Genomic DNA, 57,671 nt, shown 5'->3' on the forward strand with positions numbered 1-57,671 from the left:
GAGAAGGTTGACTCGCTGACCGGGTTGCTCGGTCGCCGGACTCTTCGAACGGACTCCAGAAGAGTCTCGCTGAAGTCGCCCGGTGCCCTGCTCACCAACCGGTCTCGACCGGCCAGGCGAGCGGCCCAGAGCCGCAGCGTTTCCGCTGCTCAGCTGCTGGTCCTCAGCTCGGGGCGGGCCTTGTAACGGCCTGCCTCGAAACTGTCAACCCTTTCTTCCGACTGGATCGACTCGGGCGATCCTACCGACCTGCCACGGCCGCCTGGTAAGCGATCCGAAGGCGCAGCGGCTTCGCTGCTCAAGATGTCGGCTTCCGCCGGCGTTTCCGCCGACGTGCGACGGTGAACTTATCTATGTTTCATGAAGGTGTCAACGGGCGCGAGGCGCGGCCAGGCGGCCTCGAGCGCTCGGTCGGGCGTGTCGGCGCCACATCGGTCTGCTCGCCCTGCTCGCCGCCTCGCGTGCCTAGCCGCCCGGCGCGGCGCCGAGACGTCCCAGGTATCGGCCGCCCGCCATGTCACTGGACGACAGAACCGCCCAGGGCGCGAGGACGACGTTGCGCCCCCTGGCCCAACGCGCGGCACGCCACCCGCCGGGCCTGGCGTGGCATGCCGAGCCCGAGCTCGCCCGCCACGACCTCGGCTCGCACGAGGACGGGACGCCGCAGGAGACCCTCCCGGGCGAAGGCCCGCCGTGGACGCTCTCCGTGCGCGGGCCAGAGGCGCGCGAGCGCACCATCGGCCGTCTGGAGCGCATGGGCCCGCGCGCAAAGGAGTACGCAAAGGACTAACGAGACCTTCAATGCAGCACGGCTGCGGGTGCGTGCCGCGCGCGTGCATCGATTGCGCGACGCATCCTCCTCTCCGCTGGCCTGACCTCTGCAGACACCGGCGACCCAGGTGGCACAGGGTAGGCGTCGGGGGGAGCGGCCATGACAATGCGCATCGGGGCGATGACGGTGGGCTCAGCGGTTCTCGCGCTGGGCTGTATGGACCTGGATCAGCAAGAGCCGCCACGCGAAGGCGTGGCCGCTCTGCAGATACAGAGCGGCGCGCGGCCGGAGACGGCGCGCTTCATCGAGGGTGGATCGGTACCGTACGTGCTCGGCTTCTCGCCCGAGACCGGGCAGATCCTCGGCGGCTCGCACACGCTCCTCATCCCGCTGACCGGGACGCGAGAGGCCATCGACGGCGCGAATCTGCCCACGAGCCTGCATCCGGAGCTCAGGGGGTCGTACGCGGCGCTGAACTCGAGCCTGCTCCAGGGCCAGTCCACGGGCCCCTTCGCCTCGCAGTGGTGGCCGCAAAACAGGAACGGCATCGCGGACCGGTGGAACTCCGCGGTCAAGGACTACGGCGATCTGACGTCCGATCCAGACAATCTCTCGCCGGCCGAGAAGTACGATCTCCTGTTCTACGCGGGACAGGGCCGGTCGCTCGATGCGCCCGCGGGCACAATCACCTTGGGGGTGGGCCGGGCTGACGGGCTGCGCGCTCCCCGGGCGACGCGCGTCGCGGGGCCGACGACGTACTGGGAGCTGAAGAACCACGGCCTGTATCAAGGGGTGACCCCGGAGTACTGGTGGGGACACTGCAACGGCTGGGCGGCCTACGTCGTCGCCGAGGACGGCGGGCCGCCGCAGCGCGACATCCGCGTGAAGCTCTCGGGCGGCAAGGTGACCACGTGCGCTTCGGTGGAGACGGGGTGCATCCTGTTCCGCACCGCCGATATCGAGGCGCTCATGACCGAGCTGTACCACAGCGACTCGGCCACGGTGTCCGGGCGGCGCTGCGAGGCGCGGGAGGACCTCGTCCACCGCGATCAGTACGGCAGGCCCGTCGATCCGGCGTGCCGCGACCTGAACCCCGGGACGATGCACATCGCCATGACCGGCCTCCTCGGGCTGGGCGCAAGCTCCATCAGCTCGACGTCGAGCGCTCGGGCGCGGCGCGCGTTCGTCGTCGACTACACCTGGCACCGCGAGGTGTGGAGCTACCCGGTCACGTCGTTCAACATCGACGCGATGGCGGAGGTGAGCGCGCAGGAGGCAGCACGGCTCGTCTGTAACGGCGGGTTCCAGGGGGCGGATTGCTACAATTACCGGTTCAACCCGTACGCCAGGCGCTTCGTCCGGGTCAGCGGGCGCTACGGGATGGTCTCGGACGAGGTGAGCCCCGAGCAGCTCCTCCAGCCCCCCGCGCAGCGCAACATCCCGGTCATGAACGTGGAGCTCCACTACGTGCTCGAGCTCGACGATCGGCTGGCGGTGATCGGCGGCGAGTGGATCAGGAACCCCGCCCTCGTCAACGGCATCAACGGTAAGTTGATGCACCCCGACTACCTGTGGCTCCCGGTGAGGGCGCAGGGCCCAGGGGAAGACGCCGACGATCTTGGCGGCTCCACGGACAACCCGTACATCGCGTACTCGCGCGCGAAGGCGCTGCTGAATCTGTCGCGCGCTGCCGTGACGGGGAGCAGGCCGTCGGAGTAACTCGGAGTGTAGTGATCGGAGTGACCGCGCGCCGACGGCCTCGGTGACCAGGCGCTGGCCATCGCGGTGAGCGCGCGCCGACGGCCTCGGTGACCAGGCGCTGGCCATCGCTTTGCCGGCGCCGCGCCGCCGCGCGCCGGTCTACGATGGCGCCGCCATGGTGCACCTGGACGAGACGTTCGCCGCGGCGCTCCGCCGCGCGGACGTGCGGTGGCTCGCCGAGCACGTCGACGAGGCGCTCTGCAGCAAGGAGATGCTCCGCCAGCTCGTCAAGCACGAGGACGAGCGCGTGCGGTACCTCGGGCTCACGCGGATGGCCCAGGCCGCCCGGCGCGAGGGCAGCGCTGGGCGGCGAGAGCTCGCGGCGCTGCTCCCGCGCACGCTGCGCACGCTGGACAGGACGCCGGAGATCGCGCTGCTCCTCGCCGGGCTCTACCGCGAGCTGTGGCCCTCCCTCCCGGATCAGCGCCTCCCGGCGTGGCGCGAGGCCTCGCTCCCCGCCGCCGTCCGCGTCGCGTGGCTCCGGACCGAGATCCTCACGCGGCCGGAGGCCCTCCGCGACGAGCCCGCCGGCGAGCTCCTCTACCAGGCGCTCCACGCGCTCGATCCGGCCGAGATCCCCGCGCCCGAGGCGCTCCTCCCCGAGCTCGCGGCGCGCCGCGATCCGGTCCTCGCGGCCGCGGCGCTCGACCTCACCCGGCGATGCCTGCACGCGGCGCTGCTCGCGCCCGATCAGGCGCGCGCGGTGCTCGCCGCGCTGCTCGACGCGGCGGCGCCCGCGATCGTCGCAGGCGCGCTGCGCGAGCTCGCCGCGCCCTGGGCCGTCCTCGCCGGCGCGCCGCTCCCGGGCGCGCGCCTGGAGCAGCTCCTCGGCGGCGCCCCCGAGGTGGCCGCCGCCGCGCTGGAGACGGCGGCGCGCCACGGCGAGGGCGCCGCGCTCCGCGCGTTCGTCTCCCGCGAGGACGCGCCGCCGCGGCTCCGGCAGCGGGCGCTCACGCTCCTCGGCGAGCACGCGACCCGCGAGGACGTCGGCGCCATCCTGAGCGTCGCGGCGGGCGATCCGCTGCTGCTCGGCCCGAGCGCGATCGCCTGCCTGCGCGCGCTGCACCGGCGCGGGCACTTCCCCGCCCCGGAGCACGCGGCGGCCCTGCTCGATCTCGCCCTCGCCGATCCCACGATCGCGGCGGAGGACGTCGCGGCGATCGCCTTCACCTGCCGGCGCGCGCTCCTGTCGGCGCTCGCCGCGGCGCCGGGCGGCGACGCGAGCTGGCCGCGCCGCGCCGAGATCATCGTCGCCATGGCGCGGCAGGGCGCGGCGGATCTCCCGCTCGGCGACGCGCTCGCCGAGAAGCTCCGCGACGCGCCCTCGCCCGCCCCCCTCCTGCGCGCGCTGGGCGCCCTGCGCCACGCGGCCGCGGAGGACGACGTGCTCGCAGCCCTGCCGCGCGCGCCCGCCGCGGCCCTGGAGGCGCTCGCCGCGATCGGCGGCCCACGCACGGCGGAGGCGCTCCGGGCCGCGTTAGGCCAGGGCGGCGCAGGCGCGGCCATCGCCCCGCACCTCCGAGGCGAGCGCCACCGCGCCGCGGCGCTGCTCTGGCACCTGACGGAGGATCCGGCGGACCGGCGCGCGCTCGTCGCCCGCCTGAACCCCCGGGACCTGCCCGCCGAGATCGCCGCCGACCTCGCCGGGGCCGAGGCGGCGGAGCTCGCGGTGCTCCAGCGCGCGGTGAAGCGGTGCACGCCAGCGGACGCGCTCAGGGCGCTCGCGCGCGCGGGCGACGCGAGCGCCCTCCCGGCGATCGCCGATCTGCTGCTCCGGATCGCGGCGGATCACGCTGCGGCGTGGGCCCCCGGCGGGCCGGCCGAGCCGCCCGATCGCGACCTCGACCGGGGCCCCGCGCGGCCCGCAGAGCCGGCGATCCCGGACGATGTCGCGGAGGCGATCCGCGGCCTCGGGCGGCGGCTCCACCAGCGCCGGAAGATCCGGCCTGTCTGCCTCCTCGACGCCGCGAGCGAGAGCGCTGCCGGCGACGCGCTGCTCGCGAGCCTCGCCCTCGATCTCCTCGACCGACCCGGCGTGTCCGCGGGCGAGCGCGCGCTCCTCGTCGACCTGCTGCGCTCGGCGCGCGGTCAGGCCGCGCGCTCGCGCGTCCCGCGCTTGCTCCGCCACCGCGATCCCCGCGTGCGCAAGCGCGTGATCGCGCTGCTCGCCGAGGACGGCGCCGAGGCGCTCTCGGCCAGCCTGACGCTCCTCACGGGCGCGGGCGACGTGCAGACGGCGAGGCAGGCGCTGCGCGCGCTCGGGGGCATGGAGGCGCGCTGGGCCTGCCCCGCCATCGCCGCGTGCCTCGATCACCCGAACATGAGCATCAAGAAGACGGCGGCCGAGGCCCTGGCGCGGGCGGGCGGGCCCGAGGCCGTGCCGAAGCTCGTCTTCTGGCTCGGGCGCCACGACAACCCGGGGCTGCGCGCGGCGCTCGAGGCCGCGCTGCGGGCGATCGTCGGGCCGGCCTGCGAGGCGACGATCCTCGCCGCCGCGGGGGTCGCGGAGGACGAGCGCGCCCGCGACCGGCTGCTCGACGCCCTGAGCGGCAAGCTGTCGGCGCAGGCGATCCGGAGCGGGCTCCGCCAGGGATCGGCCGCGGCGGCGCGGCTGCTCGAGCGGGTGCTCGATGGCGAGATCGCCCTCGCCTCCGGGACCGCCGACGAGCTCGCCGCGCACGGGCTCTCTGCCCGCGAGCGAGGGCGGCCGGGCGCCGCGCCTCCCCCAGGCGCCTCGGACGCGCTCGCAGGCGCCGCGGACGCGCTCGCTGCCGCGCTCGCCCGCGACGGCTGGGACGACGCGACCGCGCGGCGCCTGCTCGAGCGGCAGGCGGCGCTGACGCACCGGTGGCTCGCCGCCCTGCGGAAGCTCGCGCCGGAGTGGCTCCGCCTGGCAGCGGACGAGCCGGCGCTGCGCGACGCGGCGCTCCGGCTGATCGTCCGCGCGTCCACCGCCCCGTGGTCGCCCGTCGAGGCGCGCCTGTACGCCCGGCACGCCGCGGTGCTGCTCGACGGGCTCGCCGCGGCGTCGGCCGATCTGCGCGACGGGCTGCTCCCGCTGCTCGAGAAGGCAGCGCCCGAGCTCACGCGCGCCGAGGCGCTCGGCGTCGCGGCGCGCGTGCGCGGGCTCGCGCCGGGGCCGGGGGCGCGCCGATCGCCGCTCGCGCTGCTGCGGCGGTGCGGGGCGATCCTCGGGCGCGCCGACGTCGATCAGGCGCTCGCGATGGCGCGCGCCGCCGCCGATCCATGGACGGCCGAGCCGGCGATCCTGCGCGAGGCGTTCGGGGCGACGGCCGAGGCGGGCGATGACGAGGATCCCGAGGGCGCGGCCGCGTGGCGGGCGGCGCTCCGGGCCGCGGCGCTGGAGCCGGCGGCGCTCGCGGCGCTCCGGGAGCGGCCGCGCGGCGGCCTCGGCTCGCGCGCGCAGCTGGCCGCGCTGATCGAGGTGTTCCCGGCCGCGGCCGAGCCGGCGCGGCCGGCGCTGCTCGACTGGATGGAGTCGCTCCAGCCGATCGGCGCGCCGCCCTGGACCCTCGCCGAGCACGCGGCCGCGCCGAACGCCGACGCTCGGGTGCCCTGGCCGTCCGATCTCGACCAGCCGCGCTCGGCCGCGCTCCGCGAGCGCCTCCTGTCGATGCTGGCCGCGCCCGCGCCCGAGCTCCGGAGCAAGGCCGCCGTCGCGCTCCTCTCGTCGTGGCCGGAGCCCGACGCCCGCGCCGCCGTGCTGCGGGCCTACCTGCGCGGCGACGTGGACGACGTCGACCGCCCGGGGCTGCCCTCCCTGGCGCCCTCGCTGCTCGATCTCTCCGAGGAAGAGCTCCGGGGCGACCCGGCCGACGAGGCGCGCCGGGAGCGCGCGGCGCGCCTCGCGGCCCTGTTGACGCCGCCGCAAGCGGAGCGCCTGTTCCCGCAGCTGCTCTCGTGGTGGGAGTCGGGCGCGCCGGCGACGCGCGCGGCGGCGGCCCAGGCGATCCGCCGCGTCGCGCCCGACGCGCGGGCGGCTCGCCTGGTCGATCGCCTCCGGCAGGGCGCGTGGGGCTACCTCGATCTGGTCGCGGGGGAGCGGCTGCTCCGGACGCCGGAGCTCGAGGCCGTGGTGGAGCGCCTCCGCGCCGAGGGGCGCGCCGATCTGGCCGGGCGCCTCTCGCTCGACGACGGCCCGCTCCGGCCGCCCGGAGGGGGACGCGCGGCCGAGGAAACGCGGGCGCTGGAGGCGCTGCGCGCGCGCCCGGAGCCACAGGCGCCCGAGGCGAGCGACCGAGGTCCAGCGCGGCAGGAGCTCGTGCGGCTCGCGCGCGCAGGGGACGCGGAGCAGGCGCGCCGGGCGCTCTCGGCGCTGGCCGGGGCGCCCGACGGGGAGCTCGCGGCGCTGCTCGTGGAGCTGCTCGGCGATCGGCGCCCCCGGGTGCGGCTCCACGCGCACCGGCTGCTCCGCGACGCGGTCGATCGCGCCGCCTACCTGCGCGCGACGTGCGCGCTCCTCTCGGATCCGCTGCCGGACGTGGTCCGCTCGGCGATCCGGATCCTCTGCTTTGCGCCGTGGCCGCCGGCGCTCCCCGCGATCGTGGGCCTGCTCCTGCACCCGCACGCGGTCGTCCGCCGCGCGGCCGCGGAGGGGCTCGGGCACGTGGGCGCGCCGGCGATCCCCGCGCTCAAGGACGCGCTGGGCCGCGCTCGGCCGGACCGGCGCGAGGTCTATGCAGAGGTGATGAGGCGGATCGAGGGGCGGTGATCGCGCGGGGCGCCGCTCCTCAGTTGACCCGCGGCCCCGGCGCATCCCCGGGCGCCGCTCCCGGCCCTAGCTCCCCTGCCCCGGGCGCGGCCGGCGGCGAGACCACGCCGCGGTCGGGCTCGCCGAGGACGCAGGCCTCCTTCCCCTCGACGACCTTGCAGCGGTAGTCGGCCGGGCATTTCCCCCCGCACGGCTGCCGCACACACATCCCCGTAGCTGCGTCGCACGCCGTCCCTGTTGGACACGCCGCGTAGCAAGTGTCGTACAACGCGCGGTTTGCGACGGTCGACCCGGCCGCACCGACGAGGGCGGCCGCGGCGTCCACATAGCCGGTGCCGCTAACCCCGGTGCCGGCGTTCTCGTCCCGGTCACCATCGCCATCAGGTGATGTCCGCACCGCCCTCGCGCCGAGCAGGAACTCCGGCGGTCCCTTCCGCGAGGTGAAGCACCCTGCCAGGATTCCAACCGAGCAGCAGGAGATCAGAAGGACGGTAATTCGCATAGAAGCGAGATCCTCCATACACACCGAAACGATTCCACGACAACGCAGGAGCACACTCCGGTACCATCGACGTGATGCAGGGGAGGGAGACGAGGTGAGTGAACCTGTGCACCTAGCGCCGTGGCCTACACCGCTCCGCTGGGAGGTACCGCCCAGGAGCTGGAGCGCCGGGAAAGCGTCGAGCCTGACCGTCACAGCAGGCGGCGAGACCGACCTGTTCCTCGATCCGGAGCGCACCCGGGGCGCGCTGAACGCGCCGCGCTTGCTCGGGACGCCGCACGGCGACTTCCTCGCCAGCGCGCGGGTGACGGTGGGCTTCTCGGCGGCGCGCGACGCCGGCGTGCTGCTCCTCTGGGCGCACGAGCGCTCGTGGGCGAAGCTCTGCTTCGAGCTCTCGCCGGAGGGCGCCCCGACGGTCGTCTCCGTGGTGACCCGCGGTCTGTCGGACGACCGCCGATCCTTCGAGGTCGACGCGGATCACGTCTGGCTGCGCGTCTCGCGGCTCGGGCGGGTGTGCGCGTTCCACGCCTCCACCGACGGGACGACATGGCGCCTCGTCCGCAGCTTCTCGCTGGGCAGCACGGCGGAGCTCGCCGTCGGCTTCTCGGCCCAGTCGCCCGCAGGCGACGGCTGCACCGCGGTCTTCGACGACATCCGCTTCGCGCCGCGCCGCCTCGGCGACCTCCGCAGCGGAGACGGCGTGTACGACGACGCCCTGGCGCGCGCCGGTCAGATGCCGCCGCTCACCGGGCTCGCCTTGCCGCTCCCGCACGTGCTGTGAAGTTGCGGGCCGCGCGACGGCGCGCGGCCTCGTCCTGCGCGCTCTCCCGCGGCGCCCGTGAGCGCGCAAGAGCCGACGTGACGGCGGCGCCAGGGACAGGCTTGTCCCTGGCCAGGATCTCCACATCCAAGTCGCTCGATTTCGTGTCCCTGGCGGCGTTCTCCATGTCCTGTCGCCAGGCTCCGTGTCCCTGGCGATCGTGTCGATCTTCGATGTCGGCCGTTTCCCTGTCTCTCGTGACGTTCTCCGTCTCCCTGTCGCGCGACTTTGCCCCGCGAGCGGAGATGTTTCGATGTCCGAAGAGACGCCAGTGACGCTGTAGCGTCGGGTGACAGACGCCCCGAGCATAGCTCTTGCTCGTGAATCCGACGAGGCTCGCGGACGGTGACCACCGGGGCTCCACCGCAACGAGTCTCCGTCGTAGAAAGAGGGGAAGTATGAGCAATCGTCGCAATCTCCAGAACTGGCTCGGCATGGCGCTGGTGACAGGGCTCGTCTGCGTCTCCGGCGCTGCGTGCGTGGGATCCATGGATCCGTCGATCGACAGCGAAGAAGCCGGCGAGACCGAGCAAGCGATCGTGAACGGCTTCGTGGCGGGGACCAGGCTCGATTGCACGATGTCGGGCCCCACCCCGACGGGGAGGCGGTGGGCATATCTGATCGTCGGCAATGACCAGTCCACCTGTTACCGGACTCCCAACATCCATCGCCCGGACCTGGCGCCGGAGACCGCCATCCACTGCCACTCTCTCGGCAGGAGCATCGGATGTGATTACATCCAGGACCTCTAGGTCCCATCCCATCAGGCGGCCGCGCGCGGCAGGGCGGCTCGGCGAAGCGTGACCGCCTGGTCGAGATCGAGGCGGCGCCGAGGGCGGTCGTGGCCCCCTCGACGCCGCGAACACCTCGCGTGGCGCACGCTGGCCCCTCCGCGCGCCGCGCCGCGAGCAGCACCATCGCCGCGGTCTTCGTCTGCGCCTGCGCGCCGGGCGCCCTCCTCGGGCGGGCGCTCTGCAGATCTCCCGGGCTGTTTCCCTCGCTCGCCGGACCCGGTAGTCTCGGGGCCGATGCTTGAAGAGAACACCCCTCAGGGGCCGCCGGCCGGCGAGAGCGCGCGCCGGGTCGGCGCGCTGTTCCAGCCCTTCTCGCCGGGTTTTACAGACGACCCCGCGCGCGCGTTCTATCGGGCGGCCCACCGGGAGGCGCCGGTCGCTTACAGCGAGGCGTTCTCCGCCTACCTCGTCACGGGCCACGCCGAGCTCACGCAGGTGCTCCGCGAGCCGGTCCTGTTCTCTTCCGCGCACATCCTCGACCTGCCGCCGGATCTGCCGCCGGAGGTGATCGCCGAGCTCAAGCAGGGCGTGTACGAGCTGCCGCCGGCGCTCTTCAACAACGACCCTCCCGGGCACACGCGCGCGCGGGCGCTGTTCTCCAAGGGGTTCACGCCAGCGAGGGTCGCCTCCCTCGAGCCGGCGATCGCCCGGGCCGCGGACGCGCTGGTGCGCGCCATGGACCCCGGCAGCGGCCCTGTGGATCTGATGCAGGCGCTCGCCTTCCCGCTCCCCTTGCAGATGAGCGCCGCCCTGGTCGGGATACCGCTCGAGGACGCGCCCCTGCTCAGGGCCTGCCAGGACGAGCGGTTCACGCTCTACGATCCGACGGCCGACACGGCGCGAAAGGTGGAGGCGGCGCGGCGGTTCGTCTCCTACGAGCGCTACCTGACCGCCCTCATCGAGCGGCGCCGCGCCGAGCCCGCCGACGACCTCATCACCGCCCTGATCGGCGCCCGCGTCGACGGCGAGGCGCCGCTGTCGGTCGACGAGATGATCTCGCATATCATCGTCCTGTTCTTCGCCGGCTACGAGACCGTCGCGAGCCTGATCGGCTCGCTCGTGCTCCGCCTGCTGGAGGCGCCCGCGCTCTGGGACGCCATCGGCGGCGACGCGGCGCTGCTCCAGGCGGCGATCGAGGAGACGCTCCGGATCGACGCGCCGGTGCAGATGGAGCCGCGGCGCGCGACGGCGCCCGCGGTCGTCGGCGGCGTCGAGATCCCCGCGGGCGCCACGGCGTTCGCCTTCTTCGGGGCCGCCAACCACGACCCCGCGGTCTTCCCGAGCCCGGAGCGGTTCGACGTGACCCGCCCCGTCGCCACCCCGCGCGGGCGGCACCTCGGCTTCGGTTGGGGGGTCCACACGTGCATCGGCGCTCCCCTCGCGCGCATCGAGGTGAGGTGCGCCGTGCAGGCGCTGCGCGCCGCGTTCCCCGGCCTGCGCCTCGCCGCCGCGGCGCGGCCGAGCTACGCGCCCAGCCTGTTCTTCCGAAAGCCCATGGCCGTGCCGGTGACGCTCGGCGCGGCGTGACTGCGTCCCGGGGGATCAGGAAACATCCCGATCCCGTGCCGAGGACGGCACATCGCAGGAGGCAAGGCACCATGACCAGAGATCTTCGCGCGCGCATCATGCACATCGTGGGAGCCGGCATGTTCACCGGCCTGTCGCTGGCTGTCGGCTGCCTCGATGGCGCCGTGGAGGGCGCGGAGACAGGTACGGGCGCGGGCGGGCAGGGCGGCGCCGGCGGGCAGGGCGGCGCCGGCGGGCAGAGCAGCGTCCAGACGAGGTGCTTCTCGCTGGAAGAGATCCAGCAAAACGCCGGCGACGGGGGCGGCGGGGCCGGCGGCGCTGGAGGGAGCGCCGAGGCTTGCCCGAGCGACTACCATCCGAACCCCGTGTCCTGCGTGAGCTACGAGAATGGCCGGCTGGAGGACGGCCAGTGCTGCTACGACGTCGACGACCCGGGCATCGGCGCCTGCGGCCGCCCGTTCCTCGTGGGCGGCGAGCCGCGCCTGGCCGGCGTCGAGGCGCGCGCCGACTGGGCGCTCGATCCTGCGGCGGACGACGTGACCGCGCTCGATCCCGCGACGCGCGCCGCCCTCGCGGAGGCGTGGCTCGCCGACGCGCGCCTGGAGCACGCCTCGATCGCGTCCTTCGCGCGCTTCACGCTCGATCTGCTCGCCCTCGGCGCGCCGCCCGCCCTGATTGACGCCGCGCACCGCGCCCTGTCGGACGAGCTGCAGCACGCGAGGACGTGCTTCACGCTCGCGAGCCGCTATGCCGGCCGGCCGCTCGGCCCGGGGCCGATGGCCATGGACGGCGCGCTCGGCGCGCCCACGCTCGCCGGCGCCGCGGCCAGCGCGGTGCGCGAGGGCTGCGTGGGCGAGACGCTCGCCGCGCTCCTGGCCAGCGCGCAGCGGGACCGCGCGCGACCCCGAGGCGCGCCGTGGCCTCGACAGGATCGCGGCCGACGAGGCCTCCCACGCCGAGCTCGCGTGGGCGTTCGTGCGCTGGGCCGTGGCGCGCGGCGGCGAGCCGGTGCGCGCGGCCGTGGCGCGCGCGTTCGACGAGGCGCTCGCCGTGCGGGGCGCGCACCTCGGCGAGCGCGCCGGGATCGACGCCGCCGCATGGCGCGACCACGGCCGGCTCACCGAGGCGGAGCGGGCGCGCTGCCACCTGGAAGCCGTGCGCGACGTGATCGCGCCGTGCGCAGATGCGCTGTTGTCCGCGCCCCTCTCCGCTCCCTCGCCCGACGCCAGCCCCGGCGCCGCGGCGTCGCCATCGTGAGAGGATTCAAGAAAGCATCCATACCCCTGCCCTGGTCCGCGTCCGTCGAGATCAGCCGATATCAGCCGGCGTCAGTGGACATCAGTCGGCGTCGGGTGACGTCAGTCGACGTTGAGCCTCGCCGCAATGGCGCGCTGATGACCCAGCAGTTTCAAGCAGTTGTCGACAGATGGCGGCAGCAAAAAAACATCGCTGAGCGTGTCGATCTCGGGCCCGCCCGTTCGTCGTGACGGTAGAACCAGGGCGCATCCGGTCAGTGCCGTCCGGACGACCCGCTTCGAACCAGCACGACCCAGGAGAGGAGATACGACATGCGATCCATGATCACCGCGGAACCGGCCACCAACGACGCGAAGGCAGCGCGAGAGCGGCCGGATCACGCGCCGCCGCGCTCCTATCGCCGGACGAGGACCGCGGTCGTGAGGCGCGCCTCGATGGCAGCGTGCCTGTTCGTCGCCGCGTGTGGTGGCGCGGAGGACTCCAGCGATCCGGAGCCGACCGCGTGGAAGGACATGAACTTCGAGCAGCGCGTCGCATACATGAACAGCGACGTGCTGCCGCGGATGAAGGAGGTGTTCGTGGCGTACAACCCGGCGTTCGAGACCATGGACTGCGCGACGTGCCACGGCGCCGACGGGCCCACGCGCGCCTACGCCATGCCGAGCCCGGCGATCGCCGTGCTACCCGACAGCGAGGAGGGGTTCCTCGAGTACGTGCAAGACCCGGAGCACCCGGAGCGCGCGGAGTGGAGCACCTTCATGTTCGAGAAGGTCGTGCCAGAGATGGCCAGCCTGCTCCAGCGCGTCCAGTACGACCCCACGACCGGCGATGGCGACTTCTCGTGCAACAACTGCCACACGCTGGGGTCCGTCGAGCCGTGAGGCCGCCCGAGGGGGGGACGAGCGGCGCTGACCTCGGCCCCCTCGCGCCCGTCGGCGCACCTCCGCTCTCCGGTCCGCGTCCTTTTGGGACTGGCGCCTTCCCCTGATCCCCCAGTGTCGATCGGATCATCCTGCCTGGCCAGAGCGCCCCGCTGCTGCCGGGCCGACGGCCGCGGCAGCGCCGCGTGGCCCTCACGCTCGACGGCGAAAGCTCGATCGCCGGGCGCCCGGCCCGGTATATCTCGGTCCAGAGGAGGTCTCCCATGTCCGACCCGACCGAGATCGCAGAGTGCAATGCGCAGTTCCTGGCCGCCTGGATCCACTTCAGCCGCTGCCTCCCCGGTCACCGGATCGAGCACACGGACGGTGTCTCCGTCATCCTCTCGGGCACGGGCATGGCCCTGCTCAACATCGCCACGCTCTCCTCGCCGGCCGGCAACCTCACGGATCTGGAGCGCCGCGCGCGCATCGGCGCCGAGCTCGCCCGGACCGGCGGCGTTCCCTGGTTCTTCGCGCTGTCCGACAGCTGGGCGCCCGGCGGTGACGCGGAAGCGGCCGCCGAGCTCCTGGCCGGGCTCGGCTTCCAACCTGCGGTGTCGATCATGGGCATGGTGGCCGACGCGCTCCCCACCCCGCGGCGGGAGATCGCCGGCCTGGAGCTCAGGCGCGTGGGCGACGCCGAGACGCGCGCGGCCGTCGCCGATCTCAACTCCATCGCCTACGGCCTCCCGCTCCCCACCGGGCGCGCCGCCCTGGCCCACGAGGCGCTGTGGGACGACCGGGCGTTCGGGCGGGTCGGCTACGTGGGCGACCAGCCGGTGTGCTGCGCGGCGACGTTCATGGTGGCGGGGATCCGGTACGTGGGCTTCGTGGCCACCGCGGCCGAGCACCGGCGCAAAGGCTACGCCGAGGCGGTGATGCGCTGCTGTCTCGACGACGCGCTGAGCGCCACCGGCGCCCAGAAGACCGTCCTCCACGCGACGGACCTGGGGCGGCCCGTGTACGACGTGATGGGCTACCACGCGGTCACGCGCTTCGCTTTTTACACGCCGCCGCCGGACTACCTGCCGCCGACCCAGGCCTGATCCCGCGCGCCCCCGCCTACCACCCGCACGTCTTGCCGCGGTTCTGCTGGTCAAGCCAGTCCTTGAGCGGCCCGAAGTAGGCGAGCATCGGCGCCGCATCCATCCGCCGCGATCCCGTCACCACCTCGAGCGCCTCCGGCCACGGGCGGCTCCGCCCCATCTCCAGCATCCGCCGGAGGCGCTCGCCGGCCTTGTCGCTGCCGTAGATCGTGCAGCGGTGGAGCGGCCCCTTGTACCCTGCGGCGTCGCAGAGCGCGCGGTGGAACTGGAACTGGAGGATATGGGCGAAGAAGTACCGGATATACGGGACGCTCGCCGCCACATGGTACTTCGCGCCAGGATCGAAGTCCGACTCGGAGCGAGGCACCGGCGGCACGACACCCTGGTACCTCCTCCGGATCTCCCAATAGGCCTTGTTGTATCCCGCCGGCTGGATGTCCCCCGAGAACACCCCCCATCGCCACCGGTCGACCGAGACGGCGAACGGCAGGAAGGCGATCTTGCCGAGGGCCTCGCGGAGGAGGAGCGAGAGGTCGCTGGAGGCGGGGGGCAGCTGGTCCACGAGCCCGATCCGCTGGAGGTACTCCGGACTGACCGAGAGCCCGATCGTGTCGCCGATGGCCTCGTGAAACGCGGGGTTGGGGCTGTCTCGGTACAGGAGCGGCAGGTGGTTGTACGCCCGCTGGTAGAAGCTGTGGCCGAGCTCGTGGTGGATCGTCTGGAAGTCGCCGGCCGTGATCTCGATGCACATCTTGATGCGCAGATCCTCCTCGTCGTCGATGTTCCACGCGCTCGCGTGGCAGACGACGTCGCGATCCGCCGGCTTGACGAAGAGCGACCGCTCCCAGAAGGTCGCCGGGAGCGGCTCGAACCCGAGCGAGACGAAGAAGCGCTCGCCCGTCTTCACCATCTCGATCGGCGTGTACCCCTTCGCCTGCAGCGCGGCGTCGAGATCGTAGATCGGCGCGGCGCCCTCGGGCTCCATGAGATCGTAGATGTTGCTCCAGTCCTGCGCCCACATGTTGCCGAGCAGATCCGCCCGGATCGGGCCCTTGCCGGGCACGACGTCCTCGCCGTACTTCGCGGCGAGCCGGCCCCGCGCGTAGCAGTGGAGCGCGTCGTAGAGCGGCTTGACCTGCCCCCAGAGGCGATCGACCTCCCGCGACAGCACGCCGGGCCGCATCTCGAATTTCGAGCGCCACGCGTCGCCTGTGTCCTTGAACGCGAGCTCGCGGGCGCCCTCGTTCGCCAGCTGGACGAGCCGCGTGAAATCGCCCCGCATGGGGGCAGAGACCGTGTGCCAGCCGACCCACGCCCGCTTCAGCTCCTCGGGGTCGCGGCTCTTCGCGAGGGTCCTGCTCAGGTCCTCGAGATTGAGGCACTCGCCGCTCGCGGGGCAGTACTTGCCCGCTCCGTACATCGCCTCCAGCCTCGACGCGATGGTCGCGACCTCCTTCGTTTTCGCGGGATCGGCGGGTGCGTAGAGCGTGAGGGACGTTCGCAGGAGCTCGAGACGGCGGCGGACGTCATAGGGCAGATCGAGGTCGAGGAAGCGGGCGGCCCGCTTCGCGTAATCGGCCTGCACCCCGAGCAGCTTCGCGCTCGCCGCGGCCGCGAGGATCTCGGTGTCGACGGTGATGTACGTCGCCGCCACCCACGCCGCGCGGTTGTTGTAGGTGCTGAGCTCGTGCAGCTCCGCCTCGGCCGCATCGATGAACCGCGCGGCCTCCTCCGCCGCCGGGTCGGTGACGGGCTGCGGCGGCGTGGGCGGGGCGGGATCGGAGCAGGCCGCCGTGAGCGCGAGCATGCCGCAGGGCAACGCGACGACGAACATCGGAATGCGCACCATTTCTCGCCGCTCCTCGATCGCGGACAGCTCCGGCGTAAGACCGTCTCTCCACCCCGGACGCGCAGAGGGCGCGGGGTGCGCTTCGGCGCCGCGATCCTGGTGGGGCTCCTAAGGCCGCTCGCCGGCTCCAGCAATCCTCTCGGGCGCGCGGCGGCGATGGCCGAGAGGCGGCAAAGTCCGCTCGATCCAGGTCATCGCGCGAGCCTGGAGGTGGCCCCGCGCCGCGAGATCGCTCAAGATCCGCCGGAGATGGGCAACCGCCCACGGAAGGGAGGAGGCGAGCATGGCCGTCCAGCTCAATCACACCATCGTCCCGGCGCGGGACAAGACGACGTCCGCTACCTTTTTGACCGAGATCCTGGGCCTCTCGGCGCCGGTGCCGTTCGGGCACTTCTTGACGGTGCGGCTCGACAACGACGTCACGCTCGACTTCATCGACACCCCTGGCGAGATCCGCTCTCAGCACCTCGCCTTCCTCGTCAGCGAGGCCGAGTTCGACGAGATCTTCGGTCGAATCCGCGAACGCCAGATCCCGTACTGGGCCGATCCCAGAGCGCAGCACCCCGGGGAGATCAACCACCATGACGGCGGGCGCGGCGTCTACTTCCCCGATCCCGCCGGGCACTTCCTCGAGATCATCACCCGTCCTTACGGCAGCGGCGGCGGATGACGGAGCGATCGCTCGATCGGGATCCCCCGGGGAGCTGCGCGCCCTGCCTGCACCGCAGCGAGCGCGCCGTGGTGGAGCGTTGCGCGTGTGAGGCCACCATCGCCATTTCCTCCCGCGCGTTTCCTGTCTAGCTTCGGGTCCATGCTGCGCACCTCCACCTTCCTCGTCACCCTCGCCATCGCCGGCTGCGGCGGCGCCCCGAAGCCGCCGCCGGAGCCCCCGCAACCCGCGCCGATCGCGGCCGAGCCCGAGCCGGAGCCCGAGCCGCCGCTCGACGACGCGCCGATGCTCGACGTGATCGCCGCGCAGCCGACCGAGATCCTGCTGGACGGCAAGCCCATCGGGACGACGCCGATCTCGGGGCGCAAGGTCGCGCCCGGGTCGCACGAGGTGACGTTCGTGGACCCGGAGCGCGGCAACCGGACCATGATGGTGACGCTCGAGCCCGGCGACGCGAAGACGGTCCAGTCGGACCCGCCACCTTCCCTGGTGGAGGCGAGCGGCGGCGCGACGGGCGACAAGAAGAGCGAGAAGAAGTAGCGTCAGGCCTCCCGCGAGGAGCGGAGGAGAGCGATGACCACGACCCGTCGATGCTTGCGCGTGGCCGCGCTCCGCCCGGGTTCCGTCGACATCTACGTCGACAACGTCGGCGGCGCCGTGCAAAGCTGCGCCGACTTGACGAGGAGGTCTCCATGACCAGGTTGTTTGAGCCCTTTCGCTTGAAGGACGTCACGCTGCGCAACCGCGTGGTCGTCTCTCCCATGTGCCAGTACTCCTCCAGGAACGGGTACGCCACCGACTGGCACCTTGTTCATCTGGGCTCGATGGCGAGGGGCGGAGTCGGCCTGGCGATCGCCGAGGCGACGGCGGTGTCCCCGGAAGGCCGCATCAGCCCCGGAGACGCCGGTCTGTGGGAGGACGGGCAGATCGAGCCTCTCCAGCGGATCGTCGCGTTCGTCAAGGAGCAGGGCGCGGTCGCGGGGATCCAGCTCGCGCACGCGGGGAGGAAGGCGAGCGCCAACCGGCCCTGGGAGGGCGACGACCACCTCACGCAGGACGAGGGCGCCTGGGAGACGCTGGCGCCCTCGGCGAAGGCGTTCGGAGCGAACCTCCCCAAGGTGCCGAAAGAGATGTCGAAGGCCGACATCGAGCGCGTGAAGGGCGATTTCGTCGCCGCCGCGCGGCGGGCGCGCGAGGCGGGCTATCAGTGGCTCGAGCTGCACTTCGCGCACGGCTATCTGGCGCACAGCTTCTACTCGCCGCTCGCCAATGCGCGCACCGACGAGTACGGGGGGTCGTTCGACAACCGGATCCGCTTCCTGGTCGAGACGTTCGAGGCCGTGCGAAACGTCTGGCCGGAGCGATTGCCGCTGACGATCCGCCTCTCGATCACGGACTGGGTGGACGGCGGCGTCACGGTCGAGGAGTCGATCGAGCTGACGAGGCGGCTCAAGGCCTCCGGCCTCGATCTCCTCGACGCGAGCCACGGGTTCGCCGTGCCCGATCTCTCGAAGATCCCCTGGGGCCCTGGCTTCTTGCTCCCGCACGCCGGGCGCATCCGGAAGGAAGCGGAGCTGCCGGTCGCCGCGGGATGGTTCATCAACGAGCCCGAGCAGGCCGAAGCAGCCTTGAAGGAGGGCCAGGCGGACCTCATCGTGCTGGCGCACGCCCTCCTGGACGACCCGCACTGGGCCTATCACGCGGCCAAGAAGCTGGGAGTGGAGCAGCCGAGCCGCGTCCTCCCGCCGCCGTACGGTCACTGGCTCAAGCGCTGAACAGGGGACGCTGGCCGTCCCCTCGTCGCGAGTTGCTCTGGGCCGACGCGGAGGAAGGCGAGCCGATGAGCTGAGCGTCACGGGGATCCCAGGACCTGCGCCCGCACGCGCCGCCCGCGGCGGCGCCGCGATCGCCGGCGCGCCGCGCCGACGTGGCGGCGGTGCGCCAGCCGTCCCCTCGCCTGTCGCCAGCCATCGGTCGCCGCGCTAAGGTGCGTGCCATGGGCGATGCCGCCGCCAGCCGACGCATGAGCGCCGCCGAGTACCTGGCGTGGGAGCGCGAGCAGCCCGCGAAGCACGAGTACCACCTCGGTGAGGTCTTCGCGATGGCCGGCGGCAGCCCGCGGCACAACTTCCTGTCGACCGCCGCGGGCGCAGAGCTCCGCGCGGCCGTGCGCGGCAGGGGGTGCCACGTGCTCTCGTCCGATCAACGGATCTCGGCCAAACAGGGAGCGCGCTACGTTTACGCGGATGCCGTCGTCGTGTGCGGCGGCGTGCAGACCGAGCCAGGCGCCGGCGACGTCCTCTCGAACCCCACGGCCATCGTGGAGGTGCTCTCGCGCAGCACCGAGGCCTTCGATCGGGGCGAGAAGTGGGAGGGCTACCAGCGCCTCCCCTGCCTGACGGACTACCTGCTCGTCTCACCATGGCACGTGCGCATCGAGCACTATCGACGCGAGGGGGACGGCTCCTGGCGGTATCGCGTGCTCGAGCGGGGCGACACGATCGCCCTGGCGAACGGCGCCGAGATCTCGGTCGACGCCATCTACGACGGTGCCTTCGAGCTGGAAGCCGACTGACCTCGCAGAGTTTCACCGCGGGCGGCCGGATGTGGCAGCATGGGGCCGGAGGAGACCCTACCTTGCGCCTCGGGATCGATTTCGGAACCACGCGGACCGTGGTCGCGTGCTGCGATCGCGGGAACTACCCTGTCGTCAGCTTCCAGGACGCGGCGGGGGACACCGTGGATTTCTACCCCTCCGTGGCCGCCGAGCGGCGGGGGGAGCTCCGGTTCGGCTTCGACGCCCTCGCGGTCGCCTCGGACCCCGAGTGGACCGTGCTCCGGTCGTTCAAGCGGGTGCTCTCCGGCCCGCGCGCGTCGCCCGACGTCGAGGTCGAGATCGGCGGGACGAAGCTCCGCGTGCTCGATCTCCTGACCCTGTTCCTGCGGTCGCTCCGCGACGCCGTGCTGAACCGGTCGAACCGGCCCAAGAAGGACGACGACGGGCGCCTCATCTCGGTCGTGGCGACCCCGGCCAACGCGCACGGGTCGCAGCGGTTCGTGACGCTCGACGCCTTCCGCCGCGCCGGCTTCGAGGTGATCGCGCTCCTGAACGAGCCGTCGGCCGCCGGCTTCGAGTACACGCACCGCCACCGCAGCACCATCACGTCGAAGCGCGAGCACATCGTCGTCTACGACCTCGGCGGCGGGACGTTCGACGCGTCGCTTGTCCACATGACCGGGCGCAGCCACGACGCCGTGACGACCGCGGGCCTGAACCACCTCGGCGGCGACGACTTCGACGCCGCGCTGGCCTCGATGGCGCTCGACGCCGGCAAGATCGAGAAGATCGAGCGCGAGGGCCTGCCGGCGCGCGCGCTCGCGGCGCTCGCGGACCAGTGCCGCGAGGTGAAGGAGCGGCTCAACCCGAACTCCCGGCGCATCGTGATCGACCTGGAGGCCTGCCTGGGCGACCTCTCGCCCGCCCGCGAGGTGACGATCGCGACCGCCGACTACTACGACCGGTGCGTTCCCCTCGTGGAGTCGACCATCGCGGCGATGCAGCCGGTGATCGCGCGCCTCGACGCCGGCGCGGGCGAGGCGCTCGCCGACATCGCGGGGATCTACGTCGTCGGCGGCGCGAGCTCGCTGCCCATCGTCGCGCGGACGCTGCGCGAGCGCTTCGGGCGCCGCGTCCATCGCTCCCCCTACCCCTCGGCGGCCATCGCGATCGGCCTGGCCATCGCCGTCGACGAGGACGCGGGCTTCGAGCTCTCCGACCGGCTCTCGCGCCACTTCGGGGTGTTCCGGGAGGGCAGCGGCGGGGACGAGGTGGTCTTCGACCCGATCTTCGACCGGGAGGCGCGCATCCCGTCGAGCCACGAGGCGCCGGTGGTCTCGCGGCGCGTGTACCGGGCGGCGCACAACGTCGGCCGCTACCGGTTCGTCGAGTGCGCCGCGCTCGACCGGCTCGGCGTGCCCCACGGCGACATCACGGCGTTCAACGAGGTCGTGTTCCCCTTCGACCGGCGGCTCCGCGACCGCGCCGCCGAGCTCGGCGGGGTGACCGTCGAGCGCATGGGCAACGAGGGGCCGCTGATCGAGGAGCAGTACGCGATCACCTCGCACGGGATCGTCGAGGTGACGATCACGGACGTGGAGGCAGGGTACCGGCGCGTCTACCAGGTCGGGGCGTGAGGGCATACGCGATGCCCGAATCGAGCGTGGACCGCACAAGGAGCCCGCCCAGATCGGCCCCGAGCTCGACGAGCGTCCGCGCGATGGCGGGCTGGATCCCCGTCAGGAGCACCTGCGCGCCGAGCAGGTTCACCGCGCGCGCCGTCCGCACCAGCGCGCTCGCGACCTGGGTGTCGATGGTCGGCACGCCCGTAACGTCGAGGATCACCATCGAGGCCTGGTGGGCGACGATGCCTTCCAGCAGGATCTCGAGCACCTGCTGAGCCCGCGGCGCATCGATGTTGCCGATGAGCGGCATCACCACCACGCCGCGCGCGATCGGCAGCAGCGGCGTGGAGAGGGCGCGCAGCCTGGCCTCCTGCAGGTGGATGATCTCGTCCTGAAGCCGCTGAGCCTCGGCCTCGGCCGCTCGGCTTTCGGTGACCTCCACGGAGATGCCGCACACCGCATGCAGCGTGCCTCGTGAATCCAGCAGCGGGAACCTCGTGGTCACGAAGGAATGGACGCGGCCCTCGATCAGGAGCTGCTCCTCCTTGACGAGCGGCGCCTCCGTCGCGATGACCTGCCGCTCCGACTGCGCAAAAGCCTCGGCGAGCTCCGAGGGCATGACATCGCGATCGGCGCGCCCGAGCACCGCGTCCCGGGAGAGGCCCATGAGCCGCTCGAAGTGCCTGTTGACGAGCGCATAGCGGCCGTTCAGATCCTTGACGTAGACGGCGCTGGGCGCGTGCTCCACGATTGCGGTGACGAATGCCGCGCTGTCCTGGTACGCCTGTTGGGCGCGCATCCTGTCGGTCACGTCGAGGTTGATCCCGATCACGTAGCGCGCGCCGCCCACGTCGGCCGCCGACATCCTGGTCTCGGTCCAGACGGTGCGGTCCTCGGTGCGATCGAGGCCGGCGTCGGCCGTGTTGTACGCGGTCGGCGCCATGATCACGCCTCCGCCGCTCCGGATCACCTGATCGAAGTGGGCAGTGTATCCGCCCGCCAAGGCGACAGGGTCCTCGTACATATTGTGCTTGCCGACCATGGCCTCCTTCGACGGCACGGCCAGTATCTCGCGGTTCCGTCGGTTGATGTCCACGAGTACGCCGTCGGCGCCGTAGAGCGCCGACGGGACCGGCAGGTGCTCGAAGACGCCCTGGTACAGCGCCGCCTGCGCCTCCGCGGCCTGGGCGCGCTGCTCCAGCGCCTTGACCTCGCAGCGGAGCCGCTCCAGCTCAGCCTGCAGTCCCTCGATGTCCATGCCCCCCAGGCTCATCGGGTCTGCCCTTTCAGCTCGCGAGTGGCCATCGCGCTCAGGTCGTATCCATGCATTATTACACGCCGGACACTTACATATTCCGTCCAGCATTGCCAACGCCGATTTGCGGAGCTCGGCTTTCAGCGATTGGGCGCGTTGTGGCGCTCACACCTGCGCGGGACCCGCGCTCTGGGTCGCGTCAGGCCGCGTCAGGCCGCGTTGGGTCGCGTTCGTGTGCGGGGGAGCGGAGAGCGCGCTACGGGACGATCCGGCGCAGCGCCTCGACCAGGATCGGCAGGGTCGCCAGCGCGCCGAGCGTGGTCACGACCGCGGTGGCCGCGGCGAACTGGCCGTCGCAGCCGTACCGCGCGGCGACGATCACGGACACCATGGACGTCGGCATGGCGGACTGAAGCACCGCCACCTCGGAGGAGGGCCGCTTCAGGCCGAGCGCGACCGCGGCGCCGAGCGCGACCGCGGGCGACAGGAGCAGCTTCACGGCGGCGACCGCCGCGAGCGGGCGCACGCGGCCGCGGAGCGAACCGAGGTCGAGGCTGAGGCCCAGCGCGAGGAACACGAGCGTCGGGGTCGCGCTCCCGAGCGCGCCGAGCGCCTGCTCCAGCCACACCGGCAGCGGGATCGGCGCCGCGTGGAGCGTGAGCCCCACGGCGATCGACAGCACGTTCGGGTGCAGGAGCACCGCGAGCAGGCCCCGCCCATCCCCGCCGCCCCCGCCCCCGCCCATGCGCGCGGCGAGCGCGACGCCGAAGGTCCACAGGAGGAACGCCGTGACGATGCTGTCGACGAGGATCGCCGTCCCCGCCGCGCCGCCCGCGTCGCCGTAGAGGGCCAGCACGACGGGCACGCCGAGGAAGCCGGTGTTGGAGAAGCTGCCGACGAGGCCGGCGGCGCCCTGCGCGGCGCGCGGGAGCCCGAGCGCCCGCGCCACGGCGACCCCCGCGAGGGCGCACGCGAAGAGCGCGACCGTCGACGCGGCGACCGCGCCCCACGCGCCGTGACCGATGCCCGAGCGGCGGAGCACGCTGACGATCAGCGCGGGCGTGGTGACGTCGATGACCAGCCGGTGCAGCACGGCGGCGTCCGCCTGACCGGCGCGGCCCAGCGCGCGCAGCAGCACGCCGACCCCGAGCACCGCGAAGAGGGCCAACAGCTGCGAGATCAGGTCGCCCGACGGCACGGGCCCGCTTTTAGCTCGGCGGCGGGCGGCGTCCAGCGCTCTCGCTGGTCATGCGGCCGGCGGCAGCGGGGCGGGAGGTCGAGACCGCGCCAGGAGCGCCGAGGAAGGTTGCTTCCCGGCGCCCCCGCGCTTCTTCAGGTGGTCAGGGCACGAGGTCCTGCACGGCCTGCACCACCGCCTGGGCATTCATGCCCAGCCGGTCCATCACGATGTCGCCGGGGGCGCTCGTGCCGAAGCGGTCGATGCCGAGGGCGATCCCCTTGGTGCCGACCCACCGGTGCCAGCCGAAGGTGACGCCCGCCTCGATGGACACGCGCCGCGTGCACGCGGCGGGCAGCACGGCCTCGCGGTAGGCGTGATCCTGGCGCGCGAACCGCTCCACACACGGCATCGAGACGACGCGGACGCCGGGCCCGATCCGCTTCGCGGCCTCGACCGCGTGCTGCACCTCGCTGCCCGTCGCGATCAGGATGGTCTCGAGCGCCGCCGTCTCCTTGACCAGGACGTAGGCGCCGCGCCGGACGCCCTCGCGCTTGGCGGCGGCGTCGCCCGGGAGCAGCGGGACGGCCTGGCGCGTGAGCGCGAGGACCGTCGGGCCGTCGTTGCGCTCCAGCGCGGAGATCCAGGCGCCGGCCGTCTCCTCGGCGTCCGCCGGCCGGATGACGTCCAGATCGACGATGACGCGCAGCCCGGCGACGGTCTCGACGGGCTGGTGCGTCGGCCCGTCCTCGCCCACGCCCACCGAGTCGTGCGTGAAGATGTAGATGACCGGCAGGTGCGACAGCGCGGCCAGGCGGACGCTCGGCCGCAGGTAGTCCGCGAACACGAGGAACGTCGCGCCGCTCGGGCGCAGGCCGCCGTGGTACGCGATGCCGTTCATGATCGCGCCCATGCCGTGCTCGCGGATGCCGGCGCGGATGTTCCGGCCGCCGGGGTGCTCCGGATCGAAGTCGGTGCTCGACGCGATGTAGTTGAACGTCGAGCCGTAGAGGTCGGCGCTCGACCCGATGAGCGCGGGCACCGCCTCGGCGACCGCCTGCAGCACGGTCTCGCCGGCCTTGCGCGTGGCGACCTTGGTGCCGGCGGCGAAGGCGGGGACGCGCGCGTCGAGGTCCGCCGGGAGCTTCTTCGCGAGGCCGTCGTCGAGCTGGCGGGCGAGCTCCGGGTTCTTCGCGCGCCAGGCCTGGAAGGTCGCCTCCCACGCCCCGCGCACCTTGGCGAGCTCTTCCTTGCGCGTCGCGAAGAACTGCTTCACCTCCTCGCTGACGTAGAAGTGCTCCGCGGGCAGCCCCAGGTTCTTGCGGGCCTGATCCACGAACTTGGCGCCGCCCTCACCGTGCGCCTTCTGCGTGCCGGCGACCTCCGGGATCCCCTTGCCGATGACGGTGTGGGCGACGACGAACTTCGGCTTTCCGCTCTTCGACGCCCGCGCCTGGCCGAGCACCCGGTGGACGGCCTCCAGATCGTTGCCCTGCTCGATGTGGAGCACCTCGAAGCCGTAGGCCTCGAAGCGCTTGGCCGTGTCCTCGCTCTGGGTCTTGATGGCCATCGCGTCGAGGGTGACGTCGTTGGCGTCGTAGATGAGGATCAGGTTGTCGAGCTTGAAGTGCCCCGCGAAGGAGGCCGCCTCGGCGGCCACGCCCTCCTGGAGGCAGCCGTCGCCGGCGAGGCAGTAGACATTGAGATCGAAGATCGTGTGCTCGGGCGTGTTGTAACGCGCGGCGAGCATCTTGGCGGCCACCGCGTGCCCGACCGCGTTGCCCACGCCCTGGCCGAGCGGGCCCGTCGTCGCCTCGACGCCCTCGGTGTAATGGTACTCCGGGTGGCCGGGCGTCTTCGACTCCCACTGCCGGAAGCGGCGGACGTCGTCGAGGGACACCGGATAGCCCGAGAGGTGCAGCCAGGCGTAGAGGAACATGCTGCCGTGACCGGCGGACAGGACGAAGCGATCGCGGTTCAACCAGTGCGGTTCGCTCGGATCGTGGCGGAGGATGTCGCCGTAGAGCGCTGCACCGATCTCGGCGGCCCCTAGCGGTAGGCCGAGGTGACCGGATGAGCAGGCGTGGACGGCATCCATGGCGAGGCCGCGGGCGATCGAGGCCGCGGCGGCGAGCTTGGCGAAATCAGGCATGGCGCGCACTCTAACCTACTTCGTCGCGAAGCGCGCCCCTTCGCGAGGCCCCCTCACCCGCCGCCGACGCCTGGACCGCTGCGAGCGCGCCTCGGTGCCCGCTCGACTGTCCAGGGTTTCGTGGGATGCGCCGGGGCCGCGGGGCGGAGATCGGGCCGGTCCGCCCATTGGTTGCGCCATGGCGGACGCCCGCCGCGCGGCCCGCTGCGCTCGCGGAGCCCCGGCAGCTGCTCGCGCGGCGCTCGCCGGGAGACGGGCGCCGGGCCGACATGCCGCCGTTCGCCGCCGCCCTGAGGTGCAGGCGGACACGATGGCGCCAAGGCGGCCTTCGCCCCCACGCCGGGTTCACCTTCACCACAAAGCTCGTTCCGGCGGGGATTGGCCCACCGCCGAGATCCGGATTTCCCAGGCTGCGGCCCATGACCACGGCATTGTCCTCTGGGTGGACGGCGACATCCTTTGCAACAGGGTTCCGGAGCCGCTCCCCTCGGGCCTGCACGCGGATGGAGCTCAGGCCACGAGGCGCTCGCACTGCTGCGGGAGGTTCATCGCGGAAAGAGAGAAACCGCCAAGTGGCCTTCAGGCGGAAGGACGCCCTGGGTACCCGGAAGTTGAAGGACAAGGATGAGAAGGAGCGCCTTCACCAGCCATGCCGCCTGCGCCGTGAACCCGGGCGTGTCCCCCTCCTCGTTCTCCGTCCCAATCCCTGCCTGCTGATACCTCCAGCGGTGTCCACGGAAGCGGCGGAGGCTCAACGACCGCTCGGCGCACGGCCATGCCGGCCTGGGCTTCGCCGGAGAGCCGACATGGTCCGCCTGGATCGAGGTGGGCCCCCCCTCCTCTTCCGCCCACAAAACACGTGCTAATTCCAACCGTCCCGTGATACGAGACGAGGGAGTCCGGGGGGATCCTTCGCTGTGGCAGGGCCACACAGCTCACGGTGCATGCGTCCGCTCGCTCGCCGTCCCGTTGGACATGCCGACCGGGAGCGGAAGGCTGGTTGGGGTGTACTGAGATCTGCAGAAACCTATGCAAGAGAAAGAAACTCCGCCCTCTGGGCTCATCCTCATCGTGGACGACAGCGCAGACAACCTGAACGTCCTGTCGAGCGCGCTCATGTCGGATGGATTGGAGGTCGCCGTCGCGTGCGACGGTGAGGAGGCGATCGAGCTGGCCAGCCGAGCCCAGCCCGATCTCATCTTGCTCGACGCGCTGATGCCCGGTCTCAGCGGGTTCGAGGCGTGCCGGCGAATCAAGGCCGATCCAGCGACGCAGAGCATCCCCGTCATCTTCATGACAGCGCTCGCTGAAGCGAAGTTCCGGATCCAGGGCTTTCGCCTGGGGGCCGTCGACTACGTGACCAAGCCGTTCGAGAAGACCGAGCTCCTGGCGCGGGTGCACACCCAGATCTCGCTCCGGCGCGCAACGCGGGCTCTCGAGGAGCGGAATGCGAGGCTCTCGCAGGAGATCCGGGAGCGCGCCAGGGCCGAGGAGGCGCTGGCGGAGGCCGTGCAGATGCTGCGCGACGCGAACACGCAGCTCTCGCAGCAACTCGCGCAGAGCGAGCGCGCCGAGGCGGCCAGAGCGGCGCTGCAGGAGCAGGTCATCGCGGCCCAGCGGGAGCGGCTCCTCGAGCTGTCCGCGCCGCTGATTCCGATCATCGATGGCATCCTCGTGATGCCCCTCGTCGGCACGGTGGACGTCGAGCGCGCCAGGCAAGCGGTCGAGACAGCGCTGCGCGGGGCGAGCGAGCGCGGGGCGGACCATCTCATCATCGACATCACCGGCGTCAAAGCGGTAGACGCGACTGTCGCGCGCATGCTCGTGCAAGCCGCGATGGGGCTCTCGCTGCTCGGCACGCGAACGGTCGTGACCGGAATCCGCGCCGAGGTGGCGCACACGTTCGTGGGGCTCGACCTGCACCGCGATCGCCTCGTGACGAAGGCCACCCTCCAGTCGGGCGTCGAGCATGCGCTGCGCACGCGCGGTCGTGGCCAGCCGAGGCGCGAGCTCTGAACACGAGAGAACTCCGTTGTTGCCCGGCGTCTCCGCCGGACCCGAAGAGGAGCTGAACCGGGATGGATCTGAGAGACTACGCTGTGGGGGAGGTCATGCACGAAGGGGCCGAGACCCGCGTGTGCCGCGCGGTCCATCGTCCCTCGGGCGATAGGGTGGTGCTCAAGTTTCCCGTGGCGGCCGCGCCGAGCTCGCGCGTGACGGGGCGCATCGTGCATGAGCACCACCTCCTGAAACAGCTCGGGGAGGTATCAGGGATAGCACGGGCGCGGGAGCTCTTGCAGCGGGGCGGGACGGTCGCGCTGGTGCTCGAAGACCCGGGCTTCCGGTCGCTGGATGGCGTGCTGGCCGAGCGCGGGCGCCTGCCGGTGGAGGCGGGGCTCCGGCTGGGAGCGCTCCTCGCCCGGGTCCTCGAGGCCGTGCACGCGGCAGGCGTGACACACAAGGACATCAAGCCACAGAACGTGCTGGTCGACGCGGCGTATACGCAGGTCAAGCTGCTCGACTTCGGCATCGCCTCGTCGCTGCCGCTGGAGGCGACGGCGGCGAGCATCCCCGAAGGGATCGAGGGGACGCTGGCGTACATGTCGCCGGAGCAGACGGGCCGCACGGCGCGCGCGCTCGACGCGCGCACCGACCTCTACTCGCTCGGAGTGACGCTCTTCGAGGCGCTCTCGGGGCGGCTGCCGTTCACCGAGCGCGACCCGCTCTCGCTCGTGCACGCGCACCTCGCGAAGGAGCCGCCGAGCCTCGACGAGGTCGCCCCCGACGTGCCTCCGGGCGTCGCGGCGATCTCGTCAAGGCTCCTGGCGAAGAACCCTGACCGGCGGTATCAGACGGCCAAGGGGGCAGCCGAGGACCTGGAGCGAGCCCTTCGCATGTGGCGCGAGCGCGGCACGGTGGAGCGCTTCGCGCTCGGGGACAAGGATTTCTCACAGAGGCTGCGGCTGCCAGACGTGCTCGTCGGGCGAGAGCGGGAGCGGGATCTCCTGGGCGCCGCCTTCGCCCGCGCCGCCGCGGGCACCGTGGAGCTCGTGCTCATCGGCGGCCCGTCCGGCATCGGCAAGACGGCGCTCGTGCGCACGGTGTACCAGGATATCGCGCAGGCGGGGCGCGGGCTCTTGATCTCGGGCAAGCACGACCCAATGGCGCGGTCGATGCCGTACGCGGCCATGGCGCATGCGTTCGGGGCGCTGATGCAGCAGTGGCTGGCGAGCCCGAAGCCGGTGCTCGCGGCATGGCAGGAGCGAATCAAGGCCGAGGTGGGGGACAACGCCCGGCTCATCGCGGACGTGGTCCCCGAGCTTGACCTGGTGATGGGCAAGCTCGCGCCGGTGCCGCCGGTGCAGGGCGATCTGGTGCTCGCCCGCCAGAAGCTGACGTGGCTGAATTTCGTGCGGGCGGTGGCGACGCCGAACGCGCCGCTCGTGATGTTCCTCGACGACATGCAGTGGGCCGACAGCGCCACGCTGGAGATCCTGAGGACGCTGCTGACCGACGCAGAGCGACGAGACCTCCTCGTGATCGCCGCGTACCGCGACAACGAGACGCCGCCCGAGCACTCGCTCTGGAAGCTCGTGGAGGCGGTGGAGAAGAGCGGCGCGACGGTGTCGACAATGACGGTGAGCCCCCTGTCGGAAGAGCAGGTGCAGGCGTGGGCGGCGCGGACGCTGCGCAGCGAGGCGGCGCGGGTGGCGCCGCTGTCACGGGTGCTGTGGCAAAAGACGCGAGGAAACCCCTTCTTTGTCGAGCAGCTGCTGCTCTCTCTGCACCGCCAGGGCAAGGTGGTCAGGGATCTGGAGAGCGGCGCATGGCGCTGGGACCAGAAGGAGCTGGAGCAGGCGCAGGTCACGGACAACGTCGTGGCCCTCTTGACGGACAAGCTGCTCGAGATGCCCGAAGCGACACAGCAGCTCCTGGGGCTCGCGGCGTGCGCGGGGCACGCCTTCCACCTCCACGACCTCGAGCGGCTCAGCGGATGGGAGCGCGCCCGGGTGACCGGCGCGCTGTGGCCCGCCCTGCGGGAGGAGCTGGTGGTGCCGGCCGATGGAGCCTACCGGACCGCGCAGGCGCTGGGGCAGGTCGGAACCGGAACCGGAACCGGAGAAGGAGCGCTCGACGCGGAATACCGCTTCTTGCACGACCGCGTGCAGCAGGCGAGCTACGAGCGGGTCGCGCCGGAGCAGCGGGCGCTCGCCCACATGGAGATCGGCCGGCGGCTCTGGGCGCTGCATCGGACGGAGGGCGGCACACCGCAAGAGCTCCTGGAGCTGGTGCGGCACCTGAACCTGGGCTCTTCGCGGGCGAGCTCCGTAGAGGAACGCGTGGCGCTGGCGCGGCTCAACCTCGAAGCCGCGCGCGCCGCGAAGGCGGCGAGCTCGCACCGGCTCTTGGCGAGCCTCGCGGAGACCGCGCAGGCCTTGCTGGGCGACGGCGCGTGGCAGACGGAGCCCGAGCTGACCGCGCAGCTCGCGCTGGAGCGGCTCGAGGCGGCCTTTCTGCTGCGGGAGTTCGATGACGTCGAGACGCGGTCCGTACGGCTGCTCGCGACGCCTCTTCCGGCGCCGATCAGGCTTTCGGTACAGGAGCTCCGCGTCCGCGCCTGCCAGGTGGCAGGTGAGTTCACGCGAGGGGTAGAGCACGGGCTCACGGCGCTTGCGGAGCAGGGTATCGTTCTTCCCGACACGGACGAGGCGCGCCTCACCGCCTTGCTCGAGGAGTCCGTCGAGCTGGATCGATGGTTCGAGGGCGACCCGGACGCGTTCGATCGGATGCCCTCCGATCCGTCGGTGGAGCAAGTGCTCATCGACGCGCTGATGATGCAGCTGATGGTGTGTGCTGGGATCGGCGGTCAGCCGATGCTGTCCACGCTCGCGATGGTCCGCGGCGTCCAAAGGGTGCGACAGCGGGGCATGATCACGCCCATTTCTCCTTTCAACATCGTTTGCTTCGCGAACGCGTGGTCGATCACCACGGGGATGTACCGCCGATCCGCATCCTGGGTCTGGCCTGGCGTGCGCGCGGCGGAGCGCGTCGCGTCCCCCTTGCTGGCAGAGTGTCTGTGTTACCAGGCGATGTACATGGGCTACTCCCTCCCCGCCGATGAAATGGGGCCCGTCCTCGAACGAAGCGTCACAACGGGCCTGAAGCTCGGCTCGTTCCAGGGCACGAGCTGGGGGCTGGTGGACGACTTGAGCTTCTACCGCGTATGGCGTGGTCAGCCGGTCGGACAGATCGAGGCGCACCGGACGGCTCATTGGGGCCTGATGCAGCGCGCAGGAGACGCTCTCGGGAAACACTATTACGAGATGTTCGCGTCATGGTGTGGCCTGCTGATATCCAGCGGCAACGCGGCGTTGCTCCTCTCCGATGAGCCGCTTTCGCGAGGGTCGCGCTCCCTCCTGGCCGAGGGAGACGGGATGACGGCCGCGCATGCTCGCGTCCTCGAGGCGCACCTGTTCCTCGTCGCCGGCGCGTTTTCGCGCGCGCTCTCGCGCGCCCGGGAGGCCGCTCAGTTCCGACAGATCCTCTTCGGCTTTCCCCCTGTGACAGACATCCCGCTCTGGCTCGCGCTTGCAGCGGCGAAGTGCTGGAACGAGACCACGGATCCGGAAGAGCAGGCGAGGCTCCGCGAGCATATCGAGCACGGCCTCGAGCGTCTGAGGTACTTCGCCGAGGGGTGCGCAGACAACTTCCTGCACAAGCTGCGCCTGCTCGAGGCCGAGCACGCCCGCCTGCAGGGCAAGACCGACGAGGCCATGGCCAGGTACGACGAGGCCATCGAGCTGGCCCGCCAGCAGCGTTTTTTCCACATCGAAGCCCTCGCTGCCCAGCTCTGCGCCGAGTTCCACATCGAGGCGGGCAGGAGCCGTATCGCAGCGCTGTACCTGCGTGAGGCCAGGGACGCCTATGTCCGCTGGGACGCGCACGCGGTGGTGGCCCATCTCGAGGCGAGATGGCCGGCCCTGCTCCGCGCGCCTGCCCAGCCCGCGGCGGCCGATCGCCGCCGCACGACGGGCGTCGCCACGCTGACCACGACGGGCGCCGAGGGGGGCGCGCAGCTCGACGTGAACACCGCGGTACGCGCGGCGCAGGCGCTGTCGAGCGAGCTCGACCCGGAGCGGGTCGTCGGCCGGCTGATGGAGCTCGTGCTGGAGAGCGCCGGCGCGCAGCGCGGCGTTCTGCTGCTCGGCGAAGGCGAAGAGCTCTCGGTCGTGGCGCGGCTCTCGGTGGAGGGGGGCCGCATCGAGACGGGCCTGTCCGAGCCGCTCTCGCAGAGCAGCGAGGTGGCGAGGACGGTCGCACACTACGTGGCGCGCACGAACGAGCCGGTCGTGGTGGACGACGCCAGGTCGGACGCGCGCTTCGCGGCCGATCCGTACCTGGCCGCGCACCCGGTGCTCTCGCTCCTGGCGCTTCCCCTGTCGCATCGAGGGCGCCTCCTTGGCGTGCTCTACCTCGAGCACCGGGAGGCGCCTGCGGCGTTCCCCGAGCGGCGGGTCGAGCTCCTGTCGGTGGTCGCCGCGCAGGCCGCCATCGCCGTGGAGAACGCGCTCCTCTACCGGGATTTGGAGGCCAAGATCAAGGAGCGCACCGTCGAGCTCCGCATCGCCAAGGAAGCGGCGGAGCGCGCCAGCCAGGCCAAGAGCGACTTTCTCTCCAGCATGAGCCACGAGCTGCGAACGCCGCTCAACGGGATCATGGGGTATTGCCAGATCCTGGAGCGAACACCCGATATCCCGCAGGCGTGGCGGGATGGCCTGCACGTCATCCAGAGGTCGAGCGAGCATCTGCTCTCGCTCATCAACGACCTCTTGCATCTGGCGAAAATCGAGGCGGGCAAGGTGGACTCCGTGCTGACGGAGTTCCGGTTGCCGGCGCTCGTGCGGACGGTGGTCGATCTGTGCCGGGTGCGCGCCGAGGCCAAGGGGATCACGTTCTCGCACGAGCTGCGCGGCCCCGCGCTTCAGGCCGTCCATGCCGACGAGAAGCGGCTGATGCAGGTGCTCTTGAACCTCCTCGGCAATGCCATCAAGTTCACCGAGCGCGGGGGCGTCTCCCTGGGTGTCGAGGTGCTGGAGGAGAGCGTCCCTGCGGGGCGAATGGTGCGCTTCCGCATCGAGGACACGGGTCCTGGGATCGCCCCCGATCACCTGTCGCGCATCTTCGAGCCCTTCGAGCAGGTGGGGGAGCAGAGCGCGAAGAGCGAGGGCACAGGGCTCGGCCTCGCCATCACGAAGAAGCTCGTGCAGCAGATGGGTGGGGCGGTCGAGGTGCAGAGCGAGGTCGGTGAGGGCAGCGTCTTCACCGTGACGCTCCCGCTCGCCGAGGCGCAGCTCGCGACGAGCCCAGGCGAAGCCAGGGGGTGGGACACGATCATCGGTTATCCGGGGGAGCGCCGCACGATACTCATCGCGGACGACAACCCCGACAACCGCGCGGTGGTGCGCGGGCTCCTGGGCCCGCTCGGCTTTGACCTGTGCGAAGCGGACGGGGGTGAGGCGGCGCTGCGCGTGGCCGCGCAGCGCGCGCCGGCGCTCATCCTGATGGACGTGTACATGCGGGACATGGATGGTTACGAGGCCGCGCGCCGTCTCCGGCGCATGCCCGAGCTCCGGCAGGTGGCGATCGTGGTCTCGTCGGCGAGCGTCTCGGAGGCCGAGCAGCAGAAGTGCGCCCTCGCCGGCTGCGATGACTTCCTGCCCAAGCCCGTCGTGGCGAGCGCGCTCCTGGACAAGATATCGCGGTTGCTGGGCATCGAGTGGCTCAGGCGCGAAGAGGCGCCTGCTCGGGACGCGCCGGCGGAGGAGCTCCCCGACGGCGGACACCTCGCGCCGCCTCCGGCAGAAGAGCTGGAGATGTTGTCGGCGCTCGCGAAGAAGGGGCTCATCCACAGGATCCTGGAAGAGGCGGAGCGCATAAGGCAGCACGACCCGCGGTTCAGGCCTTGGATCGATCAGCTCACGACGCTCGCCCGCCGCTATCAGACCCGGAAGCTGCGGGACTTCGTCGGTGCGTACGGCCCAGGCGGCGCGCACGGCGGCAATGGCCGCGCGGATCCGCAGGAACCGACGTAGAACGCGGAATGGTGCTCGGCGCGCTCGCGTGCGTCAGGGGGCCAAGACCGCGACGAAGCCGTCCCGGCCCGTGGCGGTGAGCGGGCCGGCGCCGAAGTGGGCTGTACCCGTGAAGTCGCCGACGAGCGCGATGCGGTGGTAGACGAACAGCGCAGTAGAGGTACCCGCGGCACCTGCCGCGATGTCTCGTAGGTGGATCGAGCTCAGGCCGTTCCCGGCGTTGTATCCGTGGCTGAAGAGGTGGTTCCCGTCCGGATCGAGCTTGACGACGAAGACGGCGCTCGACGAGAAGTCGTCGGTAAAGGGGAGCGGGCCGCCTCCGAAGTCCACAGACGGCGGCCGGTCGAAGGTGCCGCCGCCATAGATCCCGCCGAGGAGGATGTTGCCGCTCGCGTCGAGCGCGATCTTGGTTCCGGCTTCCCCGTACGGACTGCTGCCGAATCGTCTGCTCCATATCGCATGGCCTGCCGGGTCGAGCTTGAGCACGAACACGTCCACGGATCCTGCGCTCACGAGCGGCCCCGCCCCGAAATCGACCGTCCCCTCGAACGCGCCCGTCACATAGAGGTTGCCCGCGGCGTCCGTTGCGACGCCGTAGGCGGCGTCAGCGCCAGCGCCGCCCAGCGCGGCGGACCAAAGCGGCGGAAGCGAGCATTGCCCCGTACCATCGCAGTCCTCGTCGGCCTCCGAGGCGCAGTCTTCAGCTGACGGCGTGATCTCGCCGGTGCACGGGACATAGCCAGATCCGTCTGGGAGGCAGGTCCGAGCCCCGGCGGTGCAGCGCCCCACGCCTTGCGTCCCCGGTAGCCCCGAATAGCAGCTCAGCTGCGACCCTGGCTCGCAGCTCTCAAGGCGGAGGCGGTACGTCTGGCGACGGCGGACGGCCGGAGCACTGGCCAGCGGGCCGGGAGCGCTCACGACGCCCGAGCGTGAGGAGCTCCAGCGCCTGGAGATGGGGATGGAGCGTCAGAGCCGAAAAAAGGGGAGGCCTCCTCGTCAAGGAAAGCACGTGAGGCGAGCCGACATGCGACCTCGGAACCAGGCGGAAAGCGCCCATCTCATGCGTACTGTAGATGGAATAGATGACCTGTGTGGCTCAGCCTACCCTCTCCACCGCACCTGCACCCCTCTCCGCTTACGCCTACAAAAGGTATGTTAAGGCTGAACAGCCCGTGGTACGAACGGAAAAAGAGAAGACCGAATGTTTCCTGTGATGGGGCCGCCGGCTCACGTTGTACGCATTTGCTCGCCCGCCGTCCGTTGGGGCACTGCGAGCGGGCGCACGAGGCTCGCTCGATCGTGCTGAGCCGGTAGAGACCCATGCAAGAACAAGAAACTCCGCTCTCTGGCCTCGTCCTCATCGTGGACGACAGCGCGGACAACCTGGCCGTGCTGTCGCACGCGCTCATGTCGGATGGCCTGGAGGTCGCGGTCGCGCGCGACGGTGAAGAGGCGATCGAGCTGGTCAGCCGGGCCCAGCCGGACCTCGTCTTGCTCGACGCGCTGATGCCCGGCCTCAGCGGGTTCGAGACGTGCCGGCGGCTCAAGGCCGATCCGGCGACGCAGGGCATCCCCGTCATCTTCATGACGGCGCTCGCTGAAGCGAGGTTCAGGCTCCAGGGCTTCCGCGTGGGCGCCGTCGACTATGTGACAAAGCCGTTCGAGAAGACCGAGCTCCTGGCGCGGGTGCACACCCAGATCTCGCTCCGGCGCGCAACGCGGGCCCTCGAGGAGCGGAATACGAGGCTCTCGGAGGAGATCCGGGAGCGCGCCAAGGCGGAGGAGGCGCTGGCGCAGGCCGTGCAAATGCTGCGCGACGCGAACGAGCGGCTCTCGCAGCAGCTGATGCAGAGCGAGCGCGCCGAGGCGGCCAGGGCGGCGCTGCAAGAGCAGATCATCGCGGCCCAGCGGGAGCGGCTCCTCGAGCTGTCCGCTCCGCTCATTCCGATGATCGATGGCGTCCTCGTGATGCCCCTCATCGGCACGGTGGACGTCGAGCGCGCCGAACAAGCGGTCGAGACAGCGCTGCGCGGGGCGAGCGAGCGCGGGGCGGACCATCTCATCATCGACATCACCGGCGTACAAGCAGTCGATGAGACGGTTGCGCGAATGCTCGTGCAAGCCGCGATGGGGCTCTCGCTGCTCGGCACGCGGACGGTCGTCACGGGCATCCGCGCAGAGGCAGCGCAAACGCTCGTGGCGCTCGACCTGCACCTCGATCAGCTCGTGACGAAGGCCACCCTCCAGTCGGGCGTGGAGCACGCGCTGCGGACACGCGACCGCCGCCAGCACAGGCCCGAGCGCTGAAGTACCGCAGAATTCCGTTGTTGCCCGGCGTCTCCGCCGGACCCGAGGAGGAGCTGAACCGGGATGGATCTGAGAGACTACGTTGTAGGGGAGGTGATGCACGAAGGGGCCGAGACCCGCGTGTGCCGCGCGGTCCATCGTCGCTCCGGCGACAGGGTGGTGCTCAAGCTCCCCGTGGCGGCCGCGCCGAGCTCGCGCGTGACGGGGCGCATCCTGCATGAGCATCACATCCTGACACAGCTGAGAGATGTGTCGGGGGTGGCACGGGCGCGGGAGCTCCTGCCGCTGGGCGGCACGGCCGCGCTGGTGATCGAGGACCCCGGCTTCCGGTCGCTGGATCTCGAGCTCGCCGAGCGCGGGCGCCTGCCGGTGGAAGCTGGGCTGAGGCTGGGAGCGCTCCTCGCTCGAGCCCTCGAGGCCGTGCACGCGGCAGGCGTGACACACAAGGACATCAAACCACAGAACGTGCTGGTCGACGCGGCGTATACGCAGGTCAAGCTGCTCGACTTCGGCATCGCCTCGGCGCTGCCGCTGGAGGCGACGGCGGCGAGCATCCCCGAAGGGCTCGAGGGGACACTGGCGTACATGTCGCCCGAGCAGACGGGCCGCACGGCGCGAGCGCTCGATCCCCGCACCGACCTCTACTCGCTCGGCGTGACGCTCTTCGAGGCGCTCTCGGGGCGGCTGCCGTTCACCGAGCGCGACCCGCTCTCGCTCGTGCACGCGCACCTGGCCAAGGAGCCGCCGTCCCTCGACGAGATCGCACCCGACGTGCCTCCGGGCATCGCGGCGATCGTGTCCAGGCTCCTCGCGAAGAACCCTGACCGGCGGTATCAGACGGCCAAGGGGGCAGCGGAAGACCTGGAGCGAGCGCTGCGCACGTGGCGCGAGCGCGGCGCGGTGGAGCGCTTCGCGCTCGGGGACAAGGATTTCTCGCAGAGGCTGCTGCTGCCCGACGTCCTCGTCGGGCGAGAGCAGGAGCGCGATCTCCTGGGCGCAGCCTTCGCCCGCGCCGCCGAGGGCGCGGCGGAGCTCGTGCTCATCGGCGGCCCGTCCGGAATCGGCAAGACGGCGCTCGTGCGCACCGTCTACCGGGACATCGCGCGCGCGGGGCGCGGGCTCCTGATCTCGGGCAAGCACGACCAGCTCGCGCGGTCGACGCCCTACGCGGCCATGGCGCAGGCGTTCGGGGCGCTGATGCAGCAGTGGCTGGCGAGCCCGAAGCCGACGCTCACGGCGTGGCAGGAGCGGATCAGGGCCGACGTGGGGGACAACGCCCGGCTCATCGCCGACGTGGTGCCGGAGCTCGACCTGATCATGGGCAAGCTCGCGCCGGTGCCGCCGGTGCAGGGCGAGCAGGTGCTCGCCCGGCAGAGGCTGACCTGGCTGAACTTCGTGCGGGCGGTCACGACGCCGAACGCGCCGCTCGTGATGTTCCTCGACGACATGCAGTGGGCCGACAGCGCCACGCTGGAGATCCTGAGGACGCTGCTGACCGACGCAGAGCGACGAGACCTCCTCGTGATCGCCGCGTACCGCGACAACGAGACGCCCCCCGAGCACCCGCTGTGGAGGCTCGTGGCGTCGGTCGAGGAGAGCGGGGCGAGGGTATCGAGGATGTCGGTGCACCCCCTGTCGGCGGAGCACGTGCAGGCATGGGCAGCGCGGGCGCTGAACAGCGAGGCGGCGCGGGTGGAGCCGCTCTCGCGTATCCTGTGGCAAAAGACGCGAGGAAACCCGTTCTTCATGGAGCAGCTGCTGCTGTCACTGCACCGGCAGAGCAAGGTCGCGCGGGACCCGGAGAGCGGCGCGTGGCGCTGGGGCCAGAAGGAGATCGAGCAGGCGCAGGTGACCGACAACGTCGTCGCCCTCCTGACGGACAAGCTGCTCGAGATGCCCGAAGCGACACAGCAGCTCCTGGGGCTCGCGGCGTGCGCGGGGCACGCCTTCCACCTCCACGACCTCGAGCGGCTCAGCGGATGGGAACGCGCCCGTGTGACCGGCGCGCTGTGGCCCGCCCTGCGGGAGGAGCTGGTGGTGCCGGCCGATGGAGCCTACCGGACCGCGCAGGCGCTGGGGCAGGTCGGAACCGGAACCGGAACCGGAACCGGAACCGGAACCGCAGAAGGAGCGCTCGACGCGGAATACCGCTTCTTGCACGACCGCGTGCAGCAGGCGAGCTACGAGCGGGCCCCGCCGGCGCAGCGCGTCCTGGCGCACCTGGAGATCGGCCGGCGGCTGTGGGCGCGGCATCGGACGCAGGGGGGCACACCGCAAGAGCTCCTGGAGCTCGTGCGGCACCTGAACCTGGGCTCGGCGCGGATGGACTCCGCAGGCGAGCGCGAGGCGCTGGCGCGGCTGAACCTCGAGGCCGCGCGCGCTGCGAAGGCGGCGAGCTCGTACCGGCTCCTCCTGAGCCTCGCCGAGACCGCGCAGGACTTGCTGGGCGATGACGCCTGGCGCAAGGACGCGCCGCTGTGCGCGGAGCTCGCGCTCGAGCAGATCGAGGGGGCCTTTCTGCTGCGGGAGTTCGACGATGTCGAGGCGCGGTGCGCGCGGCTGCTCGCCAGGCCGCTGCCGGCGCTCACCAGGCTCTCGGCGCACGAGATGCGCGTCCGCAGCGCCCAGGCGGCGGGCCAGTTCGCGCGAGGGGTCGAGCTCGGGCTCGCCGCGCTCACGGAGCAGGACATCGCATTTCCGGGCGCGGACGAGGCGCGCCGCGCCGCGCTCGTCGAGGAGTCCGCCGAGCTGGATCGGTGGTTCGAGCGCGACCCGGACGCGTTCGAACGGATGCCGCTCGATCCCTCCCCGGAGCAGGTGCTCATCGATGCGCTGACGATGCACCTCATGGTGTGCGCGGCGATCGGCGGTCAGCCGATGCTGTCCGGGCTCGTGATCGCCCGCGCCGTGCTGAGGGTGCGAGAGCGGCGCGCGCTCACGCCGGTCTCTCCCTTCATCATCGTTTGCTTCGCGAACGTGTGGTCGCTCAGCACGGGCATGTATCGTCGCGCCGCGAGCTGGGTCGGCCCCGGTGTGCGCGCGGCCGAGCGCGTCGCGTCGCCCTTTCTGGCAGAGTGTCTGTCCTTCCAGGGGCAATACACGGCCTACTCCCGCCCTGCGGATGAAATGGGGCCCATCTTCGAGCGAACCTGCGCGACCGGCCTGAAGGTCGGCTCGTTCCAGGGGGCGAGCTGGGGGCTGGAAGGCGACCTGTTCTATTTCCGAGTGTGGCGCGGCCAGCCGCTCGGGCAGCTCGAGGCGCACAGGGCGGCGCGCTGGGGGTTGATGCAGCGCGCGGGGACCGCGCTCGGGACGCACTATTTCGAGGCGATCGCGTCGTGGTGCGACCTCTTGACGACCGCCGACGGCGCACGGAGGCTCCTGTCGGGCGAGCCGCTCTCGCGAGGATCGCGCTCCCTCCTGGCTGACGGAGACGGGATGGCAGCCGAGCTGGCGCGCATCCTCGAGGCGCACCTGTTCCTCGTCGCCGGCGCGTACCCGATGGCCCTCTCGCGGGCACGGGAGGCCGAGCAGTTCCGCGTGTCCATCTTCGGCTTCCCCCCGGTCACGGACATCCCGCTCTGGCTCGCGCTCGCGGCCGCGAGGTGCTGGCCGGAGGCCGCGGACGCGGCGGAGCGGGCCGAGCTCCGCGAGGAGATCGAGCAGGGCCTCGCGCGGCTGAGGTACTTCGCCGAGGGGAGCGCGGACAACTTCCTCCACAAGCTGCGCCTGCTCGAGGCCGAGCACGCCCGCGTGCAGGGCAAGACCGACGAAGCCATGGCCAGGTACGACGAGGCCATCGAGCTCGCGCGCGAGCAGCGATTCTTTCACATCGAAGCCCTGGCGGCTCAGCTCTGCGCCGAGTTTCACCTCGAGGCGGGCAGGCGCCGTATCGCAGCGGTGTACCTGCGCGAGGCCAGGGACGCTTATGCTCGCTGGGAAGCGCACGCGGTGGTGGCTCACCTGGAGGCGAGATGGCCCGCCCTGCTCCGCGCGCCTGCCCAGCCCGCGGCGGCCGAGCGCCGCCGCACGACGGGCGTCGCCACGCTGACCACCACGGGGGTCACCGGCGGCGCGCAGCTCGACGTGAACACCGCGGTGCGCGCGGCGCGGGCGCTGTCGAGCGAGCTCGACCCGGAGCGGGTCGTCGGCCGGCTGATGGAGCTCGTGCTGGAGAGCGCCGGCGCGCAGCGCGGCGTCCTGCTGCTCGGCGAAGGCGAAGAGCTCTCGGTCGTGGCGCGGCTCTCGGTGGAGGGGGGCCGCATCGAGACGGGCCTGTCCGAGCCGCTCTCGCAGAGCAGCGAGGTGGCGAGGACGGTCGCGCACTACGTGGCGCGCACGAACGAGCCGGTCGTGGTGGACGACGCCAGGTCGGACGCGCGCTTCGCGGCCGATCCGTACCTGGCCGCGCACCCGGTGCTCTCGCTCCTGGCGCTCCCCCTGTCGCATCGAGGGCGCCTCGTGGGCGTGCTCTACCTCGAGCATCGCGAGGTGCCTGCGGCGTTCCCCGAGCAGCGGGTGGAGCTCCTGTCGGTGGTCGCCGCGCAGGCCGCCATCGCCGTGGAGAACGCGCTCCTCTACCGGGACCTGGAGGCCAAGATCAAGGAGCGCACCGTCGAGCTCCGCATCGCCAAGGAAGCGGCGGAGCGCGCCAGCCAGGCCAAGAGCGACTTTCTCTCCAGCATGAGCCACGAGCTGCGAACGCCGCTCAACGGGATCATGGGGTATGCCCAGATCCTGGAGCGAACGCCCGACGTCCCGCTGGCGTGGCGGGAGGGCCTGCGGGTCATCCAGAAGTCGAGCAAGCACCTGCTCTCGCTCATCAATGACCTGCTGCACCTGGCCAAGATCGAGGCGGGCAAGATGGACTCCGTGCTGACAGAGTTCCGGTTGCCTGCGCTCGTGCGGACGGTGGTCGACCTGTGCCGGATGCGCGCCGAGGCCAAGGGGATCACGTTCTCCCATGAGCTGCGCGGTCCTGCGCTTCAGGCCGTCCGTGCCGACGAGAAGCGGCTGATGCAGGTGCTCTTGAACCTCCTCGGCAATGCCATCAAGTTCACCGAGCTGGGACGCGTGTCCCTCCGTGTCGAGGTGCTGGAGGAGACAGTCGCTGCAGGGCGGATGGTGCGGTTCCGGGTCGAGGACACGGGTCCTGGGATCGCCCCGGAGCACCTGTCGCGCATCTTCGAGCCCTTCGAGCAGGTGGGGGAGCAGAGCGCGAAGAGCGAGGGCACAGGGCTCGGCCTCGCCATCACGAAGAAGCTCGTGCAGCAGATGGGTGGTGCGATCGAGGTGCAAAGCGAGGTCGGTGAGGGCAGTGTCTTCACGGTGACGCTCCCGCTCGCCGAGGCGCAGCTCGCGACGAGCCCAGGCGAAGCCAGGGGGTGGGACACGATCATCGGTTATCCGGGGGAGCGCCGCACGATACTCATCGTGGACGACAATTCCGACAATCGCGCGGTGGTACGCGGGCTCCTCGGCCCGCTCGGCTTCGATCTGTGCGAGGCAGACGGCGGTAAGGCGGCGCTGCGCGTGGCCGCGCAGCGCGCGCCGGCGCTCATCCTGCTGGACGTGTACATGAAGGACATGGATGGCCACGAGACCGCGCGTCGCCTCAGGCTCATGCCCGAGCTCCGGCAAGTCGCCATCCTGGCCTCGTCGGCGAGCGTATCCGAGGCCGAGCGGCAGCGATGCGCCAGCGCCGGCTGCGACGACTTCTTGCCCAAGCCCGTCGTGGCGAGCGCGCTCCTGGACAAGATATCGCGGTTGCTGGGCATCGAGTGGCTTCGCCGCGATGAAGCCCCCGCTCACGATGCGCAGGGAAAGCAGCCCGAAGGCGGCGGCCACCTCGCGCCGCCTCCGGCCGAAGAGCTGGCGCTCCTGTCGGCGCTCGCGAAGAAGGGGCTCGTCCACAAGATCGTGGAGGAGGCGGAGCGGATGGCGCAGCACGATCCGCGGCTCAGACCTTGGATCGAGCAGCTCACGACGCTGGCGCGCAGCTACCAGACCCGGAGGCTGCGGGACTTCGTCGGCGCGTACGGCCCAGGCGGCGCCGACGGCCGCGCGGATCCGCAGGAATCGACGTAGCGAGTCCCCTCGGTCGGGGGACGATGCCTAGGGTGGGAGGGAGAGAGCCTCCGGGTCGCCCTGACCTTGGGTCCGGTCGCCAACCTGGGTCGGGTCGCCCTCAGCCTGTTGAGCGAGCCTCAGGAAGGGTGGTGAGCGCAGCCGGCGCGCTCGGCGCGACGCTGCGGTACCGATCGTGCCCAGGCGCCCTGTACAGCAGCACGCCGTCCTGGAGCCGCCCACCGGGCCGGATGAGCGGCAGGAGCCCCGCCCCCTGCTCTTCACCGCGGAGCACGTCGAGCTGCCACGCGGGCTCGACGCCTGCGGCCACGCGCGCCAGCCATGCCCGTCGGGCGTACCGCCGCGCCGCGCCGAGCGCGGCCAGCCCAAGCCCGAGGACGGCAAGGCGCGACGGCGACACCGCCACGGGTACCCCCTGTCGGGCGAGCTCCGCGCACGCTCCCCCGAGGAAGAGCCACACGCCCACGGTCGTGAGCACCCGATCGGGGCCGTCGTGCGAAGGATCCAGCCGCGCGCGCACGGCGCTCACGACGACGACGGCGTACGAGGCCCCAAAGACGAAGCCGAGCGGCCCCCCGAAGATGCTGCCGAACAGGGAGCCCCCAACGAGCTCCCAGAGGGCGCTGCCCATATCTCCGTGCCTGATGACGCCCATGCCCGCGAGCGACAGGCCGGCGTTGAGCGCACCAGCGAGCGCGCCGCCCCAGACGCACCGCAGCGACGCGACTCGGGCGGTCGTCGCGCGCAGCGCGAAGCGGACCAGGATCAAGCTGAGCAACGCCGTCGAGAGGGCCACCACCGCGACGGCACCCGGCTGGACCTCGATCTTGTAGCGCGCTGTCGGGATCCCCTGGACCGCGGGCAGCGCCGCCGCCGCCGCGAACGCGACGACTGCGGCGAGCACGATCCTGTCGGGCGTCAGCCAGAGGGGCGGGGACCAGGGAACGGGGGGCGTCGGGCGGTTCATGCGGCCTCCAGGGGCGCCGAGGACACCCGGCGAGGGTGGCGGGGCGCGCTCCTGCTCTGACCCGCCATCCAGACCCAGCCATGGAGCGCCTCGGGAGAGACTGCAACGTTTTTGAGGAGGCCCTCGGTGACGCCCCATCCCCACCTCGCCGACCGTCATCGCACCATCGACGCGGTCGTCACCCCAACCTGGGGCGGGTCGCCCGTTCGAGCAGCCGCTCCACCGTCGCTGTCTGCAGGTCGCGCGTCTGGGCCGTGAGCGAATAGAGCATCGCCTCGCGGAAGAAGCGCTGCGCGGCGTTGTCGAGGAGGTTGGCGCTGCCTCCGGTCGCGGCGACCGCGGCGTGCGCGGCCCTGACGCCCAGATCGATGCACCAGGCGCGAGCGCGGACCGCATGCTCTGCATGGCCATCGTCCTCCGGCCGGTCCGCCCATGCATCGACCTCGGCGCGGGCGGCCTCCCTCTCGTCCTCGAACGCCCGCGCGGCGCCCGCCAGGCGCGCGCTGCCGCGGCGCTCCGCCAGATCCGCGAGCAGGGCCGTGGCGGCGCCGGCGACGCCCAGGGAGAGCGCCGACGGCGTGAGCAATCCCGCCACGTCGCGGGCGGCCTGCTGCTCGGGCGTCAGGGTGGCGATCACCTGCTCGGGGCCGACGTGTAGCTCTCGCAGCGTCAGCGACACCGTGGCCGAAGCGTTCATCGCGCTCAGGCGGAGCGGCGGCGATGCCTCGATGGAATCCCCCGCCTGCAGCGGTGTCAGGACGTACATCAAGCGTCCGTCGGGGAGCGCGCCGGCGATGACCGCATCGTCGGCGATCCCATGGCCGGTCAACCAGGGCACGGTGCCGTCGAAGCGGAGCCGGTCGCCGTCGGGCTCGACCCTGACCATCGGTGGGCCCGGGCGGCGGACGTGCGAGAAGCCCACGGTGCAAAAGCGCTCTCCGGAGGCGAAACGAGGCAGGGCGCGCTCCTTGAGCGCCTCGTTGTCGCCGCGCGCGATGAGCGGGCACGCGGCGGCGTGCTGCATGTGGACGAACGCCGTCACACCGCAGGCGCCGGCGAGGATCTCCAGGACCTCGCGCGCGACCCGCGGCGGGGCGCCGTGGCCGCCGTGGCACGCAGGCGTCGCGATCCCGAGGAGACCTGCGTCCGCGAGGGCGCGGATGTGCTCTCGGGGAACCGTCGCGGCCTGATCCGTGGCGTTCGCCGAGGGGGCGAGCACGAGCGTCGCGAGCCGGCGGGCGCGCTCGATCAGCGCGGCGGAGCCGGCCGCGGCGGGCGGCGTGGGCGATCCGGGGGACATGCGAAGGGAGTGTAGGCCGCGGCGGCGACGCGACCCAGCGACCCGACCGAGCGCGGCGCCGACGGCAGTCGGCGGAGCGGCTCCGCCCGGCCGCGGCGGCGCTCCCGGCCCGCTGCCGGTCGACGGATCGCGATCGAGGTGGCGCCGCCCGGCGCGCTCGTCCGAGGCGAGCTGTCCCGCGGCCCGCGGCCGAGCGTCGCCGCGTTCGGCCCTACCGACGTGTCATTGCCCGAAACGGTCGTTCGCCTCTCCGAGGTCGTTCACGCCATCGCTCCCCTGCCGGAGCGACCGCGCGGAGGAGAAGTTGCGCGGATCGCTGTCGAAGAAGTTGCCGCCGCTGGTGAGCGCGAAGACCATGCCTTCGTGGCCGACGTCGGCTGTCAGGCTCTTTCCTGGCGCGGAGACCGCGAGATCCGCCCTTCCATCGTTGTTGTAGTCGCCCGCGCGGAGCACCTCGCCGAAGTGATCGCCGTTCCCGTAGAACTCGTCGCATATCGGAGCGAAGAGGAAGGCCCCCAGGGAGCTCTCCTGAGTCCAGTGCCTGCGGGAGAGGATGGATAGCCCGCCGGAGATGCCGTAGAGGATATACGCCGCGCCATTCCCCGAGTACCCTGCTCCCGACTCGTACGGCGCGCCGATCACCAGATCGTCCCCGTGTTGCCCGTCGAGGTTGCCGGTGGCGAGCGCGCTACCGAACCCGATCAGCTCGTTCCCGGGGTTCCCCAGGAAGGACGGGAAGAAGCGCTGGCTGCCGAGGGTCGACAGCCCGTCGCTCGTGCCATAGACCACGCTCACGGATCCCTGAGGTGCGTCGTATCCGCCGAGCACCGGCACGAAGTCCTCGGGCGCGCCGACGGCGAGATCCGCGAACCCGTCGGCGTCGAAGTCTCCGGCGGCGAGCGCGGCGCCGAACTCGTCGCCTTCGTTGGACGGCCCCGGCAGCTCGTGGCCCTGCCGGAGGATGTAGAGGTCCCTCGCCGCGAAGCCGGACGCTGTACCGTAGACGAACGTGACGAGGCCTCGCGAGTACCAGTCGCTCCCGATCGCGAGGTCGTCGTAACCATCGCCGTCGAAATCGGCGGCGGCGAGCGTCGAGCCTGCCAGGAAGATGGTGTTCGAGGGACAGATGCTCCCCTGGGGCGCAAGGCAGCGCCGGAGGGTGCCCGCCTTCCCGTACCCCAGCCCCTGGGGCGTGGCCGAGCCATAGATGACGTTGACGCCGCCAGTTGGGTAGTCTTCCCCTGGCGCGCCTACGGCGAGGTCGTCGATGCCATCGCCGTTGAAGTCGCCCGACGCGAGCGCGGCGCCGAACCTGTCTGCCTTCTCCGCGGTCCCGGCCACGCCGGTGGAGTCCTGGGTGATGAGCTGCGCTTTCGCGTTGCCATCCATGCCGCCCGGCCGGAGCCCTGCCGCGAGGAAGCCTTGGGCCGGGAGGCCGTAGATGATCGCCACCGCTCCTGCCGCCTGCAGTCCATCGACATTCCGGGACGGGACACCGATCGCCAGGTCGGTCCACCCGTCGGCGTTGAAATCGCCCCAGGCGACCGCCTTGCCGAAGTTGTCCCACGCCTCCGGCGCGACGCCTGCGATCCCGAGCGAGCCGGCAGCGAACGCCTGATCGGTGCGTCCGGTGCCCCCGGCGCCGGTCGCGGAGACACCCTGGCTCGATCCATAGATCACGTGGACCACGCCTGCGTCCTGCGCGGCGCTCACGTCTTCGGCGTGAGCCGACACGACGAGATCGGCATACCCATCGTGGTTGAAGTCTGGCTCTGCCGCGTGCGCCGCCGCGCTCGACCAGAGCACGCCCGCGGTCACGAGGAGCGCCGCGGCGCCGCGCCGGGGCAGCGCATCCGGGGCCATGGGACGATGGAGGTTCGGCGTCGCAGGCGCCGGCGAAAGAGGCGAAGGGACGAGGGGAAACGCGCGCTCGGTCATCGTGATGTCTCCAGGTAGATCGCGGCGTGCGTCGCGCGCTGGCCGCGCGCGCATCCACGTGCGAGCAGCGGTCAAGCAAGCGCCGCGCCGCTGAGGATCTGCGGCGTGCGGCCAGGGTGTCGGACGAACGCATGGCTCTCGATCGGCGGCGCGCGCCTCCATCCGCTGGAGGCTGCAGCCCCGAACCATGGATCCGCTCGCCCCCGGTATACCCGAAGCTCGGCGACGAGCCGTATGCGCCCACGCGATAAAATGGTCTCAGCTGCACGCTCCGAGCGATGAACACGAGCACCGGGAGGCGCGCAGACCTTCGATCGATGCGTCGGTGAATGGTTGGGGCCGACGCACAAGAGAGCAAATTTACAACGACACTTCCTGAGCGTCGCTGTCTCCGATTTCCGTGGAGACATGATAGCTCGAGTGAAGTACTTTCCACCTATGGTCCGCAGGCGACAGACAGGGAAGCTCCGATGCAACGCGGCGGCTCGCCGCGCAGCGCACGCACTGGCTTCCTACGTGGGAGCCGCCGCGCTCCGTGAACGCGGGCGGCAGCGGCATGGTGCATGGTGCGCCGCGCTCGCTCTCGCGCTCGGCGCTGCGGCGTGCGGCAGCGACGACGCCGATGGATCGAGCCCGGGTGACGCGGGCGGCGGTGGCGCCACGAGCAGCGGAGGTGCCACGAACAGCGGCGGTACCACGAGCAGCAGCAGCGGAGGCGCGGGCACATCCAGCGGCGGCAACAGCACGAGCGGTCAGGGCGGCGGCTCGGCCTCGGCCGGGAGCGGTGGATCCGGCGGTGGCCCGAGCGTCGACGAGCCGCCGAGCTGCGCGCCCGGCGGACCTGGGCTCTCGACGTGCGGCCCGGACGGCAGCGAGAGCTGCTGCACGAGCCTGCTGGTCACGGGCGGCACCTTCTATCGAACGTACAGCAACAACGGCAGCGGAGCGACCAACACGAGAGATCCCGCGACGGTGAGCTCGTTTCGCCTGGACAAATACGAGATGACCGTCGGCCGCTTCCGGCAGTACGTCGATTACCTGGTCGCCGGCGGCTCCCCGCCTGCGGCGGGCAGCGGCAAACACACGCATTTGAACGACGGCCAGGGCGTGGCCGATGGCGCGAAGCGCGGAAGCTTCGAGTCCGGGTGGAACTCGAGCTGGGACAGGTACATTCCGACGGGCCAGGGCGCGGCCGCCACGTGGACGAAGAACCTGACCCCCACCGTGTACGGCACCTGGACGGCGAACGCCGGCGACAACGAGATGCTGCCGCTCACGTTCATGAACTGGTACGAGGCCCACGCCTTCTGCATCTGGGACGGCGGCTTTCTGCCGACAGAGGCCGAATGGAAATACGCGACCGCCGGCGGAGACGAGCAGCGCATGTATCCCTGGGGCTCGATGGATCCCGGCTCTGGCAACCAGTATGCGATCTACGATTGCTACTATCCGAGCGGAAGGCGGGGCAGTTGTACGGGCGTCGTGAATGTGCCGGACGTCGGGAGCACGCCGCTCGGCGTCGGGCGCTATGGACAGTGGGATCTCTCGGGCAGCGTGTGGGAGTGGAACCTCGACGTCTACGCGAACTACGTGAGCCCCTGCGAGGACTGCGCAAACCTCACGGGCGCCACGAACCGGGTGCTGCCTGGCGGCGGCTTCCACACGGGGTTGATGCCGTATCTCCTGTCGTCGAATCGCTCGGCGGTCTCCTACGATCCGGCGAACTACCGCGGCGACTACGGCGTCGGCGTGCGCTGCGCGCGCACGCCGTAGCGCCCAGCCGTCGCCGAGGGCGGCCCTCGCGCGACCGGACGCGAGCGAGCTGAGCTCGAGCGCGCGGTGCCACCACGCGCCGGCGTGCGACAGCGACGGACGCTGCGCTGGCCGGGCAGGACGAACACGAGGCACCCTGGCGGCGACGCCACAGAAGGGCGGATTTCGAAATGAGCGCACCCGGGATCCGCAAGCTGTCGAGCGGCTACGCGGACACGGCGAGGTGCGTCGCGGACCTTGCTGCGAGGTGGATCCTCCGGCAGGCTTCCGACATGACGTCCCTCGCCTTCGCGATGCCGGCGGAGATCGTCGACCCGAGCGTCGTCGCTCCGCCGGGCGATCTGTACAGCAACGAGCCGCCGATGGAGAGCTACCAGCACCTCGTCCAGATGATCCTGCTGCTCGAGAGCCTGGACCTCTTCTGGAAGGACCGGGCCGACTTCTTCGCCGCGGGGAACCTGACCATCTACTTCAGCCCCAGGCAGCTCAAGACCGAGCACTTCCGGGGCCCGGATTTCTTCGTCGTGCTCGGCACCGAGCGGAGGCCACGCAAGAGCTGGGTCGTCTGGGAAGAAGACGGCCGGTACCCGAACGTGATCGTGGAGGTGCTCTCGGAGAGCACCGAGGGCACCGATCGTGGCCTCAAGAAGCAGATCTACCAGGACGTCTTCCGGACGCCGGACTACTTCTGGTTCCATCCGGAGACGCTCGAGCTCTCGGGCTTCCACCTCGTCGACGGGCAGTACGAGCCGCTCTCCCCCGATGCGTCCGGACGCCTCTGGAGCGCTCAGCTCGAGCTCTTCCTTGGCGTCGAGGAGGGACAGCTCCGCTTCTTCACCCCCGAGGGAGAGCTCGTGCCTGCTGGCAAGGAGCTCGCGAGACGGGCCGAGTCCGCTGAGCAGCGCGCCGAGTCCGCAGAGCAGCGCGCCGAGTCCGCAGAGCAGCGCGCCGAGTCCGCAGAGCAGCGCGCCGAGTCCGCAGAGCAGCAGGCAATGCGGCTGGCAGCGAGGCTCCGGGAGCTCGGCGTCGATCCCGACACGCTGAAGTAGCGCTCGGCGCCCGCGCTCCTCTCGCTCCTCCTGTGAATCGGATGATGAAGCTCTATTTCAGCCCTGGCGCCTGCTCGCTCTCTCCGCACATCGCGCTGCGCGAGGCCGGCCTCCAGTTCGAGCTCGAGCAGGTCCACCTCGGCACGAAGAAGACCCGGTCGGGCGCCGACTTCACCTTGATCAACCCCAAGGGCTACGTGCCCGCGCTCGAGATCGAGGGCGGCGAGGTGCTCACCGAGGGGCCGGTGATCGTCCAGTACATCGCCGATCGGAGGCCCGAGTCCGGGCTCGCGCCCCCGGCCGGCACCCTGGACCGCTACCGGCTGCAGGAGTGGCTGAGCTTCATCAGCACCGAGCTGCACAAGCAGTTCTCGCCGCTCTTCAAGCCGCGGGCGCCGGACGAGCAGAAGAACGCGGCGAGGGCGCTGCTCGGCCGGCGCTTCGCCTACGTGGCGCACCGCCTCGAGGGCGCGACGTACCTCCTCGGCGAGCGGTTCACGGTGGCGGACGCGTACCTCTATACCGTGACGACGTGGACGAGGTTCGCGGGCGTCGATCTCGGCGGATGGCCCGTCCTCGGCCGCTACAGGGAGCGCGTCGGCGCCCGCCCTGCGGTGCAGGCCGCCATCGAGGCCGAGCGGAGGCGGTAGGCCTCCTTCGAGTCCCTGCGGATACGCGCCTTGACACCACGATCACGCGCGGCTTTGCATGACGGCATGCTGCGGGCGATCGCCGACGAGGTGTGGGCGTACGAGAGGGACTTCCGGCTGCCGTTCGGCGATCTGCCGGCGCGCACGACCGTCGTGAGGCGGGCCGACGGCGGCATCGTCATCCACTCACCGCTGGCGTTCGATGACGACACCGCCCGGGAGATCGACGCGCTCGGCGAGGTGCGCGCCCTCGTCGCGCCGAGCTGCCTCCACCACGTCTTCCTGAGGGCCGCGACCGAGCGCTGGCCGCGCGCGAGCGTGCTCGGGGCGCCCGGGCTCGAGAAGAAGCTCTCCGGCCTCCGCTTCACCCCGCTGCCCCGATCCGGCGTGGCGCCGGAGCTCGGCGACGATCTCGGCGTACGCCTCGTCGAGGGCGTGCCGTACATCGCGGAGCACGTGTTCCTGCACGCGCGGTCGCGGACGCTCATCGTGACGGATCTCCTCTTCAACGTGCATGAGGCCCGCAGCTTCGCCATGAAGGTCTTCCTCTGGGTGGGCGGCGTGTGGAGGAAGACCGCCCAGGACCACGTGTGGCGCGTGCTCATGAGGGACCGCGCCGCGGCGGCGCGCAGCGTCGCCGACGTCCTCGCGTGGGAGTTCGAGCGCGTCGTCGTCGCCCACGGCGACGTCATCGAAGGCGAGGCGAAGGACCGGACGCGCCGCGCGCTCGCGTGGATCGGCGCCGGGGCTGGCCGGCTCCTGCCGGCGAGATGAGGGCTCTCAGGCGGCCGCCTGCGCGCGGCGCAGCCCGATGACCTGCGCCTCCGCGAAGAGCGCGACGGCGAGCGCCTGCGCCGCGACGAACGCATAGCCGATCGCCGTCGGCTCGAACCAGCCGAGCGCGAGGAGGAGCACGCTGTCGACGACCCAGAGCGCGTTCGCGACGACGACGGCGACGACGGCCCCCCGCGCCGGACGCTCGCGCGTGCCGAGCCATGCGACGAGCGCCGCGAACGGGAGCAGGCTCGCGCCAGCCCAGCGGAACAGCGCCTCGGGGAGGCCGGTCAGGCCGGCGAGGGGCGCCGCGGCCGCGAGCATGAGGAGGCCTGTAGCGCCGCTGAGGGCCGCGTCGGCGAGGAGGACGCGGCGCAGGAAGCGAGCAGAGATCACGAACGACATGGTGGGCTCCTTTCGTTGCGGTCGGGGCTCATCGCCCCTCGGTGGGCGGGACCTGCGGGCTGACGCGCGTGGCGCGCCGGGTGTCCGCAGCGCCCCTGACACCGCTCACCTTGGGGCGCCCTCGGCATGGGATCGATTACCTCCCAGGTAATGGGCGTCATTTTCCGGCGTGCTAGGGTCGACTCGCGATGACGAGCTCACACCCGCCGATCGGGGGTCTCCTGCGCGAGTGGCGCCAGCGCCGTCGAATGAGCCAGCTCGACCTCGCCTGCGAGGCCGACATCTCGACACGCCACCTGAGCTTCCTCGAGACCGGCCGCGCGCAGCCGAGCCGCGAGATGGTGATCCACCTGGCGGAGCGCCTCGATGTGCCCTTGCGCGACCGCAACCAGCTCCTCGTGGCGGCGGGGTACGCGCCGCTCTATCCGGAGCGCAGCCTCGGCGATCCGGCGCTCGCGGCGGCGCGCAGGGCGGTCGATCTGGTGCTCGCCGGCCACGAGCCTTATCCGGCGGTCGCCATCGATCGGCACTGGACCCTCGTCGCCGCGAACGGCGCGATCGGCCCCTTCCTGGCTGGCGCCGACGCCGCCCTCCTCCAGCCCCCGATCAACGTGCTGCGCCTGAGCCTGCACCCAGGCGGCCTCGCGCCGCGCATCGAGAACTCGCCCGAGTGGCGCGCGCACCTCCTCGCCCGCCTGCGCCGTCAGATCGACGTGAGCTCCGATCCCGCCCTCGTGACGCTCTTCGAAGAGCTCATCCGCTATCCGTCGCCGGAAGGATCGAGGCGCCCCGAGCCCGCCCGCGAGCCCGACCCGGTCGCCGTCGCGGTGCCGCTCAGGCTCAGGACGGAGGACGGTATCCTGAGCTTCCTCAGCACGACGATGGTCTTCGGCACGCCGATCGACGTCACCCTGTCCGAGCTCGCTGTCGAGTCGTTCTTCCCCGCAGACCAGGCGACCGCGGAGGCGCTGCGCGCGACGGCGCGACGCCGAGGACAAGGGCCCTCCGCCGAGGGATCCCCTCGGATCCCGCTCTGAGGGCGCGCGCCGCGCACGCGTCAACGGCCGTTCGCTGCCCGCGCTCCCCTGAGCAGCGCTGAGAGCGCTGCCCGCGCGTCGCGATGAGCAGCGCCGGGAGCGCTACCGGTGCATCGCGATGTCGTTGCGGGGAAAAGGCTTGATGCGCCGGGTCTGCCGCCCAGTGGACGGGATGGTCTTGGTCCGCCCGGGGGATCGCGTGGGCCGCACGGAGGGCTTCTTCTTCGAGGTCGACCGCGAGGCCTCGCTGGTGGGCGCGCTCTCGGGCTGCGCCGCAGCGGCCTGGACGGGCTCCTGGAGCTCCGGCGCGAGCAGCGGCCGGGGTGCCTCCACGACGCTGGCGAGGAGCGTCGACTCGGTCGAGCTCGCCAGCCCGGCGCGGGGAGTGACGGCGGCGAGCGCGGCGCTGTCGGCAGCGGGCGCGGCGAACCGGACGCCGAAGAACAGGCTGGCGCCGGCCAGCACGGCGCCGATCGCGGCGGCCGCCGCGAGCCGCGCGGATGGCCTCTTGCGCTTCTTGCGGCTCGACGCCGAGCCCAGGACCGCCGTCGTGCCATCGCCGCCGTCGTCCTCGCAGAGATCCGCCTCCACGACCGGTATCGACGGGGACGTCATGACAGGGTTGCGCCGGGTGACCACACCGTCCTGCGAGCTCACGGGCGGGGCCTCGACCACGCTCTCCGCAGCCGCGTCCCCGGCCGCCGGAGCCGGCGTCTCGGTGCCCCACTTGCGTGACGACAGCGCACGCTCCAGCGCCTCTGCCATCTCCTTCGCCGACCCGAAGCGCGCGCTCGGATCCTGCTGCAGGGCCTTCGCCATCCATTCGTCGACGGCGGCTGGCACGTCGATCCGGTGCGCGCTGGGGGGCGTGAACCGCCCCCTGTGCACGGCGAGCGTGAGCGCCGCGAGCGTCTCTCCGGAGAACGGGGTCCGCCCCGTCATGGCATGGTAGGCGACGACGCCGAGCGACCAGAGATCCGCACGGAAATCGAGATCCCTCGGGCTGACGAGCTGCTCCGGGCTCATGTACAGCGGCGTCCCGACCACGTTCCCCGTCGAGGTGACCCGCAGGTCCCGGACCCGCTTGGCGATACCGAAGTCAAGCACCTTGACGAAGCTCTCCCCGTCCACCTGGGTCAGGAACAGGTTGTCCGGCTTGATGTCGCGGTGGACGATGCCGAGTCGGTGCGCCTGCCCGAGCGCCTTGGCCGTCTGCGTCACGATACGCGCCACCTCACCGAGCGGCAGCCGGCCCTGGCGGCTGATACGGGTCCTCAGGTCGTCGCCGCGGAGGAGCTCCATCGCGATGTACGGCATGCCCTCCGCGGTCAAGCCGTGATCGAGGACCTGCGCGACGTGCGGGCTCGTGATCTGCGCCGCGGCGACCGCCTCTCGCCGGAACCGCTCGACGTAGCCCGGGTCGTCCGCGTACTCGGGCGACATGAACTTCACGGCCACCTGAGCCTTCAGCGGAAGCCTATCCGCGACCCAGATGCTCCCCATCCCGCCGCGCCGGAGGATGCGCACGAGCCTCAGCGAAGGCGTCACCATCTGTCCGGTGTGCAGGGGCATACCTCTGCTACTCCTTCTCGCACAGGCCCGAGCCGGTGGTTCCGTCAGCTCCAGCCGAAAACTCGCCCGAATGGCGTAAATAGATCACTACGACGCCTTCATTGCCTCTGCAAGAGAAACAAAGTGCTCTCCGCCACGTGAGTCACGTCAGTCACGTCAGTCGCGTCAGTCACGTCTGCGCGCGTGTCGCGCACCCGCGCACATTGAAGCCAACCTGTCTCTTACATCTCTTACATCCCCCAGGAGCGCAGGGGCCACGGAGCGCTCCTGTGCGATACGGCCACATGGACGGATATCCGCCGTGCGCCGGTGTCGGCGCATGAGCGCATGCCGAGCGCCACGCTCATCCGGCCGGTCGAAAGCACCCGTCGTCGCGGGCGGTGACGCTGAACAACGGAGTTGAAGGTAGGTTACCTGATGAACAGGTGGGGAGCCCGGGAACAAGCGTGCGTGTCGTACGGCCATGGCTCGCGATCCGCTGCGGCTTCATCCATGGGCTCACCTCGCCGCGCCAGATGAGCCCCCCGGGGCGCGAGGCTCAACACCTCTTGACTTCGAAAAAAGTCTTTCATTTTACCTCCACAATCACCGTTCGGGCAGCATGGAGGGCGGCGCTCGTGTCTTCATTCTTCATCCAGCGCGGGAATCTCGAGGACGGGGCGAGACCCATTGGGGTGTCGGCATCGTCCGAGATCGGAGGGCGGGCCGGAGCTCCACCCGCGCGGGGCGCTCGCGCTTCCCCGGATCACGCGCCGCGACAGGCGGGTTGTCTTCTAGAGGAGGATTGAAGCCTCTCGTCTTCTGGATGCCGGCTCACTGAAAGAGTTCACCCAGCCGAAGACGGCCTGGACACCCGCGGAGCTCGCGCGTACGCCGGCGGAGGAAATCCAGCCGCGCCGAGGCTGAAGCAGAGGCGTAGGGGTGCGATAAAAAATGAAGCGCGGGTGTCATCCATGGTTGCGTCTACGCGCGCAGGCGTAGAATCGCCGGAACCATGAGCCGATCCCCCTCCGACAAGGACGCGCACAAAAAGGCAACGGTCAGCCCCGTGCCGTCGCGAGGGACCCCGCCGGAGACGATCCCGTCGCGCGCCAGCAGCAGCAGCGCCCTGCCGTCGGCGCCGCCTCCGACACGCACCAGCGCCGGCAGCGGCAGCGCCCTGCCGCCGGCGCCCGCATCGAACCGCGGGGGCAGCACCCTCCCGCCTCCTCAGCAGCACGCGCCGCCGCCGGCGCGCGGCAGCCACTTCCCGGCCGACGCGCGCGTTCGGCGAGATCGGCCGAGCGTCCCGCTCTCTCCGCACGGCGTCTATGCGTCGCAGGAGGCGCGCGGCTGGCGAGAGCGGCCGACCGCCGCGGCCGCGGCCGCGGCGCGCAGCGGCTACACCTTGCAGGATCCGTTCGACCGGTGGGACCCGCCCGAGGGCTCCCCCGCGGCGCCCGCGACCCAGCCGCCCGAGCCGCCGAGCTCGCGTGTCCCGGAGGGGTCGCGTCACGACGACGCCGGCCGTGGCCACGCGCCGGCGTCGTCGCCGGCCAGGCGCACGGCGACCGGCGGGCTGCCCGCGCATCAGCCCGCGCCGCCGGCCAGGTCGACCGCGGGGCGCGAGCCGCAGCGGCTCCACGAGCCGCACGGCGGGGGCCACGACCCGTACACACCCATCAACCAGATCCTCGGCTACACGCGCCTGCTCGTGGCGTCGCTGCAGGGCAAGGTCGCCCCGCAGCACATCGAGGACATCCGCAACATCGAGCTCGCGTCGCGCAAGCTGCTCACCATCGTGCAGGCGATGGAGAACGGCGACGAGGACGCGCCCTCGAGCGTGAAGGTCAGCATCCCCTCCCCGCACGAGGAGCCCGCGGTCCACGCCGAGATCGAGGGCAGCGGGCGCGGCACCATCCTCGTTGTCGACGACAGCCGAGGCAACCGCGACGTCCTCTGCCGGGTGCTGCAGAACAACGGCTACCGCACCGCTTCCGCCGAGGACGGACCCCGCGCGCTCGGGCTCGCCGCGCGCGAGCGCTTCGACGCCGTGCTGCTCGACGTGAACATGCCCGGCATCAGCGGCCTCGGTGTGCTCTCCGCGCTGCGCCAGAGCCGGTCGCAGGCCGAGCTCCCCGTGATCATGGTGACGACGCGCGGCGCGAGCGAGGACGTCGTCGAGTCGCTCAAGCTCGGCGCCAACGACCATGTGACGAAGCCGATCGACTTCGACATCCTGCTCGGGCGGCTCGACACGCAGCTCACGCTGAAGCGCTCGCGCGAGCAGCTCTCGCAGCTCGCGGCGGAGCTGTCGGTCAAGAGCGAGTTCATCCGCAAGACGTTCGGCCGCTACCTGAGCGACGACGTGGTGAACCGCCTGCTCTCCTCGCCCGAGGCCCAGCTCCTCGGCGGCGAGGAGCGCGAGGTGACCATCATGATGACGGACCTCCGAAGCTTCACGACGATGACCGAGAGCATGCCGCCCGACGTCGTCATGCGGCTGCTGAACGGCTACCTCGGCGAGATGGCGCGCATCATCGTCGCGCGCGGCGGCACGATCATCGAGTTCATCGGCGACGCGATCCTCGCGCTCTTCGGCGCCCCGTTCCCCGCGGGCGACGACACCCGCCGCGCGGTCGCCTGCGCGCTGGAGATGCAGATCGCGATGGACGCGGTGAACGAGAAGAACAGCGCCGAGGGCCTGCCGACGCTGCAGATGGGCATCGCGCTCAACACCGGCCCGGTCGTCGTCGGCAACATCGGCTCCGAGGCGCGCACGAAATACGGCGTCGTCGGCGCGCAGGTGAACCTGACGTCCCGCATCGAGTCGTGCACGGTGGGCCGACAGATCCTCATCGCGGACGCCACGCGCCGCGCCGCCGGCGTGGGGCTCCTGCTCGGTCAGAGCCACGCGCTGGCCGTCAAGGGGTTCTCGAACCGCGTGCTGGTCCACGAGGTGCTGGGCCTCGACAACCCCGAGCGGCTCTACCTGCCCGAGCGGCGGGTCGAGATCCTCTCGCTCTCGTCGCCGCTGCCGGTCGTCTGTGCGCGCCTCGCGGGCAAGCGGGTGGAGGGCGAGCCGCAGTCCGCCTTCATCCTCGGGCTCTCGCCCTTCGGCGCCGTGCTGCGGATCCATCCCCGGCCCGCGCCCTTCACGAACCTCCAGATCCACCCGTCCGGCGCGCTAGGCGAGCAGCTCGGCGGGGAGCTGCACGCGAAGGTGATCGAGCTCGACGCGCGCGCCGAGGACGTCGTGCGCATCCACTTCACGTCGTCGCCGCCGGGGCTCGCGGCGTTCGTTCAGAAGCTGCACCGCGCGGAGGCGTAGCGACACAGGCAGGCTCGCGTCTGGGTGGATGGGAGGAGCCTGCCGAGCCGCCCGGCCCCAGCCCGACCCGCCCCGCGCGGAGCGCCGGTGCGTTCTGCAGACACGTCCGCATCGCGCGTCCGCCCACGAACGATCCACGATCTACATTCGAAAGATCGACGCCACAAGCATTCCCGTGACTCGCGCTACCCCCATTTGCCGCAGACATTCCCGCAGTCCGTCGCACAAGCTAGCGCACGACTTTATCTCCGCAAGATCCACATCAAGAGAAACCAAAGTCTGCGCCACCTCCGGCTTGATTCCAGCAAGGATATACGATGCGCCGAGCATACGCACCGACGCAGCGAGTCGGTACAACTGACCGACGCTCGCTGTATCAATCGACTCCACGCCACCAACATCGATTATCACAAATCGCGCACGCTTGCTCGAGATGGCCGGAAGCAAGCGGTCCATGAGCTCCGCCACCCGTTCCAAATCAAGCGAGCCGAAGACAGGCACCATCAGCACCTTGTCCCAGACCTCCAGCACCGGCAACGAGGACGAGCGGACGGCCTGCAGCTGCCGCTCAGTATACTCCAAGCGTTCCCTGAGTTCCGCCTCTTCTCTGCGCTGCGCATCCTCCGCCAGGCCGCGGCGGACCAGCTCGCCGAGACGCGCAGCTACGATCTCGAGGAAATATCGCTTTCCCTTCGAGAAGGCGTCACCCCCTGCCAGTGAATGCTCCTCGCGGCAATGGACCTCCACCGCGCCAATCGCCTGCCCTTGCAGGACGATGTCCTGCGCGAGCACCCAGGCCGTCTCGCGGAAACTCTTCGTGAGAAACGCGCGCTCGCCGATCTTCGCGCGGGCGGATGTCGCCTCTGGGTCGCCAAATGCGAGCGGGACGAGATCCACAGTGTGCTGGAACAGCTCCTCGAGCGAGGCCTTCTCGGTGATGTCGGGATTCAAGATCGCGTGAAGGCAGTCGATCTCTCTGCCTCGCTCCTCGAG

At 71.4% G+C, this 57,671-nt stretch carries 38 protein-coding genes (1 of these 38 only partly in view); 24 read left to right on the forward strand and 14 right to left on the reverse strand.

Features of this window, described 5'->3' with window-relative positions; translation table 11 throughout:
- Nucleotides 1-514 precede the first annotated feature (514 nt).
- The 3 genes from WME97_RS21780 (at nucleotide 515) to WME97_RS21790 (ending at nucleotide 7,265) form a co-directional block, all read left to right on the forward strand.
- Nucleotides 515-790 (forward strand): hypothetical protein, encoded by a 276-nt coding sequence (locus WME97_RS21780; RefSeq protein ID WP_437554551.1) that lies wholly within the window; start codon nucleotides 515-517, stop codon nucleotides 788-790.
- A gap of 141 nt (nucleotides 791-931) precedes the next feature.
- Nucleotides 932-2,491 (forward strand): hypothetical protein, encoded by a 1,560-nt coding sequence (locus tag WME97_RS21785; RefSeq protein ID WP_437554553.1) that lies wholly within the window; start codon nucleotides 932-934, stop codon nucleotides 2,489-2,491.
- Nucleotides 2,492-2,648: 157 nt separating this feature from the next.
- A complete protein-coding gene (locus tag WME97_RS21790) occupies nucleotides 2,649-7,265 on the forward strand; it encodes a HEAT repeat domain-containing protein (RefSeq protein ID WP_437554554.1) in 4,617 nt (1,538 codons plus the stop codon).
- A gap of 19 nt (nucleotides 7,266-7,284) precedes the next feature.
- Here WME97_RS21790 and WME97_RS21795 read toward each other — a convergent pair whose 3' ends face one another.
- Nucleotides 7,285-7,467: a hypothetical protein gene (locus WME97_RS21795; protein ID WP_437554556.1), complete on the reverse strand. Its 183-nt coding sequence runs from the start codon at nucleotides 7,465-7,467 to the stop codon at nucleotides 7,285-7,287.
- Nucleotides 7,468-7,861: 394 nt separating this feature from the next.
- Here WME97_RS21795 and WME97_RS21800 point away from each other — a divergent pair, with 394 nt between their 5' ends.
- The 3 genes from WME97_RS21800 (at nucleotide 7,862) to WME97_RS21810 (ending at nucleotide 10,908) form a co-directional block, all read left to right on the forward strand.
- Nucleotides 7,862-8,548 carry a DUF1349 domain-containing protein gene (locus WME97_RS21800; RefSeq protein ID WP_437554558.1) on the forward strand — a complete coding sequence of 229 codons (687 nt, stop codon included), beginning with the start codon at nucleotides 7,862-7,864 and terminating at the stop codon, nucleotides 8,546-8,548.
- A 437-nt stretch (nucleotides 8,549-8,985) separates the two neighbouring features.
- Nucleotides 8,986-9,339 carry a hypothetical protein gene (locus WME97_RS21805; protein WP_437554560.1) on the forward strand — a complete coding sequence of 118 codons (354 nt, stop codon included), beginning with the start codon at nucleotides 8,986-8,988 and terminating at the stop codon, nucleotides 9,337-9,339.
- 276 nt (nucleotides 9,340-9,615) lie between these two features.
- Nucleotides 9,616-10,908 (forward strand): cytochrome P450, encoded by a 1,293-nt coding sequence (locus WME97_RS21810; RefSeq protein WP_437554562.1) that lies wholly within the window; start codon nucleotides 9,616-9,618, stop codon nucleotides 10,906-10,908.
- On the opposite strand, the gene WME97_RS21815 is transcribed toward WME97_RS21810, so the two are convergent.
- Entirely contained in the window at nucleotides 10,845-11,624 is a 780-nt protein-coding gene (locus tag WME97_RS21815) for a hypothetical protein (RefSeq protein WP_437554564.1), read from the reverse strand. The two genes, WME97_RS21810 and WME97_RS21815, sit on opposite strands and share 64 nt — an antisense overlap.
- A 259-nt stretch (nucleotides 11,625-11,883) precedes the next feature.
- On the opposite strand from WME97_RS21815, the gene WME97_RS21820 reads away from it, so the two are divergent.
- From WME97_RS21820 to WME97_RS21830, 3 genes are all read left to right on the forward strand, one after another.
- The gene (locus WME97_RS21820; protein ID WP_437554566.1) at nucleotides 11,884-12,165 is read left to right on the forward strand and encodes a hypothetical protein; all 282 of its coding nucleotides are present in this window, start codon (nucleotides 11,884-11,886) and stop codon (nucleotides 12,163-12,165) included.
- A 320-nt stretch (nucleotides 12,166-12,485) separates the two neighbouring features.
- Nucleotides 12,486-13,046: a hypothetical protein gene (locus tag WME97_RS21825; protein WP_437554567.1), complete on the forward strand. Its 561-nt coding sequence runs from the start codon at nucleotides 12,486-12,488 to the stop codon at nucleotides 13,044-13,046.
- Nucleotides 13,047-13,309: 263 nt separating this feature from the next.
- Entirely contained in the window at nucleotides 13,310-14,131 is an 822-nt protein-coding gene (locus WME97_RS21830) for a GNAT family N-acetyltransferase (RefSeq protein WP_437554569.1), read from the forward strand.
- A gap of 16 nt (nucleotides 14,132-14,147) precedes the next feature.
- Here the strand turns inward: WME97_RS21830 and WME97_RS21835 are convergent, their stop codons facing one another.
- Nucleotides 14,148-15,980, reverse strand: a complete 1,833-nt coding sequence (locus WME97_RS21835; protein WP_437554571.1) for a M2 family metallopeptidase — start codon at nucleotides 15,978-15,980, stop codon at nucleotides 14,148-14,150.
- A gap of 283 nt (nucleotides 15,981-16,263) precedes the next feature.
- Between WME97_RS21835 and WME97_RS21840 the strand changes: the two genes are divergently transcribed.
- The 5 genes from WME97_RS21840 to WME97_RS21860 all read left to right on the forward strand — a co-directional run bounded on the left by WME97_RS21840 (nucleotide 16,264) and on the right by WME97_RS21860 (nucleotide 20,844).
- Nucleotides 16,264-16,650, forward strand: a complete 387-nt coding sequence (locus WME97_RS21840) for a VOC family protein (RefSeq protein WP_437300988.1) — start codon at nucleotides 16,264-16,266, stop codon at nucleotides 16,648-16,650.
- Between the two features lie 141 nt (nucleotides 16,651-16,791).
- Nucleotides 16,792-17,190 (forward strand): PEGA domain-containing protein, encoded by a 399-nt coding sequence (locus WME97_RS21845; RefSeq protein ID WP_437554573.1) that lies wholly within the window; start codon nucleotides 16,792-16,794, stop codon nucleotides 17,188-17,190.
- A 152-nt stretch (nucleotides 17,191-17,342) separates the two neighbouring features.
- Complete coding sequence (locus WME97_RS21850) at nucleotides 17,343-18,425, forward strand: NADH:flavin oxidoreductase/NADH oxidase (protein WP_437554575.1); 1,083 nt, start codon at nucleotides 17,343-17,345, stop codon at nucleotides 18,423-18,425.
- A 221-nt stretch (nucleotides 18,426-18,646) separates the two neighbouring features.
- Complete coding sequence (locus WME97_RS21855) at nucleotides 18,647-19,225, forward strand: Uma2 family endonuclease (RefSeq protein WP_437554577.1); 579 nt, start codon at nucleotides 18,647-18,649, stop codon at nucleotides 19,223-19,225.
- Nucleotides 19,226-19,287: 62 nt separating this feature from the next.
- Nucleotides 19,288-20,844, forward strand: coding sequence for an Hsp70 family protein (locus WME97_RS21860; protein WP_437554579.1), 1,557 nt, complete (start codon nucleotides 19,288-19,290; stop codon nucleotides 20,842-20,844).
- Here WME97_RS21860 and WME97_RS21865 read toward each other — a convergent pair.
- The 3 genes from WME97_RS21865 to tkt all read right to left on the reverse strand — a co-directional run bounded on the left by WME97_RS21865 (nucleotide 20,795) and on the right by tkt (nucleotide 25,416).
- Nucleotides 20,795-22,198: a PAS domain-containing protein gene (locus WME97_RS21865; RefSeq protein ID WP_437555451.1), complete on the reverse strand. Its 1,404-nt coding sequence runs from the start codon at nucleotides 22,196-22,198 to the stop codon at nucleotides 20,795-20,797. The two genes, WME97_RS21860 and WME97_RS21865, sit on opposite strands and share 50 nt — an antisense overlap.
- 145 nt (nucleotides 22,199-22,343) lie before the next feature.
- Nucleotides 22,344-23,285: an AEC family transporter gene (locus WME97_RS21870; protein ID WP_437554581.1), complete on the reverse strand. Its 942-nt coding sequence runs from the start codon at nucleotides 23,283-23,285 to the stop codon at nucleotides 22,344-22,346.
- A gap of 142 nt (nucleotides 23,286-23,427) precedes the next feature.
- Entirely contained in the window at nucleotides 23,428-25,416 is a 1,989-nt protein-coding gene (tkt, locus tag WME97_RS21875) for a transketolase (protein WP_437554583.1), read from the reverse strand.
- Nucleotides 25,417-26,445: 1,029 nt separating this feature from the next.
- Between tkt and WME97_RS21880 the strand changes: the two genes are divergently transcribed.
- Both WME97_RS21880 and WME97_RS21885 read left to right on the forward strand, forming a co-directional pair.
- Entirely contained in the window at nucleotides 26,446-27,432 is a 987-nt protein-coding gene (locus WME97_RS21880) for a response regulator (protein ID WP_437554585.1), read from the forward strand.
- 62 nt (nucleotides 27,433-27,494) lie between these two features.
- Entirely contained in the window at nucleotides 27,495-33,509 is a 6,015-nt protein-coding gene (locus tag WME97_RS21885) for an AAA family ATPase (RefSeq protein WP_437554587.1), read from the forward strand.
- A gap of 33 nt (nucleotides 33,510-33,542) precedes the next feature.
- Here the strand turns inward: WME97_RS21885 and WME97_RS21890 are convergent, their stop codons facing one another.
- Nucleotides 33,543-34,298 (reverse strand): SBBP repeat-containing protein, encoded by a 756-nt coding sequence (locus tag WME97_RS21890; RefSeq protein WP_437554589.1) that lies wholly within the window; start codon nucleotides 34,296-34,298, stop codon nucleotides 33,543-33,545.
- 531 nt (nucleotides 34,299-34,829) lie between these two features.
- Between WME97_RS21890 and WME97_RS21895 the strand changes: the two genes are divergently transcribed.
- On the forward strand, nucleotides 34,830-35,816 hold the full coding sequence (locus tag WME97_RS21895) for a response regulator (protein WP_437554591.1): 987 nt from the start codon (nucleotides 34,830-34,832) through the stop codon (nucleotides 35,814-35,816).
- 63 nt (nucleotides 35,817-35,879) lie between these two features.
- Nucleotides 35,880-41,903, forward strand: a complete 6,024-nt coding sequence (locus WME97_RS21900) for an AAA family ATPase (protein WP_437554593.1) — start codon at nucleotides 35,880-35,882, stop codon at nucleotides 41,901-41,903.
- 100 nt (nucleotides 41,904-42,003) lie between these two features.
- On the opposite strand, the gene WME97_RS21905 is transcribed toward WME97_RS21900, so the two are convergent.
- The 4 genes from WME97_RS21905 to WME97_RS21920 form a co-directional block, all read right to left on the reverse strand.
- Nucleotides 42,004-42,870, reverse strand: a complete 867-nt coding sequence (locus tag WME97_RS21905; protein WP_437554594.1) for a hypothetical protein — start codon at nucleotides 42,868-42,870, stop codon at nucleotides 42,004-42,006.
- Nucleotides 42,871-43,048: 178 nt separating this feature from the next.
- Complete coding sequence (locus tag WME97_RS21910) at nucleotides 43,049-44,170, reverse strand: acyl-CoA dehydrogenase family protein (RefSeq protein WP_437554596.1); 1,122 nt, start codon at nucleotides 44,168-44,170, stop codon at nucleotides 43,049-43,051.
- 222 nt (nucleotides 44,171-44,392) lie between these two features.
- Nucleotides 44,393-46,033 (reverse strand): hypothetical protein, encoded by a 1,641-nt coding sequence (locus WME97_RS21915; RefSeq protein WP_437554597.1) that lies wholly within the window; start codon nucleotides 46,031-46,033, stop codon nucleotides 44,393-44,395.
- Between the two features lie 827 nt (nucleotides 46,034-46,860).
- The gene (locus tag WME97_RS21920; protein WP_437555716.1) at nucleotides 46,861-47,010 is read right to left on the reverse strand and encodes a hypothetical protein; all 150 of its coding nucleotides are present in this window, start codon (nucleotides 47,008-47,010) and stop codon (nucleotides 46,861-46,863) included.
- Between WME97_RS21920 and WME97_RS21925 the strand changes: the two genes are divergently transcribed.
- The 4 genes from WME97_RS21925 (at nucleotide 47,003) to WME97_RS21940 (ending at nucleotide 50,354) form a co-directional block, all read left to right on the forward strand.
- On the forward strand, nucleotides 47,003-47,881 hold the full coding sequence (locus WME97_RS21925; protein ID WP_437555453.1) for a formylglycine-generating enzyme family protein: 879 nt from the start codon (nucleotides 47,003-47,005) through the stop codon (nucleotides 47,879-47,881). The two genes, WME97_RS21920 and WME97_RS21925, sit on opposite strands and share 8 nt — an antisense overlap.
- Before the next feature lie 272 nt (nucleotides 47,882-48,153).
- Entirely contained in the window at nucleotides 48,154-48,930 is a 777-nt protein-coding gene (locus tag WME97_RS21930) for a Uma2 family endonuclease (protein ID WP_437555455.1), read from the forward strand.
- A gap of 44 nt (nucleotides 48,931-48,974) precedes the next feature.
- Nucleotides 48,975-49,580, forward strand: coding sequence for a glutathione transferase GstA (gene gstA, locus WME97_RS21935; protein WP_437555457.1), 606 nt, complete (start codon nucleotides 48,975-48,977; stop codon nucleotides 49,578-49,580).
- 66 nt (nucleotides 49,581-49,646) lie between these two features.
- Nucleotides 49,647-50,354, forward strand: coding sequence for a DUF4336 domain-containing protein (locus WME97_RS21940; protein ID WP_437554599.1), 708 nt, complete (start codon nucleotides 49,647-49,649; stop codon nucleotides 50,352-50,354).
- 6 nt (nucleotides 50,355-50,360) lie between these two features.
- Here the strand turns inward: WME97_RS21940 and WME97_RS21945 are convergent, their stop codons facing one another.
- On the reverse strand, nucleotides 50,361-50,759 hold the full coding sequence (locus tag WME97_RS21945; RefSeq protein ID WP_437554601.1) for a hypothetical protein: 399 nt from the start codon (nucleotides 50,757-50,759) through the stop codon (nucleotides 50,361-50,363).
- Nucleotides 50,760-50,947: 188 nt separating this feature from the next.
- On the opposite strand from WME97_RS21945, the gene WME97_RS21950 reads away from it, so the two are divergent.
- Nucleotides 50,948-51,796 (forward strand): helix-turn-helix domain-containing protein, encoded by an 849-nt coding sequence (locus WME97_RS21950; RefSeq protein WP_437554603.1) that lies wholly within the window; start codon nucleotides 50,948-50,950, stop codon nucleotides 51,794-51,796.
- A 102-nt stretch (nucleotides 51,797-51,898) separates the two neighbouring features.
- On the opposite strand, the gene WME97_RS21955 is transcribed toward WME97_RS21950, so the two are convergent.
- Complete coding sequence (locus WME97_RS21955) at nucleotides 51,899-53,368, reverse strand: protein kinase domain-containing protein (RefSeq protein WP_437554605.1); 1,470 nt, start codon at nucleotides 53,366-53,368, stop codon at nucleotides 51,899-51,901.
- A 994-nt stretch (nucleotides 53,369-54,362) separates the two neighbouring features.
- On the opposite strand from WME97_RS21955, the gene WME97_RS21960 reads away from it, so the two are divergent.
- Nucleotides 54,363-56,678, forward strand: a complete 2,316-nt coding sequence (locus WME97_RS21960) for a response regulator (RefSeq protein ID WP_437554607.1) — start codon at nucleotides 54,363-54,365, stop codon at nucleotides 56,676-56,678.
- Between the two features lie 141 nt (nucleotides 56,679-56,819).
- Here WME97_RS21960 and WME97_RS21965 read toward each other — a convergent pair whose 3' ends face one another.
- Nucleotides 56,820-57,671, reverse strand: partial view of an STAS domain-containing protein gene (locus WME97_RS21965; RefSeq protein WP_437554609.1) — the 3' portion only. Its footprint extends 63 nt past the window's final position; the window shows 852 of its 915 coding nt (coding positions 64-915); the start codon falls outside the window, past its right edge — the gene reads right to left on this strand; its stop codon occupies nucleotides 56,820-56,822.

Origin of the sequence: Sorangium sp. So ce367 (assembly GCF_051520455.1) — a bacterium.
Taxonomy (GTDB): domain Bacteria; phylum Myxococcota_A; class Polyangia; order Polyangiales; family Polyangiaceae; genus Sorangium; species Sorangium cellulosum_B.

Coding starts and splice junctions, on each gene's coding strand:
- WME97_RS21780 (WP_437554551.1), top strand. CDS start 515: ATGTCACTGGACGACAGAACCGCCCAGGGCGCGAGGACGACGTTGCGC.
- WME97_RS21785 (WP_437554553.1), top strand. CDS start 932: ATGACAATGCGCATCGGGGCGATGACGGTGGGCTCAGCGGTTCTCGCG.
- WME97_RS21790 (WP_437554554.1), top strand. CDS start 2,649: ATGGTGCACCTGGACGAGACGTTCGCCGCGGCGCTCCGCCGCGCGGAC.
- WME97_RS21805 (WP_437554560.1), top strand. CDS start 8,986: ATGAGCAATCGTCGCAATCTCCAGAACTGGCTCGGCATGGCGCTGGTG.
- WME97_RS21810 (WP_437554562.1), top strand. CDS start 9,616: ATGCTTGAAGAGAACACCCCTCAGGGGCCGCCGGCCGGCGAGAGCGCG.
- WME97_RS21825 (WP_437554567.1), top strand. CDS start 12,486: ATGATCACCGCGGAACCGGCCACCAACGACGCGAAGGCAGCGCGAGAG.
- WME97_RS21830 (WP_437554569.1), top strand. CDS start 13,310: ATGTCCGACCCGACCGAGATCGCAGAGTGCAATGCGCAGTTCCTGGCC.
- WME97_RS21835 (WP_437554571.1), bottom strand. CDS start 15,980: ATGGTGCGCATTCCGATGTTCGTCGTCGCGTTGCCCTGCGGCATGCTC.
- WME97_RS21840 (WP_437300988.1), top strand. CDS start 16,264: ATGGCCGTCCAGCTCAATCACACCATCGTCCCGGCGCGGGACAAGACG.
- WME97_RS21845 (WP_437554573.1), top strand. CDS start 16,792: ATGCTGCGCACCTCCACCTTCCTCGTCACCCTCGCCATCGCCGGCTGC.
- WME97_RS21850 (WP_437554575.1), top strand. CDS start 17,343: ATGACCAGGTTGTTTGAGCCCTTTCGCTTGAAGGACGTCACGCTGCGC.
- WME97_RS21855 (WP_437554577.1), top strand. CDS start 18,647: ATGGGCGATGCCGCCGCCAGCCGACGCATGAGCGCCGCCGAGTACCTG.
- WME97_RS21865 (WP_437555451.1), bottom strand. CDS start 22,198: ATGCTGGACGGAATATGTAAGTGTCCGGCGTGTAATAATGCATGGATA.
- tkt (WP_437554583.1), bottom strand. CDS start 25,416: ATGCCTGATTTCGCCAAGCTCGCCGCCGCGGCCTCGATCGCCCGCGGC.
- WME97_RS21880 (WP_437554585.1), top strand. CDS start 26,446: ATGCAAGAGAAAGAAACTCCGCCCTCTGGGCTCATCCTCATCGTGGAC.
- WME97_RS21885 (WP_437554587.1), top strand. CDS start 27,495: ATGGATCTGAGAGACTACGCTGTGGGGGAGGTCATGCACGAAGGGGCC.
- WME97_RS21895 (WP_437554591.1), top strand. CDS start 34,830: ATGCAAGAACAAGAAACTCCGCTCTCTGGCCTCGTCCTCATCGTGGAC.
- WME97_RS21900 (WP_437554593.1), top strand. CDS start 35,880: ATGGATCTGAGAGACTACGTTGTAGGGGAGGTGATGCACGAAGGGGCC.
- WME97_RS21905 (WP_437554594.1), bottom strand. CDS start 42,870: ATGAACCGCCCGACGCCCCCCGTTCCCTGGTCCCCGCCCCTCTGGCTG.
- WME97_RS21910 (WP_437554596.1), bottom strand. CDS start 44,170: ATGTCCCCCGGATCGCCCACGCCGCCCGCCGCGGCCGGCTCCGCCGCG.
- WME97_RS21915 (WP_437554597.1), bottom strand. CDS start 46,033: ATGGCCCCGGATGCGCTGCCCCGGCGCGGCGCCGCGGCGCTCCTCGTG.
- WME97_RS21930 (WP_437555455.1), top strand. CDS start 48,154: ATGACGTCCCTCGCCTTCGCGATGCCGGCGGAGATCGTCGACCCGAGC.
- gstA (WP_437555457.1), top strand. CDS start 48,975: ATGAAGCTCTATTTCAGCCCTGGCGCCTGCTCGCTCTCTCCGCACATC.
- WME97_RS21940 (WP_437554599.1), top strand. CDS start 49,647: ATGCTGCGGGCGATCGCCGACGAGGTGTGGGCGTACGAGAGGGACTTC.
- WME97_RS21945 (WP_437554601.1), bottom strand. CDS start 50,759: ATGTCGTTCGTGATCTCTGCTCGCTTCCTGCGCCGCGTCCTCCTCGCC.
- WME97_RS21950 (WP_437554603.1), top strand. CDS start 50,948: ATGACGAGCTCACACCCGCCGATCGGGGGTCTCCTGCGCGAGTGGCGC.
- WME97_RS21955 (WP_437554605.1), bottom strand. CDS start 53,368: ATGCCCCTGCACACCGGACAGATGGTGACGCCTTCGCTGAGGCTCGTG.
- WME97_RS21960 (WP_437554607.1), top strand. CDS start 54,363: ATGAGCCGATCCCCCTCCGACAAGGACGCGCACAAAAAGGCAACGGTC.